This window comes from Haloferax sp. Atlit-48N (assembly GCF_003383015.2).
GTDB lineage: Archaea > Halobacteriota > Halobacteria > Halobacteriales > Haloferacaceae > Haloferax > Haloferax volcanii.
In genome coordinates this window covers 57,672-112,554 of record NZ_CP137691.1, presented here as the reverse complement: position 1 = coordinate 112,554, position 54,883 = coordinate 57,672, and the positions used below count along the sequence as shown (strand labels likewise).

The following is a 54,883-nucleotide window of genomic DNA, read 5'->3' as shown; positions in this document are numbered from 1 at the left end:
GGAGCTCGTGTCTCTTCTGACGGAAGTTGACAACTTGGACGCTACACGGACTCCCGCTCCTGATGGCCGCGGGCGCGACTGAGCGCCTTCGTCGGTCTATTGCCGAGTCGTACTCTTCGGCCTACCGCGTTGGTCCCGACGAACTCGACTGTTTGTCGCGCCGTCGGAACTGCTACGGCACTGAATATATTATTATATTGGATTACTTTACTAGCAATTCATATGTCTGAATAGCAGATTAATATTTGATGCGCACGAGCTTCAACGTCTCCGACGACCTCCTTTCCAACTTTGACGTGACGTGGCAAGCAGAGGGATTGGATTCGCGTTCGCGCGGCGTCCGCGAAGCGATGCAGGAGTACATTGAGCGACACACCAGGTTGGAAGACGTCGAAGGCGAGGTGGTCGTTATCATCGCCTTCGACTACGAACACGAAGCGGTTATCGAGGACATCCACAATGTACAACACCAATATCAGGATGTCATTACGGCCACGAACCATATTCACGAAGGAGAGTGGTGTCTTGAGACACTTTTCTGTCGAGGGATTGCAGGACGTGTCCGCGAACTCACGTATCGATTGCGCGATTTCGACGCGGTGAATCGGGTCAAACTGCTGCATCTCGCCAAACGCTGAGCGTCGCTCACGATCGGGGCGGGTGGTTGTGGTGTTCTTCGCCGAGCGACGTGAGCGAGTAATCCACGGCCCGCACATCCGATACCACTCGAACGGAGTTCACGAACTCAGCGAGGGCCTCCGGACTCCCTTCCAAGACGAACAGTTCCATACAGTATCGGTTCCCGAGGTGTGCGTGGGTGGTCGCGGTGACGGCGGAGCCGTTGTCGTGTCGTATCTCTGCGAGGTGCTGTTGAACCGTGGAGTGACGACATTCGAAGGCGACGATCACCGTTCCTACGTACGGCCCCCCGTCGCGCGCTCCTCCGTCAAATTCTTCGAGTAACATCCGCGCTCCTTCGCGCACGACCTCGCTCCGACCGCTGTACTCGTGTTCGTCGGCGAACTCGCTGATGCGGTCGAGCAACGCCTCCGGCATAGAGATACTAACGACGCTCATATACTAAAAAAGTCTCACTTATTATTAATTTCTGTTATGAGTTCGAAGTCAGAGAGTAATAATTAGTATTTTAGTATAGCATCTTCATAATCCACGCATGTCGGTCAACAACGACCCGATTCCGGTGACGATTCTGAGCGGCAGTCTCGGCGCTGGAAAGACGACGACGTTGAACCATCTCCTCGGTAGCGAACGGGACCTGAACGCCGCAGTTCTCGTCAACGACATGGGAGAGGTGAACATAGACGCCGAGTTCGTCGAACGTGAGTCGGCACTCACCCAGAACGACGAAGAGATCATCGAGCTGTCGAACGGCTGTATCTGCTGTCGGCTCCGCGGAGACATGCTCGATGAGGTGGGACGCTTAGCCGCAGAGCGAGACTTCGACTACCTCCTCGTCGAGTCGTCCGGAATCAGCGAGCCGATTCCGGTCGCCCAGACGTTCGCTCGCGGCTTCGAAGACGCGGAGTTCGACCCCACGGGAGTCTACGAACTCGATACGATGGTGAGCGTCGTCGATGCACACAGCTTCTGGCAGGGCTTCGATTCGGGGCAGGCGCTCACGGACGACACGGTCGACCCGGAGGACAACCGCGTTCCCGAAGAAGCGCTCATGGACCAAATCGAGTTCTGTGACGTGCTTCTCCTGAACAAGTGCGACCTTGTTCCCGAAGACGAACTGGAGAAGATAGAGGCTGTTCTGAAAACCCTCCAGCCGTGGGCGAAGCTCATCCGAACGGAACACGGCGCCGTCGCCCCCGAGGAAATCTTGAACACGGGGCGGTTCGACTTCAACCGCGCCAGCCAGTCCGCCGGGTGGAAGCGCGAACTACAGGAGGGCCACCATCACGATGCCGCCGCCGAGGAACACGGCGTCACCTCGTTCGTCTTCGACGCGGACCGACCGTTCCACCCCGACCGAGTCGCCGAACTCTTCGCCGACCTCCCCGACGGTGTCGTCCGCGCGAAGGGCTTTTTCTGGTCGGCGGGTCGCGAAGACATCGCTATGGGCCTCGACAAGGCGGGCCAGTCTGTCCGTGCCGGCCCGAAAGGAACGTGGATCGCCACGCTCCCGAAGGCCCAACAGCAGCGGTATTTCGCCGCCCGGCCGGGTATCAAGGCGGACTGGGACGACAAATGGGGTGACCGCGGGGTCCAACTCGTGTTCATCGGTCGGGAGTTCGATCAGGAACCACTGGTCGAACGGCTGAACGACTGTCTCCTCACGGACGCCGAAATGGACGAGGATTGGGGCACGTACCCGGACCCGTTCGGGTCTGACGAGCAGCGTGAACTGGCGTTGGCCGACGACTGATGAGCCTCGACGACCAACCCCCAGTCACGATTCTGAGCGGCGGGCTCGGTGCCGGTAAGACGACCCTGCTCAACCACCTCCTCACCGTCGGTGGAGAGCAGTACGATATTGCTGTCCTCGTCAACGACGTCGGCGAGGTGAACGTCGACGCCGACCTCATCGAGAACGGTTCCGACCTCTCGATGGACGACGGCGGCGTCACGGAGCTCTCGAACGGGTGCATCTGCTGTGGGCTCCAAGACGAACTGGATCAAGAGCTCCGGCGGCTCGCTTTCGACGAGGAGTTCGATTACCTCGTCATCGAAGCCTCGGGAATCAGCGACCCGGTCCCAATTGCGCGGCGATTCGTCTCTCCCGCGCGGGCTTCTGCGCTGTACGACCTCGACACGGCCGTTACCGTGGTTGACGCCCACCAGTTCCACCGGGCGTTCGTCCTCGGGGAGCCGCTCACGTCGAGCGATGACGATACCCGACCGCTTTCGGAGCTGCTCGCCGAGCAGGTCGAGTTCTGCGACGTGCTCGTCCTCAACAAGTGTGATCTCGTGTCCGACGAGGAACGTGCGGAGGTCGAACGCGTCATCCGAACACTCCACCCTGATGTAGACATCGTCCGGGCGACCGAAAGCGCTGTGGACCCGGACCGAATCCTCGGAACGGAACAGTTCGACAAGGATGAGGCGAGTAACTCTGCCCGGTGGAAACAGGTTATCTCAACCGACCACGAGGACGATGCAGACGCTGAGCCGCACGAGCACGACGATAACGGGACGGACACAGACCATGGGCACGGCGAGGACCACGACCATGAGCACGGCGAGGACCACGACCATGAGCACGGCGAGGACCACGACCATGGTGACGACCACGACCACGACCACCTCCACCCACCAGAGGAGTTCGGCGTCGAGTCGTTCGTCTACGAGCGACATCGACCGTTCCATCCCGAGCGGTTCCACGAATGGCTCCGCTCGTTCCCCGATTCCGTCGTCCGGGCGAAAGGCCACATGTGGGTTGCCGGACGCGACCGCTACGCCCTCAACCTGAGCCAAGCGGGCGCACAGATCCACGTCGAGGTCAACGGACGATGGGCGGCTACGCTCTCCGAATCTCGGCAGGAGTCGTACCGCGAGTCGCATCCGGGGCTCCAGTGGGACGACCAGTGGGGTGACCGCGAAGTGAAGCTCGTCTTCATCGGTGCCGGAATGGACTCGATCGGTATCGCCGACGAACTCGACGACTGTCTCCTCACCGACGAGGAGATGGACGCCGACTGGAGCGCCTTCGAGAACCGCTTCCCGGGCCAGCGGTCGTATTCGAAGCCTCCGACCGAACAGCGGCTCGTCCTTGGTGGGGAGCAATGAACGGTGCCAGTCGTGAACTCCCACCGATAGAGTCGCGACGGACGACCGACGCCGACGGCCACGACTGTATCGACCCGCTCGGCGTCGCCATCGTGACGGTGTCGTCGTCTCGGGGGACTGACGTGGAAAAGGACCTCTCAGACCCTAGTGGCGACGCCATCGCCAGTATCCTTGCCGAAGCGGGTCACGTCATCACGGCGCGTCGGACGGTCCCGGACGACTACGTCCGAATCAAGACGACCGTGAGCGAGTTTCTGGAGCGACCCGACGTCGATATCCTCATTACCACGGGCGGAACGGGGGTCACCGTCGACGACGTCACACCGGACGCAGTCGGCGACCTCTTCGACCGCGAACTGCCGGGATTCGGCGAGGCGTTCCGGTGGCTCTCGTGGGGGGAGGTTCGAACGCGCATCGTCTCAACCCGTGCGACCGCGGGTATCGCCCGCGACGTGCCCGTGTTCGTACTGCCCGGAAGTGAAAACGCCGTTCGGCTCGCAACCACCGAAATAATCTCCACGGAAGCGCCGCACCTCGCCGGACTCGCGACCCGACACACAACCGATGAGAGCTGAGTGACGTAGCGCTCCCATCCGTCACCCACTGAGAAGGGATGTCAGATGACCCTCTACGGTATCGGGCTCGGACCGAGGCGGGGCCGACCTACTCGCGGTTCGAGGGGAGTGGCCGCTCGAATCGGTTGACGTCGTCTACTCTCCCGGTCGGCTCTCGTGTCGCAGCTCAATACCTCCCAAGGCCAAAGCTGAGCGCCCTCGAACTCCAGAGGACGACCGACCTTGACGAGTTTCACGTAGAGCGGGGAGACCAGTACACGCTGGCGACGCGGAACGCTGCGTGGGGGAAGGCACCGGAGTCGGGCGTTCCTCTCCTGTGACTCTTGGCGCCACTCTTGTCTCTCGATAACCCTCTCTCGTTGACACGCCTAGAAAACAACTAAAGTTTAGAAAGAACTATTTGACTTGTATAGCGTTCGTAACACGTGCCCGAGAGACGCTCGAAACAGCAGTCGGTCGTGGCTTCACAGCGGGTGTTCTGGGACGCTTCCTCCGTGACCAATTATGAAAAATCTATACTAGTTTGGCAAGAGTTATTATATCTACACAATAGGTTGTTATTCATGCTCGGTCGACGTTCGAGACGAAAGTCGCATACTGACCTCGCAGTCGGGGCTACAGGAGTCGTTACAGGATGTCGTAGTGGAGAAGGGACACCGCTCACGGTTGCGTCTCCCGACATCCTCACAGGGTTGGAACTGCACAACGGCGTTATCCCCTGCCCCACGGCAGCCGACTGGATGACGCGGGGTGGTCGCTCGTGAACCTCACGGAACAGACGTGGGCCGACGTGGAGGGGTCCAACGCTGACGTCTGCCTCCTCCCCGTCGGGAGCATCGAACAGCACGGCCCGCACGCCCCGCTCGGAACCGACGTGCTTGTCGCAGATGCAATCGCTGACGTCGCTGCCGACCGCGCCGAAGCGTGGAAACTCCCCCCAGTACACATCGGTGTCGCGCCGTATCACCGCCGTTTCCCGGGGACGCTTCACGTCCCTCCGGACGTGCTTCGGGAGTACGTGTTCCATCTGTTGGAATGTGTGGACGCGTGGGGCGTCGAAACTGTCCTGATAGTCAACGGACACGGTGGGAACAGAGAGCTGCTCAAGCACGTTTGCCGACGCCTCTCGGACGAGACCACGCTCGATGCACAGTACTGGGAGTGGATGATGGCTGTCGACGTGGACGTACAGCACGCGGGAGAGATCGAGACGAGTGTGCTGCAACACTTGGTTCCCGAACACGTCGGCGCGCCACAGCCGGGCGACGCCGATAGCTGGGGTGAGTGGGTCCACGGCGCGCAAGTCGCAACGTACACCGACGAGTTCAGCGAGAACGGCGTCGTCGGAGACCCGACGGCCGCGACCGCCGAAACCGGCCGGGACGTGTTCGAGACGGCCGTCGGTGAGCTACTGGAACTCATCGCATGGCTCGGAGAGCGAAACGCGGCTTCGACCGGCCGGCAGAGAGGCGAGGACCACGAAGAATGCTAACGCTACGAAACCGCAGACTCAGTCGACGAGACGCATTGAAGGGAGCGACGGCGGGCCTCATCGGACTCGCGGGTTGCAGCGGCACCTCACAGGACGGTGAGCGGACCTCCTCCTCGGAGCAGACGGAACAGGAGACGACGTTCCGCGTCGGGACGCCGTGGAATCCAGATTCCCTCGACCCGCTCGTCAAGGGGTGGATGTTCCGAAAGCTGAACGTCATCGAACCGCTCGTCATCGCGGACTACAACGCGTCGGTCAAACCGGGATTAGCCTCTGGGTGGACCACGAGCGACGACAATCTGACGTGGAAGTTCACCCTCAGGGAGGGCGTTTCGTTCCACGACGGAACGCCGCTGACCGTCGATGCGGTCGTCGCCTCCCTCCGGCGGAGCTTCAACTCGGATTCGTTGGCGAGCCTCCCGGTTGAGTCCGTCTCCGGTAGCGGCGAGCGCGTCGTCGAAATCGAAACGAGCACCCCGTTCGCGCCGCTTCCAGCACATCTCACCCGCGGCCCGACCAGCATCATCGCGGAGAGTTCGTACGACGACGACGGCAACGTCACCGCGCCGGTCGGAACGGGACCGTTCCAGTTCGACTCGTGGAAGCCGGGCGAGCGAATCACCACCGTGTCGAACCCATCGTACCGCGGTCAGACGCCGGCCATCGACACGCTCGTCTACGAGAGCGTGCCGGACGACCAGACGCGACTCCTGAAGCTCGAAAACGCCGAACTCGACATGGCGCGAGCCCTCTCCGGGTCGGCTATTTCGACCCTGAACGACCGACCTAACGTGGAGCCGGTCACCTACGCGGTTCCTCGGTCTCGCTACCTCGTGTACGACACGACGTCGCCGCCGTTCGACGACCGAAACGTCCGCCGAGCGGTCATGCACGCGGTCGACCGGGAGAAAATCGTCGACAGCGTGCTGAACGGCCTCGGTCCGGCTGCTACCGGTCCCTTCCCGTCGGGGGTCACGAACTGGGCCAACGCCGACCTCGAACCGTATCCGTACGACCCACAGACTGCGAGGCAGTTACTCACCGACGCGGGATGGGAACCGAGCGAGGACACGCGAGAGCGGGATGGTGCGCCGTTGGAAATTGACCTCTGGACGTACGACGCGCGGGCGCTGCCCATCGTCTCCGAGGCCGTCCAAGCCCAGTTGTCGCAAGTTGGCTTCGACGTCAGCCTCCAAGTGATGGACTACGGAACCATCGAGGAGCGCGCCAACAGCGAGGCGTTCGACCTCGTCATGTGGTCGAACTCGCTTCTGTGGTATCCAGACCCGGACCGGCTCACGGACTTCGTTCACTCCGAAAACGCGACGATGTTCAGCGGCTACGCGAACGACCGCGTCGACGAACTGCTCACGGAAGCGAGGCAGGTCACCGATGCCGAGGAACGAAAGCGCCGCTACGACGAAGTGCAATCGATCATCCAGCGCGACGTTCCCATCGGCTGGTTGACCTACGTCACGAACGTGGTCGGGGTTGACGCTGACGTTACGGGATACGAGCCGCTGCCGACAGAGACGTGCTATCACTTAGAAAACCTCGATTTCGACGGAGGTGAAAACGCCAGTCAGACTGAGACGGCGAACGCACAGCACCGCTCGCCCGACGCTCTGTTTCGGAACCGTCACCGCTCGAAAAAATGAGATACCTGCTGAAGCGACTCGTGACGACGGTTCTGGTTCTCGGCGGCGTGTCCATCCTCACGTTTAGCATGACCGCCCTCACGCCGGGAGACCCAGCCGTGGCCGCGCTTGTCGAGCAGACGGGACACCAACCATCCGAGGAGACAGTGGTCGCGTTCCGAGAACAACACGGCCTGAACGAGCCGTTCCCAGTCAGGTACGCTGACTGGGCGATCGACACACTGGGCGGCGACCTCGGGCAGTCGTACAGCTCCGAGCAAACCGTGGCGTCGATGATCGGACAGCGCCTCCCCAACACGATAGAACTCGCCGCCGCGTCGATGGTCATCGCGATCGCGATCGCAGTACCCGCCGGCGTGGCGAGCGCGGTTAATTCGGGTGGCCGAGTCGACTACGCGGCCCAGTTCGGCGCACTCGTCGGCGTCTCCATGCCGAACTTCTGGCTCGGCTATCTGCTCATCATCGTCGCGGCCCTCTGGCTTGACCTGTTCCCGGTCGCGGGCTCCGGCGGTCTCGACCACCTCGTCCTTCCGGCGGTAACGCTCGGGTCGGGTATGTCCGCGGTCATCGCACGGTTGGTCCGAACGACGATGCTGGACGTTCTCGACGCACCCTACATCCGGACCGCCCGCTCGAAGGGACTGCGCGAGCGGATCGTCGTCTACAAACACGCCTTGCGGAACGCGCTCGTCCCCGTCGTGACGATAGCCGGGCTACAACTCAGCTACGTCCTGAACGGGGCGGTCGTCGTCGAAGCCGTGTTCCAGCGACCGGGGCTGGGAACGCTGCTCGTCGACGCGATTTTCGCACGCGATTACCCGGTGATTCAGGGAGTGACCCTTCTCGTGGGCGTCATCTTCGTTCTGACCAACTTAGCGGTCGACCTGACCTACCGGTATCTCGACCCGCGAATCGACCGCAGGGGTGAGCCGGCGTGAGCGAGGACGCCGCGAACAGCGCGCCCCACCGACCGGTCGGCGCTCGCTGGCGACGGTGGTACGAGGCCCTGACGACGACACGGCTCACGAAGCTCGGTGCCGGTCTCGTGTGTGCTCTGTTCGTGCTCGCGGTGTTCGGCCCGGCCGTCTCGCCGTACGACCCGGCCGCACAGGCGCTCGCACACAGGCTGGAAGCCCCGTCGCTCGCGCACCCGCTCGGAACCGACCAACTCGGACGCGACGTGCTCACCCGGCTGCTCCACGGGGCCCGTCTCTCGCTGGGTATCGCCATCGCCGTGACGGCCGTGCGGCTCTCTCTCGGTACCGCGGTCGGACTCGTCGCCGGATACGTCGGTGGCTGGGTCGACGAGGCGTTGATGCGACTCGTCGACACGCTGTTGGCGTTCCCGGGTATCGTCCTCGCGCTCGTGATCGCCGGTATTCTCGGACCGAGCCTCACGAACGTGATGGTCGCACTCGCGGTCGTCGGCTGGGCTTCCTACGCCCGACTGGTCAGGAGCAGCGTCCTGTCGGTTCGAGACCGAGAGTTCGTGACCGCGTCGCGGCTTCTCGGCCGCTCGCGCGCTCACGTGCTCGGCCGACACCTGATTCCGAACGTCGTCGCACCGGTGGTCGTGCTGGCGACGCTCGATGTCGGCGGCGTCATCTTGGGAACGGCGGGTCTCTCCTTTCTCGGGCTGGGCGCGCAGCCGCCGACGCCCGAGTGGGGGACGATGCTCGCGTCGGGCCGGAACTATCTGCGGACCGCGTGGTGGCTGGTAAACGCCCCCGGCGTCCTGATCATGCTCACCGTCTTCGGGTTCAACCTCCTCGGTGACGGACTCAGAGACGCGCTCTCGCCGACGCAGTCGGCTCAAATCGAGCAATTATGATGAACGAACTCCTCCGCGTCGAGGACCTGCACACGCACTTCGACTCAGACCAGGGTACAGTCCACGCCGTCGACGGGGCCTCCTTCGGCGTGGACCGCGGCGAAATCGTCGGCCTCGTCGGCGAGAGCGGGTGCGGCAAATCGGTCACCGCCCGGTCGATCATCCGGTTGGAAGACCCGGGGCGAATCGTCTCGGGGCGGATCAGCTTCGACGGGCGGGACCTGACCCACGCCGATGAGGCGACGCTTCGTCGCGTTCGCGGTGAAGACATCTCCATCGTGTTCCAGGACCCCCACGAGACGCTGAACCCGGTGTTCCCCGTCAGCGAACAGATTGCCGAGTCGGTCCGAATCCACGACGGCGGTTCGTCACAGGGGCTCCTCGACTTTCTGGGTGTCCCGCCGTTCCGAAACCGCACCGCGTGGAACCGGGCCGAGGACCGCGCCGTCGAGTTGATGGAACAGGTCGCGATTCCGGACCCGAACGGGAGCGCAGCCGAGTATCCCCACGAGTTCTCCGGGGGGATGCGCCAGCGTGCGATGCTTGCCGTGGCATTGGCCAGCGACCCAGACCTGCTCATCGCCGATGAGCCGACGACGGCGCTGGACACGACGACGCAGGCGGGGATACTGCGACAGATACGGACACTCCGTGACCAGCGAGACATGGGCGTCCTCCTGATCTCCCATGACATCGGCGTCGTCGCCCAGACCTGCGACAGGGTTGTGGTCATGTACGGCGGGCAGGTGATGGAATCCGGGCCGGTCGACGAGGTGTTGACCGCGCCGAAACATCCCTACACCCGCGCACTCCTCGAGTGCTCACCGCGGAACCTCGGCCGCGACGAGCGAGTCAGCACGCTCGAAGGAAGCCCGCCCGACGCCGTCGGCGGTCACGACGGGTGTCCGTTCGCGGATCGCTGTCGCCTCGCAACCTCCGATTGTCGCAGCGGAGACATCCCGGTCGTCGAAAGCGACCCTGGCCACCGCGTGGCCTGCATCGAGACGCCCACGGACTCTCGCGGGACGCCGACCGTTGCTGCCAGCGGACAGCCTCGGAACGTAGTCGCTCCCGACGGTGGTGACGAGAAGTGAGAGCGTCTCCTGCGAACGACGGCGGAAACGACGAGACGCGCCACGCGCCAGTCGCGGAGCTACGAAACGTCGAAAAGGAGTTCGAAACGAGTCGCTCGGTCCTCGACCGGCTGTTGGGCGATGCGAGGTCCGCGAAAGCCGTCTGTGGCGCCTCCCTCTCCATCAACCGCGGAGAAACCGTCGGGGTCGTCGGCGAAAGCGGGTGCGGGAAGTCGACGCTCGCGAAGCTCGTCACCGGGGAGCTGACGCCCGACGGAGGATCCGTGCTGCTCGATGGGGACACCGTTGGTGGCTACCCCACCCGAACCGGCGGGCAGCTTCGACGCATCGGCGTGGTGTTTCAGAACGTCCGCGAGAGCTTCGACTCCCGGTGGTCGGTCGGGCGGTCTATCGCCGAGTCGTTCGGGCACGAACAGCAACCCGACGAGCGGGTCGACCGCATCGACGACCTGCTGGAGCAAGTGAACCTCGACCCGCAGGTCGGGTCGCGGTATCCGAGCGAGCTCTCGGGTGGCCAGCTTCAGCGCGTCGGTATTGCTCGCGCGCTCGCCCACGACCCTGAACTCGTGGTACTCGACGAGCCAGTTTCGGGACTCGACGTAGCCACGCAGGCGACCATTCTCGACCTGCTCGCGGAGCTCCAGCGCCGGCACGAGATCGGCTATCTGTTTATCTCTCACGACCTCGGCGTCGTCCGCTATCTCGCTGATCGGCTGGCGGTTATGTACGCCGGAGAAATCGTCGAACGCGGACCGGCACGGGATGTCTTCGAGCGGCCCAGCCACCCCTATACGGAGGCGCTACTGCGTGCAGTCCCGAGCGACGACCCGACTGACCCGCCGCCGGAGCCATTACCCGGGTCTCCACCGGACCCGTCGAACCGACCGACTGGCTGCCCGTTTCACCCTCGGTGTCCACACGCGGATGGACAGTGCGAGCGCCAGCATCCGGAGTTCAAGCGGGTCCGAACTACCCAATCGCGCTGCCACTACGCCGACGAATTAGCCGACGGTACCCGGACGAACAACCACGGAACGGATGGGGAACGGCGACCGCACCGATCCGACTCGTGACTTCCCGCCCGTAATTTGAGAGCGAACGCACCATCTGTTGGTCGATTGGGTCCGGGACCACGGCCTATTATTAAAAATGCAAATTTAAATAACAAGAATTATCATATAATGTTCTAAAATTAGTAAATATGCCTCAGTACACACGACGCGGGTTTCTCGAAGCGGGTCTCGGCACCGCCGCGATTGGTTCTATCGCCGGTTGTTCTTCTAATGCTGATCAGACGACGATTGTGATCGGTGGGTCGTATATCCCGGAATCGATCGACCCCGTCACTCACAGTGGTGGACCGCTAGGCCGGATCGGCGTCTACGAATCGCTGTTTCGCGTCACGCGGGACGTGGGGATTGAACCCCAGCTAGCTGACGAGTGGCACGTCTCGCCGGACGGGACAACTTGGACCATCGGCATCAGGGACGGCGTGCAGTTTCACGACGGAACGAGCCTGATGAGCGAGGCCGTCGCGTTCTCGCTCTCTAGAGCGTTCGACGAGGCGAGTCTCCTGTCTCCGCTCCCGGTCGAATCGATTAGCGCGACCGACACGCACGAGGTCGTGATAACCACCGGCGAGCGATTTGCACCGCTACCGTCCTACCTGGCGCATCGGTACGCGACCGTCATTAGTCAGAGTTCGATTTCCGATTCGGACGGCTTCGTGGAACCGGTCGGTACCGGCCCGTACATGTTCGACTCGTGGGAATCGGGCAAATCCATCACCGCTACGAAAAACTCGGACTACTACGGTTCGTCGCCGCAGGTCGACCGAGTGGTGTACGAGGGAATCCGAGACAACCAAACGAAGGTTTCCAGCCTCGATGCAGGTGAGTCGGACATCGTGGTCAATCTTCCCGTTTCCGCGATGGAACGGATATCGCGCGCCGAAGATACGAGAACTCAGACGACTCGCACGCCTCAAAGTCGATTCTTAGCATACAACGTCCGCGAACCGCCCTTTGACGACCTTCGAGTCCGACAGGCGGTTAATCACGCAATCGATACCCAAACGATAGCGAGGACGATTTTGGAGGGTATCGGTGACCCCGCGATTGGCCCGTTTTCTCCCGAATTGACCGGGTGGGCCAACGACGAGCTTGAACCGTACGAATACAGTCCCGATAGAGCCAGATCTCTACTCGCGGAGGCCGGTTGGACCTTGGAAGCCGACGGGGACGAACTCCGCCATCGCGATGGAACGCCGTTCGACGTCGTCCTGCGAACCTACACGCGGCGTCCCGAGCTTCGCATCATTGCGACGGCGATTCAGAACCAACTCAGAGCGGTCGGCATCAACGTCGAAATCAACATAACCGAGTGGAGCGCGCTGAGTGAGGATATGCAGGCCGGAGAAACCGATTTCAGTTTGCTATCGTTCAATTTCTTCTGGGTTCCGGACCCAGACCGGGCGATGTCGTTTTACCACTCCGAGGACACACAAATCTACACCGGGTACGAGGATTCAGAAGTAGACGACCTGATCGAACGGGGGCGGCGGACAACGGATGACGACGAACGGAAACGGATCTACGATAGGGTACAGGAAATCGTTCACGACGATACTCCGCTCGGGATGTTAACTTACAGCGAGACCGTCACGGGGATTCGGAACCGCATCGAGGACTTCACGCTTCATCCCACGATGTACTCTCACGGGGTACAGAACATACGACTTCACTGATAGCCGCACGGCTGCCGTCAGCTCCTCCCGTACCTGGTTCGGTGGGTGTTCGAAACGGCCGGCGAAATCGCCACGCTGGTCCGGTAAGGTCGGACAGACGCTTAGAACCGTGCGGCACTCACGGAACGTCACCGGCGATGATGTACTGCTCGTACTCCGGTACTTCCCCCCAGAGCGTCCGCTCCATCAGCGGTTCGTGGGTGACGTTTTCGAGTCCCCCTTGTCTCAGTATCTCCGATAGCTCCTCGGGGGGACGGCCGTCGTACAGCGGCAGGTCCTCGTGAATTCGCTCGTAGCCGTCGAACGGCTCGGAGAAATCCCAGTGTCCTTCGATGAGAACGATGCGACCGCCGGGCTCGACGACTCGACGCCACTCCCGCACCGCCCGCGAGGGGTTCGGAAGCGTCCAGATGAGATGCCGCGCCGTCACCAAGTCGTACCCGTCGTCGGGTTCGTCTAGTGATTCGGCGTCTCCGACGCGAAACTCGACAGCGTGGTCTGTCTGTTGACGCTTCTCGCGGGCTTGTTCGAGCATCTCGGTCGAGTAGTCGACTCCGGTGACGTCGTGACCGAGGTCGGCCAACAGCAGCGAGATGACGCCGGTACCGCAGCCGACGTCGAGTATCCGCTCCGACGAGTTGCCCGTCCACGCGCGCAGTACCGACAGCCACGCGTCGCGTTGCTCCTCGCTTTGGAGAGCGTGGTGACTGTCGTTGTCGTACGTATCAGCCCGCTCGTTCCAGTAGGCTTGAACCGCCTGCTTGACATCTTCTGCGGACCGGCCGGACTCTGTCACAACTGGTCACCTCCACGGTCACTCCCGTGACCATGCGGCGCTCGGGCACGGCACGTACGGGCGTCGATAGTCGAATACGTTGCCGTCGAGTTCCGTTCTTTCTCTGCCATTGTTATTAAATCTGGATGGTATATTACTTATAATTTCTCACTCCCCGGGATTCGGTTATCAAAATAATCGTCTCGTTCGCCTGAATCCATCCTTGTTTACCGCGACTAGATTATTAACTCCGTAGTGTTAAATCGCAGTACTTATTATACTAATCTTCAATTTTAACAACACATGTCTCAGTACGCGCGACGACGATTCGACGCCGTTGAACCCGTTGCCGCCTCGTTCGGCTCTCTCGCAGGGTGTCCGTCGGATGACGCCGGCCACGGTACTGGGAGCGTAGACGGGCCGGGGGCGCAGGTGTCGTCCTCTGTGTTCGCGGTCGCCGCGAGCGAGGGTGCAGGCGAGACCGCAACCGCGGAGTCGCTACGGAAGCCCCTCGAAGCATGACTGACCGAAGCTCTAGCGACACCGAACCAACGTGGAGCGGCGATGCCGACCCCGGGCCATCCCCGCGACCTCGCAGAGAACTGATGTCACTCGTCGTCGGCTCACCCGAGCGACCGGCTTGTACGCTTTATCCGTCGGATGTGGCGGTTCCGTACCGAACGACGACGTGGATAACGGCGTACGGCGATTCGTTCGTCAACCTCGGTGACTGGCGATGACGCCGCTAACGACGCGCAAGCCGTCTCCTTCCACGCACGTCGGTGGAGACGGAGGTGAAAGATGACCCACGGTGAGTCGACTGGCGACCACAACTCACTCGACCGCCAGCCGTACGAATATGTAATCATCGGCGGTGGTGTTCACGGGACGTGCGTGGCGAACTACCTCCTCGACGAAGGTGGCTACGACCACGGGGAACTCTGTCTGGTCGACCCTCACGAACGGTTACTGGCGTCGTTCGCGACGAAAGCACGACAGTGCGGAATGCAAACCCTCCGTTCGACGTTCGTCCACCACATCGACACCGAGCCGTTCTCGCTCGATTCATTTGCGGAGGGCGCACACCGGGAACACGAACTCGTTCCGACCGAGGACTATTCGAACCGACCGACACTCGACCTGTTTCTCGACCACGCCCGGTACGTCATCGACCGACGCGATATCGACGCTTGCCACCGTCAGTCGACGGTAACGGGTGTCACGAGGTCCCGGACGCGTGGGTTGCTCCGCGTGGATACGTCTCGTGGGTCGCTCGACGCTCGTCGCGTTGTTCTGGCCGTCGGCCTCGGGGGTCAGCCGACAGTCCCTTCGTGGGCGGCGTCGCTCTCCGACGACGCGCGGCTCGCGCACGTTTGGGACGACGACTTCGACCCGGCGGCGGCGGCGACCTTTGACGGCCGGACGTTCGTCGTCGGCGGCGGTATCACGGCGGCGCAGCTCGCCTGTCACCTGTCGAAACGCACGGATGTGACGCTCCTCTCGCGGCGCGGCTTGGAGGTCGAACTGACAGAGGCGGACCCACAGTGGATCAACTGGCGACACATCGAACAGGAGATTCACTCGCTCCCTCCGGGCTCGGCAGCCCGCTACGACCGGATTCGTGCCGCGCGCCACGATGCGACAATCCCACCGTACGTCGCGCACCGACTGGCGGACGCCCGCGACTGCGGCGACCTCGACGTTCGGTGCGGCGAGATCGACCACGCGCACGCGGCGGACGGCAGACTGCAGCTCCGATTCGACGACGGCACGACCGCCACGGACGTACAGGTCGTGCTCGCAACCGGGCATGACCCCGCCCCGGAGCACCCGCTCGTGGGAACGCTCGCCGAATCGCTGTCGCTCGAACGCGGGGCGAACGGCTTTCCCGTCCTCAACGACCGGACGCTCGCGTGGCGACGGACTGATGGCGCCGATTCGGCGCTGTACGTCTCGGGCGCGCTCGCGGAGATGAGCGTCGGCCCGTTCGCCCGAAACGTCGTCGGTGGTCGCCGCGCCGCGGAACGCCTTCTCGAACCGCACGACCAAGTGAACTCGGAGGCTACCGCCTCGCTGTCGAAAGGGCAGTCCTGACATGCCGTCGAACGACCTCACGCTCGCATTCTCGCTGCGGGCGCTCGACGAACTCGCGCGACCGAGCCACGCGCTCGAAGACGCCGCGCGGTGGACGACCCACCTCGGAATCGTCTCCTCGAAGCCGTCGTTTATCGAACGGCGGCGCGTCCGCGAGGTGGGGTATGAACAGGAGTTCCTGTCGGGGCCGCGCTCGATTCCGGAGGCACTGGCGAGCGTGCGGGACCACTTCGAGACGACGCGGTACGTGTTCGTCGGCACGGAAGAGACCAGCGAGGTCGTCACCCGAGTCTTCGACTGGACATACCAGTCGGTCTCGGACGCCGCAGCAGCCGCGGGTTGGCAGCTCGCGACGACCATCGCTGCCGACGAGGAGTGGCCCTACCAGGAATAAACGCGCTTCGAGGGGCCTGCGGTCGACTCGCTAAGTCAGTGACTCTCGTGGATGTGGCTGCGGAGCGAATCGGTACTGTCGAACTGCTCGTCGCACTCGGCGCACGTGTTGTGGTGGAGGGCGACGTGCTGGGTCACACCGGCGGCGCTCTGGAACTGTGCATCGCAACTGGAGCAGGTGTACGCCATTCCGTTAATAACTCAACTGGAAGGGAGCTAAAATAGTTATTAAAAATAGGCGGGTACTGCTTGCCTTAGCCTAATAACATCGCGTTCGGACTAACTAACGACGACAGATTCGGATGGGGGAGGCGGTCCCCGATTCGTTCCTAGAGCGCTTCTTGTGCCCGTTCTCGAAGCGGGGGTGCGAGGCTCGTGTCGTTCGCGAGTTTGTCGAGCGCGTCTGTCGCTCGACACCGACTAAGCGCGTTCAGGGCTTGGCGACGGTACCGCCCGTCGAGGCCGCTCGTGACCACGACGAGTCGAAGCTGCGTAGTCGCCCGTTCCTCGGCGAGTTCGTCGATGGCGTCTTCCCGCGTTCCGCGCGGGACGTTCTTGTCGACGACCGTTTGAAACAGCGAGCGTGGCGAAGACATAGTCAATCGGCGAGGCCGACCTCCTCGGCGCTCTCGGCGGACTGTGCGTCCCCGTCCGCAGCCTCTTCGGCGTCTTCGAGACGTTCGAACGTCGGGAAGCGGTCTTCGAAGGCGCTCCAGTCGGCGTCCATCTCTTCGTCGGTCAACGTGGCCGCCTCGAGGTCCGCACGGAGGTCGTCGTGGTCCATGTCGGTGCCGATGAGGACAAGTTGCGAGCCCCGGTCGCCGTACTCGGGATGCCAGCTTTCCTCCAGTTCGGGGTACGCCTCGAAGTACTGCGCCTGTTCGTCCGCCGGGAGTGTCGCGAGCCACTGCCCTGCAGGCGTGAGTCGAATCGACTGGCCCGCGACGTCGATACCCAGCGCGATGTCCTCGCGACCCGCCAGCCAGAAGTGTCCCTTCGAGCGGACGACGTTCGTCGGCAGTTCGTTCAGCAGGTCGGCGAACCGCTCCGGGTGGAACGGCCGACGGGACTCGAAGACGAACGAGGTGACTCCGTGTTCTTCCTCCGCGGAGGCGTGGGGTTCTTCGAGCTCTTGCATCCACCCGGCGGACTGGCTCGCCGCCTCGAAGTCGAATCGACCCGTGTCGAGGATTGCGTCCGGGTCGACCGCACCGTGTTCGGTTCGGAGGATTTCGGCGCGCGGCTGTAGCACCTCGACGACTGCCTCGATCTCGTCGAGCGCCGCTTCGTCGACGAGGTCGCATTTGTTCAACAGCAGGACGTCGCAGAATTCGATCTGCTCGACGAGGAGGCTCCCGAGGTCCTTCTCGGTGTCGCCGTCCATGAGCGACTCCGCCGAGCCGAACGTGGTCCAAAACTGGTGGGCGTCGACGACGGTGACCGTCGTGTCGAGTTCGTAGTAGTCCATCGGCTCGATGCCGGTCTCCTCGTAGAACTCCGTGGGGTCGAGGTCCGACTGGTCGAATCCCATCGTGAGCGTCTGTGCGACGGGGAGCGGTTCGGCGACACCGGTCGATTCGATGACGAGGTAATCGAACTCGCGAGCCTGCGCGAGCTTCGCGAGCGCGTCGAGCAGGTCGCCCCGAAGCTCACAACAGATACAGCCGTTCGACAACTCGATTAACTCCTCGTCGTCCTCCGAGATGTCGGAGTGTTCGGCGACGCGCTCGGCGTCGACGTTCACCTCGCCCATGTCGTTGACGAGGACCGCGATATCGAGGTCCGTTTGCGTGTTTAGGAGGTTGTTCAACACGGTCGTTTTCCCCGCGCCGAGGTTGCCGCTCAGCACGGTGACGGGAATCGTCTCTCGACTCATCTGTTATTAACTCTAGACCATGTCTTATTTATAATTGGCTATCTAGACTATTTTGTTGTTAATGGAGCCCCCAACGACCCCCCAAACGGACGAGTCGCTCGACGCCGTTATCGTCGGCGCAGGTGCCGCTGGCGTCGGTATTGGCGTCGTTCTCGAAGCCCTCGCCCTCGACTCCTACGCGATTCTGGAGCGAGACGACGTCGGCGCGTCGTTTCGACAGTGGCCCGAGGAGATGCAGTTCATCACCCCCTCGTTTCCCAGCAACAGCTTCGGCTGTCGAGACCTGAACGCCGTCACGACGGACACGTCGCCCGCGTTCGCGCTCGACCGCGAACACCCGACCGGCGAGGAGTACGCGCAGTACCTCCGCGGAGTCGTCGAGTTTCATGACCTTCCCGTCCGGACCGGCGTAGCTGTCGAATCCCTCCAACGCCACGACGATGGGTTCGTTCTGGACACGTCCGCTGGCACCGTCCGGAGTCGCTTCGTCATCTGGGCGGCCGGACAGTTCGGCCGCCCGAACGACGAGCCGTTCCCCGGTGCGGGTCACTGCGTCCACAACTCCCAGGTCGACTCGTGGCACGCGTTCGCCGACGAGTGCGTAGACGACCCAGTCGCGGTCGTTGGCGGGTACGAAAGCGGAATCGACGCGGCGCTCACGCTCGCCGAACTGGGCCACGAGGTACTCGTCCTCGACGAGGAGGGTCCGTGGCAGTATCGCAGCCCAGACCCGAGCGAAGTCCTATCCCCGTACACCAGCCAACGCCTCCACGAGGCGCTCGAACGGGACCGACCGATCACTCTCAACGACGGCATCCGCGTCGAACGCGTCGACAGAGACGACGGCTCGTTCGAGGTCGTCTCTACGAGCGGTGAAACGTTCACAACGCGGAACCGACCCGTGCTCGCGACGGGGTTCCAGTCCGGTCTCGGCCCGGCGGACGACTATTTCGAGTTCGAGAACGGCCACCCGAGACTGACCGAGCGAGACGAGTCGACGGCGACGCCGGGACTGTTCCTCGTCGGCCCCCACGTTGCACACAACGGACAACAGTTCTGCTTCATCTACAAGTTCCGACAGCGGTTCGCGGTCGTCGCCGACGAAGTCGCTGCAAGACTCGGTATCGACCGCGCTCCCCTCGACGAGTACCGTGAGAAGAACATGTTCCTCGAGGACGCGTCCTGCTGCGAACCAGACATGTGCGACTGCTAACCGTGACACGACACTCATCACAGCCCGACAGCCGAAGCGAGCGCTCGAACGACGCGCGAGACGACGACCGACACGTGTGTCGGATGACCGGCCGCGAACAGGGCCTCGTCAGTAAGTACGACATCTGGCTCTGTCGGCAGTCGTTCCGTGAACTCGCGCCGAAGATTGGGTTCAAAAAGTATGACTGACACACGCCCTCGGTCGAACAGTCACTCCGCGACGGGGCGCGACGAGACGGGAGACGACCGGCGAGAGACCGTCGTCGTCGGCAAAGAGAGCGTCGGCAAGTCGGAGCTCGTTGCCGGCCTCACCGGAACGACGCCGACGACCGGTAACTTCCGCGGAACGACCGTCAACGTCGAGCGATACGAGTCGGACGAGTTCGTCTTCGTCGACACGCCCGGAATTTTGCTCGGGACTGACACCGAGACCACCCGAACAGCGATCAGCGCCGTCGAAGACACCGAGACGGTGCTCCTCGTCGTTCGCGCAACGAACATCGACGACGACCTCGAGGACCTGCTGCCACTGGTGCAGGGAACAGTCGGCGCGATTGCCGTGACGTTCTGGGACAAAGTCGAGAACCAGACCGAAGCCCACGACGAACTGGACGCGCTCGCCGACGACCTCGGGGTGCCACTCGCTCCAGTGGACGCGCGAAACGTTTCTCGCGTCGCGACCGACGGCGGCGGGGCGGCGGTCGACGGACGCGAGCGGACGGAACTCGTCAGCGCGCTCCGCGATGCCGACGAGTTCCCGGGGCGGGTCACCCGGCAAACTGGAATTCATCTCGACCCACCGGAGACGATCATTGAGCATCCACTTCTCGGCCCGTTCGTCAGTATTGCCTTGCTTCTGTTGCCCGCCGCGGCTGCAGTCCACTTCGCGAACGCTGCTGCTGCCGAACTCTCCCCCCAAGTGAGTACACTGTTGGAGCCCGCGGTTCGGTGGACGAACGAGCTCCCGGGACCGCTGTCGGCAGTTCTGGGCGGCGACTACGGCGTGCTCTCGATGGGGCCATTCCTATTCGTCTGGGCCGGTCCGACGATCCTCATCTTCGCGGCGTTCATGGCCGTCTACAAGCAGAGCGGACTCGTCACGCGGATTACTGCGTCGCTCCATCCGCATCTTCGGCGCGTGGGCCTCACCGGTCGGGACCTCGTTCGCGTGGTCATGGGATTCGGCTGTAACGTCCCGGCGGTCACCAGCACACGTGGGTGTTCGGACTGTACACGCCGGACGGCCGTGTCGACGATTGGGTTCGGATCCGCCTGCTCGTATCAGTTTCCGGCGACGCTCGCCGTGTTCGCGGCGGTCAAGATGCCATGGCTCGTCGTTCCGTACCTCGGGATTCTCACGATCACGACACTGGTCTATGCGCGCCTGATCGCACCCGAGCGTGCGCGAACGGCATCGCTGTCTACTGAGAACCGTGCGTTCCTCCAGTGGCCGACCTGGCAGTCAGTGTGGCGCGAGACCAGAACCGTGATTCGGAGTTTCTTCGTGAAGGCCCTCCCCGTCTTCGCCGGAATCGTCCTCGTTGCATCGGTTCTCGACTATTTCGGCGTGCTGGACGTGGCGGGTAAGGCTCTCTCGCCGGTGATGGGACTGTTCAACCTCCCCGGTGAGACGGCGCTCGTCGTCGTGATGGGATCGATCCGCAAGGATGGTCTACTCTTATTACAATCAGACGGGCTCAGTGCAACGTTGTCCGCGATGACTCCCGTGCAGGTACTGACCGCCGTCTACCTAGCGGGGGTGTTGCTTCCCTGCCTCGTGACGGCGATCACGGTCGCGAAGGAACTTTCCCCGAGATACGCCGGTCGAATGATGCTCCGACAGGCGGCAGCTGCCGTCAGCTTCTCGCTACTCATCGGATGGGGCGGTGCAATCCTCTTCTAGCCGATGACGGGCGAAACCATGACGCTCGCGTTTGAGCTTGCTGCACTCCGGCAGACCCGTGAGCCACAGGCGGTCGTCGTCGATGCGCGACGATGGGCGCAGAACGTCGGTCTCATATCGACGGATTTCGGAGCCGCTCACGCCTTCAGCGCCAAGTACCTCGTCCGTCGAGATTTTCAGGTGATGCCAACTGCATCGGACCTTCGGCACCTCGGTAGCCAATACGATACGGAAAGACACGTCCTGATAGGGACTACTTCCAATCGGCCGGAGTATCTCCCTCCTCAGCACTGGGAGTATCTCAGTCTCGCAGATGCTGCTACTGCTGCTGGCTGGTCTCTCGAGAACCCGGAGACTACACTACGAGAGCAATGGACTGCGCGGTTGTACCGTGTCCTCAGGAGACGAGAATGAAAATTGGTATTCTCCAGCGACAATACAATTCAGTATGAACGACGAGCCAGTAGATATCGAACTCGACTTTGGAGATGACGGACTGGTTCCAGCGGTTGCGCAAGACGCACATACTGACGAGGTTCTGATGCTCGCGTACGCTTCACCGGAAGCGGTGGCAGCAACGCAGGAGACGGGACTCGCCCACTACTACTCTCGGAGTCGAGATGAGCTTTGGAAGAAGGGTGGGACAAGCGGACACATCCAACAAGTTCAGGAAATTCGGGTCGATTGTGACAGAGATGCGCTTCTCTATCGCGTTGAGCAAGAGGGCGGGGCCTGTCATACGGGATACCGTTCGTGTTTTTCCCGAACGATCGATGACGAAACAGTTGGAGAGAAAGTCTACGATCCAGATGAGGTCTACGGGTAGGTCAATTCGGTAGCGTGGCTGGCTATTGAGACAGGGGGAGATAGCTCCACGGCCCCTGTCGTGGGAGGCACTCCTATCCCCTGTATGGCCAATATGGCCGAACGTCTCCACGAGAAGAAGCTGATCCGAAAGGACCTGTACAACTTCGCCCGGATCGTGATGTGGCTGCCCCAGTACCAGGACAGCGACCCCGAGACGATTGTCACAGACCTCAAAGACGTCTTCTCGAGGTGGCCTTGGTACGACGAGCAGGAGACCGAGCACCAGGTCCGCTACGAGTTCTCGAACACAATCGACGGCGACACGCCGTTACCGATGAACTGCAATAATGACGATTTACAACGCTACTGCATCGACCAAGACCAGTGTCCCTACTCGATCTGGGGCAGTCTCCCATTCCCAGATGAGATGTACGAGCAAGTGGACGAGCAGTCCGCCGGTCCCGCTGAGCAACTCTAAATCATAGTCACCCCTCAGATTGTCGAGAATTGTTTTGCAGACCAAAGACATCCCCTTCTGAATCCCCGTCGAGCAATTTTCAGCGTCTAACACGGCCAGACTCGGGAGAATCGGGGGTGATCCACAATTCGAAGTGGCGAGACGGCCAGCCTTGAGGGGCTCAGAATAGGTGAAGCAGTGACCCCAAAGAAGTCAGATATCGCCGATATCACCTTTGTTACCCCGCAGTCGAGCAATTTTTGAAACCACAGCATTATCCTGGAACTCGTCGAGGTACTTTCTACGCATTCAAATCTGCCCGACGGGGTTCTTATTCGATTTGAGGGCGTCGTAGTGTCTCGCATATCGCGGTTTTCGTCCAAAGAAAGAGGCGATATGCAATGTGCGAAGGCCGCCGGCTCTCTCAGGCCGAGAGGCCATCACCGGGGTAGCGGAACTACAGAAGTATCAGAATTAGCGCATAGGTTGACGGGTGCGTTTCGGTGGTGTTTGTTGCCCCCACGAGGGTGTGGCGGGGCGCATCACATGCCCCCGGTAGACGATGGCTTCAGAACGACACAGCGAAACACGTTCAGTGCATCAGGTAGGAACCATCCCCGACGGTGAGGCTCCGTGGACGGATCTGGAGGTGACGGTCCCGACCGAACGGGATCACGCGTCAGTCGTCGCCCTCGTGGAGTGTGCCCTCGTCGAGCTCACGCACGAGGCCGTGGGCGCCGTCTTCGTCTCCCGGCAGGTCGGACGGTCGACACGGACGCAGTACGTCGCCGGCGACGACGTCGGCGAGCAGTTCCAGAAGCGGCACTTCGACGATCGGCTGGGCTGGCACGAGACCACCATCCCTCGAGGAACCGTTCGCGACGAGTTCATCACCCAGTTCACGCGATCGCCCTCGACGTCGGCGGAGCGATCAGGTGAAGGAGCAACCAGCGAGTCAGACACCTTCGTCGTGAAGCCAGTTCAAGATCTCCGAACGCCGTAGGGGCCAGACTTAACCAACACCTCTTGCTCTTTTCGAGCTACAATGCAACTATCCCTCTGGATGTGCCGACGCTCAATTAGTACAGTTCTTGTCGAACGCCTCGAGAGTGCATTACGTGAGGAAAGACCAGATTCTGTTGGTTAAGATAGTCGTATCACTCCGGAACTGAGGATACTTCATTGCTCAAAAACCAGCCGCTAATTTGAGATACTGATGCTTCTTGTTCTGAAGTTCAATCGTCGGCAGTATACGCACCACTTCGGTGCTCGATTCGATGGACCTCGAGGATTGACTCGTCGTAGTCCAAGACACAAGCCAGACGATACTGTCCGATACGGAGTTTCGAGAATGGCCCACCAGTTAACGGCTCAACAAAGTCGTCAGGATCTCGCCACTCTGAGTCGACAATCTCGTCGAGCTTTGAGACGATCCGGTCTTGAACGTGCGTATCGAGCCCTTTGAATTGGTTCGCAGCGCGTGGTGAGAACTTCCACGTCCAGTCTTCCTCACTCCTTCCACGTCCAGTCTTCCTCACTCACTATCCGTGTCTCGATCCATCATTTCGAGGACTTCGTCTCGCGAGACTAAATCTGATTCACCGGACCGGAGGTCGTGTTCGCTCGCTGCGATTTGCTTCCATCCTTCTCGCGAAAATTCGGGATGTTTGATGGCGTCACGAGCAGCGTAGCGAAGGAATTCGCTCCGTGAGTTGAACCCCTGTTCTTCCCACGTTGCGTCGATGTCTTCGAGGAAGGCTTTGCTTAGCCGGAGGTTTATTTGCACCATCTCTGGGCCGTTATTGCTGGACCCTGTATCAGCATCGGGCATATGCGTGTGCTATGCTTCCGTATAGACATAAGCCTTCTCCGAAGAACTACCTGATTGCCTTGATCGAATTCTCGGTGTCGTCGAAAGATTGGTCTGTACGTATCCACATCATGATAGCGTAATTGTCTAACCATGGACACGGATCTCAACCAACAGGTAAAAGAAATCGCCGAAGCGCGGGGCTTCACCGGGTCGGAGATCCTCGAACAAGCGTTGGAACGCGGTGTCGAAGATCTCTGGGTTGACCTCGTTCTCTCGAGATACATCGACGACAAAATCGACCGCGAGACCGCAATCAACCTTGTCGGTCGAGACCGCGTCAAGCGAGCAGAGCAAGAGGTACAGGCTATCGAAGACGACGTTCGGTGGGGACTGAATGCGTGATCCTCGCGGTTGCTGATGCGGGCCCTATTGTAATCACAGAGACCGCCACATGAAAAGACCGTGTTCTTACTACTGTCCTCTCGGGCACGCTTGTCCGCCAGTTCCTTGAACTGGTCATCTCGAAGGACCGTTCCAGCTCTGTACTCGATGCTATCCTAGTGGAGCGGTGACGTACTAAACGTAAGACTTCGATGCGCACCGTTGGAAGAAAAGAATACGAGATCGGTACGTAACCTAGAGGTCCGAGTGAGACTCACATCGTACACACGAAAACGGCTAAGTGCGTTGGCTCACAATGTACACATCATGAGCACCGAAAAGAAGCGCGTCCAGTTTCGGGCCCCCAATCGGCTCATCGACCGGGCGGATGCACTCGCTGCAGTCCTCGGGGAAGACCGAACAGATGTCCTCGTGACCGCGCTTCGGGAGTACCTCCAAGACGCCGCTCACGACGACACGCTCGTCCAAGAGATTGCCGACGCCTATTACGACAACGAGATCACTTTCCAGCAACTCAAAGCGCTCGTCGGCGCCGAGGAGGCGGCCAACCTCCGCGTATTGAAACAACAGTTAGACGAGGACTTCATCGACGAGGTTGCCGACGTATAGATGGCGCAGCTTATCGCAGACGCCTCCGCCCTCGTCAGTCTCGGGATCGTTACTGGCGACGAGCCCGATCCACTCGTACTTTGTCTCTCGCAGTACGAGGTCGTCGTCCCAACGGCGGTCATCGATGAACTCCGTGAGATTGCCTCCTACGATGACGTCCACGGGCACGCTGCGTCCGCCGTCCTCGACCAAACGGATTCATTCACAACACAGTCGGTTGAGCTTGATGCGGAGTTTCCGCTCGATGACGGTGAGAACGCGGCGGTCACCCTCGCAAACGAACTCGATGCTGCGCTCTTCCTCTGTGACGAGTTCAACCAACTTGGTTTGATTCACGCCTCACTCGCTGATACCCGACTCGTCACGACGCCGACACTGCTCTCGGTTCTCGTTCGAACTGAACACCTCTCAGCTGCCGAGGCACGGTTGCTCCTCAATAAAATCAGCGACGCCCGTAGCTGGGGGGCGAACAGTTACGTGCAGCGAGCTCGCTCGTTGCTCGAGGATAACTAGTGACAACACCCTCATACTACTGTCACACATGCGTCTTGCTGGGACAGATATTCGAACAGTTCTTTTGAACCAGGTGTAGACACAATGTGCCGAATCCCTCGATGGGGAGAGCTGTACTGACTGCTGTCTTCACCTTCTCTGTCTCTCAGGCACTATTAACAGTCGTTGCGGGGTTCAATAGAGCCAGCGCAGCGACTTCACGGGTCGCTTAGAGAGCAGTTGAACTGTCGGTCAGAATTCGGCGACGCTAATCCACGCCTCGTCGGCACAGCGCGGACAGGTATCTCCCTCACGTTCCACTCGGCATGCTTGATGACACCAGCTGTGGCAGTGTTCACATTTCGCCATCTCGTCGTCCCGCTGCAAGGCTTCGCCGCAGATGTAACAGCAAACCGACCATACGCTAGTCGACGACCGAGAAAACTCTTCAGTGGCCGTAGAAAAAGAATTGAAGGGGTATTAGCGGTCGTGAATACAGCGTGCAAGTTGGCCAAGAGAAGACGCTTTGGGATTCACAACAGGCATACTGACGAGAGTTTGTCGACTACGGCTCGGATGACGTCCCGACCGCGTCAGCGATCGCTTGGAGGTCGGCCTTCCGAAACGTGGAGTCGTCCGCCGTCTCCAGCGACTCAGCGATACCGACCTGTGCCCGGATGAGTCGGCGCATCCGCGTTGTCGACGGCTGTCCTGTCTCGTCGACATCGATCTCGAGTGTCGCACAGATCGCCTGTAGCTCCTCTTTCGTAAATGAAGCCTCGAACTCCCGTTCGAAGCGACCTGTCGCCACTCGAATCGAGTTCCGAACCTCGTGGACAGTCGGACTCATTACTCTCTGGTCTCCCCTCTGCCCCCTCAAAGTTCCTACTCGGTAGTACTGAGACCCTCACCGCATCACCTCGTACTCTTCAGCGAGATCCAGATGAGCCTGACCATCCCCGTGTGATGGCTGTAGACTCGTCGTCGACTCGGTCGCGACATTCATTCGCTTCTGCGTCGAACTCGGCCACCTGGAAGGCCCACTACAGCTGTGCGCCCGCTGTAATCCCGGCGGCCCCGCAACGTACTGGACACGCGATCTCGAGGAGCATCTCGTCGCGACGCCGGCAGAGTGACCCAACACCCTTTACTGATTCGCTGTAAACTGTAATCAAGAACGAATCGTGTCACGCACCTCAAACCGCGCCGACGGCGACATCGTCCAGGAATTCCTCTCGGTCGCGGACTTGCTGGAGGGGCCACAGTTAGCTCAGCTGTATGCGTATCTCGCCCAGGAGGGGGAGGCGACCGTCCAGGACGTGATAGAGGACCTCGACCTCGCCCAGGGAACGGCCTATAGCTACGTGAACCGGCTCGTCGACACCGGCGTCGTCGAAGTTACACAGGACGAGCAGCCCCGACAGTACGCCGCCCGCGCAATCGACCTGACTGTAACGACGGCCGCGGGCGACCGCGAGTACACGATCACGCCGGCGCTCATCGACGCCGTCGGCCGCCGCGAGACGAACGCTGACATCGACACCTACATCGACCGCCAGGGTGTCGCCGGCCTTGCGACGGCACTCACCTACGCGGTTGCTCGGGAGCGCGGCGAGGTGACCCACCGCCTGATGGCCGAGGATCTCGAAATCTCGCCGTTGGCTGCGGAGATGATTCTGCAGGCGCTCCGGCCCGTCGTCCACGAACACTACGAGATCAGTAAGGACGTACGTCATGATACCGAACAAGGAGTCAACGTATGAGCATCGAAACGGACGTGCCGGCACAAATGACGCAGTCCTTAGTTTATCGGCGTTCCATGGAGGGAACTGATGGAACTCAGTGACGGCACACTCACGGTTTCACGGGAGCTTTCAGCGCTCGACAGAGATGTACTCGAGTTTACGCAGATTCTCGACGCCTGTGATGTTACCTACGTCATCGTTAGTGGGTACGTCGCGATCCTTACTGGGCGCTCCCGATCGACAGAGGACATCGACATCATTCTGGAGTCGCTGTCTGAAACGGAGACTGAGCAGTTAGTTACGGAACTCAAAAATCAGGGGTATTGGGGGATGGCGATGCCGCTTGATGAGATGTATTCGATGCTAAGCGAGGGGAGCCGCATCCGGATTGCCGAAGAAGGGGAGATGTACCCGAACTTCGAGACGTGGTTTGTTTCAAACGACGTTGAGCGTGAGGCTCTCTCGAACCCCCTTACGGTGGCATTCGATGAGGGGCAGATCGAGATCAGCCCGCTTGAGCTCCAAATCGCGTACAAACTCCGGCTTGCACAAGCTGCAGACAGCCTCAGCGGGAAGGACTTCGAGGATGCACTCCACCTGTACTTGACCTTCGAGGAACGATTTAACACGGAGCAGCTCGAAACGTACGTCAACAAGCTTGGAGTGGAGGACTACTATGCTGAACTCAAACGAGTTTGAAGCCGATCAACGCCGGAATACCGAGCAACGGCGTGCGATGATCAAACAGTGGGCCGAGTATGTTCGGACGCACGACGATAGTGAGTGGTCACGCCAACAGAATCGGCTCATCGACTCGCAGCTCCAGTCGGCAAACGACATGGCCGCTGCTGGCGATACGGATCCAGTTCGGTTCGCAGCCGCTCGCGATCGACTGCGCGACCGATGAACGGCGGAGACCCGCTTCCGAAGGCGATCGCAACGACGTACTATACTGCCAACCTCACCCATGACCAGCTTACAGACTTCGTTGGTGCTATGTCCACCACGCGGCTCCGTCTTCTCAAAGCGGACCTCGAAGACGAACCGCTCGATCTCGCTACCCCTGACGACGTCGACATCTACGAGGGGGACGTGACGACAGTCGAAACCGGGGCCGGCGACAATTGCTGAGCGGCCGACGATTGCGAACGGTCGTCGCTGACACGAGCGCCTTCGCCAGCCTCGCCGTGCCCCGTGCAGATGCGGCGGTCGGTCCGATATTCTGGACCCCCTCCAGTATCTGCTCACCTCGTGTGACGTGTTTGTGCCGCCAGAAGTGATCGCAGAGCTCCGCGACATCACGCAGTACCAAGGCATCCACGCTGCGGCTGCGAACAACGTCCTCGTCGCTCGCACGCACTACACGGTCGAGGATCCGTACGAACGCGACGATACGCCGGACGCCCGGCCAACGTTCGGCCTCGACGACGGTGAAACCGACGGCATCGTTCTCGCGAACGCGCTTGACGTCGACGGGTTTCTCACTGACGAGTTCGGTGGGACGAATTTTGCGCTCATTCATGCAGTGCTGCAGGGCCCGCGGATCGTCCCGACGCCGCGGCTCATCGTGGATTACGCTCGGAACAGGCATCTGAGCCACGAGGTGGCGCGAATGGTGATCACGACGATCAGCCCACATCGGAGCTGGGAGAACAGTCCGTACGTCACGCAATTGCTCCAGCGCCTCGACGAATAGCGATCCAGTGGGCTATTCACACACCCCCCGCGTGAAGCCCGTTCATCAGTTCTGATCTCCGAAAGTTAACCAACACAAAACCGTCGTCTTCCGAAGAGTTGGTTAAAAACGGATCACCGAGTAGTTTGTCCACGCCTGAGAGGCGGAGGCGCGTAGATTCGCGCCGACGTGATTCCCATCCCCGACGAACGGGTCCTCATCCACGAGCCAAGCGACGGGGCATCCGACTCGATTCTCCAACTCGTGGTCTTCCATCGAGGCTGGACCGCCGCTCGCGACACCGACGAGGGAGGAGCGTGATGCAACATACACTTGCTGGCTGTGCCTTCTGTGACGCTCCGCCGTGTCACCGAATACGTCGTTTCCTGACCACGGGGGAAACACCCTAACCTACAAACGGCCATCGGGAGAATAGACATGTTGACGTGGTAGCATGTCACTTACACACACGGTATCGATCGAACCAGTTGAATCAGGGCGGACTGTGGACTCACTGGCTGCCTATCTCGCAGACGAGACGGCGCTCTCGGAATCTGAGGCGACGGACAAGGCCGAAAACGGAGGGACCGTGGCACGGAACTCCACAGCGCGAGAAGCAGCCGACCTAAAACGCACCATCGAAGTAGAGTTCGGGGTAGAGTGTAGCGTGACGTGGGTTGGCACGGATGGTACAGAGAAATCGGTCGTACAGTTCAACCGTGTCAAGGGTGCGATCACCGGAGGCGCGCCGCCCGCGGACGCAACGGTCGCGGTAGCGAACGGTGACGGACCCCCACTCGTGGCGGGCGACGTATTCCGTGATGAGACCTACGATCTGGTGTATCCTGAGATAGACACAGAGTCGTTCGAACTTGTGGTCCGGTTGCGCAATTCGAACGGGGAGAAAATCACCGAATCGCTGTCGGTGACACATCCCGACCGGGTGGAGATCGTCGACATCGAAATCACGTTCGGCGACGCACAGCAGATAACAGAGGGGGAAGACCTGCTCGATTTCATGGTCATCAAGCCACGGGAGGCAGCCGCAGCGGAAGCGACCGAGACGCTGTCTACAGCTGGAACCGTCGCCCAGCCGCTGATGGCGAGATTGGAGGAAGCAAAGTCCGAGGGAGACCGCGAGGCCATGACCGACGCGGCCGCTGAGTTCCGGGCCTCGGAGCAGTACGTCGAGGACCCGTCAGAACTCTCGGTGCCGCTGTCGGACTTCAAGCGTGCGGCAGAGAGGGCCAATTCCCTCTCGGATCTTCAAAATGCTATCGAGGAAATGTTCGGGTCGCCGGCAACGAGCGTCACCGACACCGCGTCGTTCGCCGATGCCCGCGAGCGGGTGGCAAGCAGTCTGACAGCCGCCTCGTTGGACAGCGAGCCACAGCAGGAGACCGTTGGGCGACTCGAAGACGCGATGCGACTGTTTTCGCTCGTCGAGCGTGCGGCTGCCGAGGACGAACAGCTAGACCGGATGGGTGCAGTCGGGCGTGCGCTCGACCGCCCAATTACACTCTCGGATTCGTTGTTCCCGCTCCCGCAGAACCGAATCCAAGCACAGGCCGACCCGGCAACAGAAAACGGCACACAGACCGAGCAACTTGCTGAGACGCTCACGACGGTCAAGAGGGCCCGGAATGAACTGGTTTCGACTGCGTTTGGACCCGGGGCCGCGGCGGGAGCAGATGTCTCGGCGATTTCGTTCTCACAAAATGTCGCCGTCGACACCACCGAGGGGCCCTCAAGCGAGGCTGGCGGCGAGCAACGGTTCCAGGCGACACAGTCACAATCCGACGACTGGGACGGAGAGCGTGAAGCGACCCCAGATGACCGCGATGAGGGAACGGATACAACCGATGTGAAGCGTGACGAGGAGCGCGACGATCACGACATCGGCGACCATCTTGCGGAGGCGGTCGAAGACGCGACCGAGATACTGGACGATGCGGACGAACACGAGGAGGGTGACGAGGAAGACGCGTTGGACGACGATTTCGATGACGAAACAGACGACGAAGACGATGACGATGGAGTGGTAGGGGATGGCGGGAGCGCGACGATGCAACCGCTTCGCCTCGGTAATCTCTTGGGAGAGTCGACGATGGAAACACTCGGCTCGGTCGGACTGGACGATCCGAATCTCTCGCCCGATGACGCGCTCTCGGTACTGGAGACCAAAACGCGGGAGGTCGGGGCGGACATGCAGTACGAACTACTCGACGGGGTGACCACGAGCGCCCCCCACTCACCAATGTCGCTTCTGGGTGAGTCGGTTGGAATCATGGAGGAAGCCAGCGATGGGGTGTTCGAGTGGATCGGACCGGAGGCGTTCTATCCCGTCGAGCCACATGTGAATCCGCTCGGTATCGCGGAACTGCAGACGATGCGAAAAACGCTGGACCGGTACGAGATGGGCGAAATCGCCCACATCGAGAACGTCCTCGAAGGGGAACTACGCGACCGGAAGCATCGAACGCTGGAACGCACCGAAGAGTACGTCGGCAAAGAGACCGAGCGCGTCAAAGAGAAGAAAAAGTCGCTCCAGTCCACGAGCGCTTCGAGATGGAAAACGAGACGAGCCAGACCGTCGAGCAAGAGCGGGAAATCGATACGGGCATCCAGATTTCTGCCTCTTACGGCCCGACGGTCGAAATGAAAGCCCACGCCAACTACGACCAACGGACGGCCAAAACCGAGACGCGCCGCTCCAGCCAGACATTCGCCCGTGAAGTGACAAAGAAAACCGTCGACAGGATCAAAAAACGCGTCAAGCGCAAGGAGTGGGAGAAAACCATCGAGGAGACTGAGGAGAAAAATCGCCACAAGATCGACAACACCGGCGAAAACGACACCGACCATATTATCGGCATCTATCGGTGGCTGGACAAGTTCTACGACGTCCAGGTGTTCAACCACGGCAAGCGGATGCTCCTCGAGTTCGTCGTCCCCGAACCCGGGGCGTTCTATCGGTACTCACAGGCGACCGATGCCGCCGAAGAAGTGGACATGGAGAAACCGACGCCGCCAAAAATTAACAAGCGTCTTCTGGAGCTGATGGACAGCAGTTCGCCGGACCTGGCCGAAGACCAGGTCGAGCGCCTGACCAAGGGGGCGAATCTCCGTTCGCTCCGTCCAGGTGACCTGCGGGCCTGGAATTACAAGTACTATCTCCAGAAGTACGGCGCGAAAGGCTCACCGCCCGATCGGCAACTCGTCACCAAGAACAAGACGAAGACGGCGACTGCGAAGAAACGGTCGGTCATTCAGCAGCAGGCGACGATCTCTGTTCCGGAGGGCTACGTCGCCACGCGCGTCGGCGTCGAGGATCCGATCTACTCGCGACCGGACCCCGGTGAGGAACCGGACGGAAGCAACATTCACGGGCTCTCAGTAAATATCGTCGGTCACAACTGGAAAGAAGGCTATCTGCACGGCACCGATCACGGCGATCTCGGGACAAAAAGCGAGGGGAGGAAGCTGGTCCGGGTCGATGGCCAGTCCCCATGGTCGAAGAACGTCCCTGTCTCTATCTATGCCGAGGACAGCAAAGGCTTCTCGTTGCAGTTCCACGTTCTCTGTGAGCGCACGCCGGAGAACTTCGAGCAGTGGAAGATCGACACCTACCGCTCGATCATGGAGGCCTACCGAAACGAGCGCGCGGAGTACGAGGAACGAGTCGCGGCCCAAGAGATCCAGGGCGGGCCGGATATCACCGGCCAGAATCCGGGACGCAACCGCGAGATCGAACAGACCGAACTGAAGCGACTGGTGATGGCGATGCTGAAGGGCGATGCCCTCCATCCCAGCGACATCGAAGCGGAGACCGGGCCGAGTACGTCACCGACGGACGTGACCGAAACCGGGATCGAGAACCGTGCGAACACAATCAGGTTTCTCGAACAGGCCTTCGAGTGGACGAACATGACCTACAAGTTCTATCCGTACTACTGGGCCGACGAGGCCAAGTGGGCGTCACTCTCGCGGCTGGAATCGTCCGACCCGACGTTTGCATCCTTCCTGCGGGCCGGTGCCGCCCGCGTCGTCGTCCCGGTGCGACCCGGGTACGAGTACCAGGTCCCCTACTTTATGCAGTACGAAGAGCCCTATTTCGGCGATGGGCCGCCGAGTATCGGCGACCCCGGGTACGTCTCGATTATCGACGCGATCAAAGACCAACAGAACAAACTGCCCGAGGAAGCCAAGACCGTCGGCGACCCGTGGAAGGTGAAGGTACCGACCTCGCTCATCAAACTCCAGCAGGGAGGGTCGCTGTCGGGCGATGGGCCGGACAACGGCGGGGGAAACAACCCGTGACTGCTGTGAGCGTGCCAGAGCGACACCGCTGGCGAGCAGAGGTGGCCTGATGCGCCAGTACGTCTTCGTGACTGGCATCGATTACGTGCACATCGACAGCGGCCCGACGGACTTCCGGGCGTATGCCGACCGGCGGATGCGCTGGCTGGCAAAGCAACACCCACGGAAGAAACTCAAATTCCATATCTTCGACTTCTGGCGAGGTGTGATCGCTACCCGCCAAACCGGTAAGGGAACCACTGTCAAGAACAAAGACCCCGACGACACGAGCCACAAGAAAATCGCCAAAGGCGATTACAAGGTCCCGGACGACGGGCCGCCGTACTTCGACGCCAGGGACAAGAACACGCTCTCAATCGTTGACGTGTACGACAAAATCGAAGCGATCGGCAAGAACGATGCCGGATCCCTCGCCGAGGTGAGTTTCTTCTCCCATGGCTACTGGGAGGGACCGATCCTCGTCAACAGCTACAAAGACACCGTCTTCCAGAGCGGGCGGCCAGAGGGTGACACCTATGAACTCCCGGAGACGTTCCGGGATCCCGACGACAAAGACCCACGACCGGCGGCCGACTTCTCGACGCTGACCACGAACAAGAAACAGATGCAGGCGGCCTTTGCCTCCGACGGCTACATCTGGATCTGGGGCTGTTCGTTCCCCAAGCAACTGCACAAGTTGCTCCACGACCTCGAATCGGACGGGGACTTCTCCGTCCGGGACACCGACGCCGACGCAAAGATCGAACTCCGGCCGAGTCAGTATAAAGAACTGTTCGACAACCTCAAGGGATTTTTTTCTGTCAGTGGCTCCGTTAGCGGTCGAGTCGAGGTCCGCTTCGACAGGCTCAAATTTGCGCTCTGTCGCTTGAACAAGAGCACCTACGCTGCACAGTTCGCACAAGCCGCTGACACGACAGTCTACGCGGCCGCTGTCGGCACCTACGCGGTCTACGACGATGAGAGCGAGAACCCACAACTGCTGCACGTCGAGCGGTCGTTCGGTGAGCGGGTCCGGTTTTACAGAAACCACCTCCCGCTGACCGACGGTCCCGAAGACCGGGGCTATGTCGGGTATCCCCCGGATCTCGCCTGCTCGCGGCCCGCCTCAATGTCCGGCAGTAGATCGGGTAGCTCTGGGTCGGGGTCGAGTTCGTCCGGTTCAGGGTCGGGATCTGGATCTGGGTCGTCAAGCCCTTAATCCAGATTCGGAGATCCCAACCGCCGACCCGAAAGCGAAGAACTGCCGTCACGAACTGGTGGCAACTGTCTCGAGACGTGAAAACTACTCGATTAGATTACGCGACCACGGACAACCCCTCCAACAGTTCCTGCCGTCAGTGTGTCTAGCGCACTCTGGCCACAACGACGCAAGAACTGTTGGCGGGGTTTGTGTGCGTGCCGGCGTTGTGTATACAACACGCGCCATCTGGCAGCTCTCCAGTTCCGAGTGACTCTGTGCGAAAGGGGGACATGGTCAGACAGCGTATCTTTACGGTTGATGGAAATGGACACAGTCACTCCAACAGACGGCACACCGATTGCGTACGAACGCACGGGGAACGGCTCACCGCTCGTACTGGTCCACGGCCCGACTGCCGACCACACGCGGTGGGAACCTGTTCTCCGCTCTCTCGAAGAACGCTGCACCGTCTACGCAATGGACCGACGTGGACGGGGGGAGAGCGGCGACGCGACCGAGTACGACCTGAATCAGGAGTTTGATGACGCTGCCGCAGTCGTCGATTCGATCGATGAGCCTGCGTTCCTGCTCAGTCACTCCTAGGGCGCTCTCTGTTCACTAGAGGTCGCGCTCCGATTCCCGAAAACTGCGTTCTGGTTCACGAGCCGAGTGGTACAGCCTTCGACTCGACGACGCAGTTGGCCGTCTTCCACCGTGGCTGGACGACTGGCCTCGGTGCTGACGTGGAGGACGAGTGAGACAGCAGACGCTCACGGGGTGTACCTTTTGTGACACCCCGCCCGAGACCGAGACTAGCGAGGCCCACACCTGAAGACAGGACGAACGGGTCACTCATTCGGTCTGCGTCGACTGCGCAGTCCAGTCGGCGGCGAACCCAGACGGGCGTGCTCACCAGAACTGTGACGGTTGTTGGCTCATCATCGATCCACGCCCTTGGAGTGGTGTTCGACGAGGCCGTTCTGCAGTAGTCGTTATCGAGCTGTCAACTGATGCTGGTTACTCTTGGGTTGACCCTCCAAGTGATATCCAACTGCGATCGGATTGGATCTAGCGTCTGCACACGTTTAATCCAGCGGCCGGTAATGATGCAGATCGTCTGTTGCACCCGGATGGCTCGGCAGGTCGATCTGGGCGACGTGTTCGTAACGAGCGGTAAGGACGTCGAAAAATCGCATATCTGCGAACGCCTTGTATCCCTCTCCGGGTCGCTCGCCGATGTAGACGACGTCACCGTCGTGGAGGAGGAGTGCCTCGTAGGCCATCGGCCCGACTGGTGGCCAACAAAGAACGAGTGTCTCCGTCTCGCTGTACTCCAACAAGACATCTTGGTCGCCAGACTCGACTGGGAACCACGGATCGAGGATTGGATCGATGTCGTAGGCAGTGATGTCGGCACCGCAGTTATCGAGTTCGGACGCCCAGTAGCCCTTCCATGCCCCAAGTTCAATGAGTGGGCCCTGCTCGCGCAGATACTCCAGTGCCTCGCGTGTTGGAATCGCAAACGCGTACTTCGCGATCAGCCGCTGTTGGACGTCGGTCTCCCATTGCGCTGAGATGGGCATGCCGATGTCACACTCGCGTTTGCGACATCTGAGCCTCGTGAGTGCTTCTTGGATTGCCGCGATGTACTCGATGGTGTCGTCCTCGTTACAGACGGTTTCGACGAAGTCTGCCCACGAGACAGAGATCGACGCTGGTTTCTGGTCGCGATAGCGGTCGCTAATCTCTTCAGGGTCGCCACCCCGCCTGCGAATCTCATCACGTGGATACTCGGTCATCACTCGGGAGGTGCTGCCAGATCGTGGCGGAATCGGCGTCGTTGCGCATGGCGTTCGTCTGTATTCTTCGGAGTTCGGCAACACAGCGCTTGACGATGACAAGGTCGTTTGCGTCGAAGAAGTCGTCTGGAACGATGGGGTGGTCGTAGTGTGGAATTTTTGGATAGACCTGCATCGTGGATTTGGTGTGAGTCGATTCGAGTGGTTGACTGGGTCTGAGGTAGCGTCGGGTATGGGGCAAGCGTGGGCGACATGTCTGCATACCGACTGGGTGACTGCGACACCGACGTTGTTTGTGTCCCTCTTGGAGGGAACCGATGGATACCGCTCCAGCAGCGGCGATGTGGATTAGTCGTCGGGGTGGTCGATACCGTTCTTGAGGTCATCGAGGTCTCGCTCGAGACGCTCGATGTGTGTTTCGAGTTCGTTCACGCTCATGAGCGCGAGTCGGAGGAACTCGTCATCGCGCTCCGGCATGAGCGGGAGCTGGCTTGCGGCCGCGACTGGATCATCGGCCTCGTCGGCGCGCTTGCGGACGAGTTCATCGCGTGCGGCACGCAGTTCGCGTCGGAGGAGTTCAGCATCGTCCATGGTGAGTGTACGTACCCGGGATGCAGCCCGCTACGAGCCCACGAGGGGCGAGGTCGTGCGGACCGCGTCACCGAATACGTGGTTTCCTGACCAACAAGTACGAATACATGCTCGTTCAGTACAGTAGGATCGAATAAGTGCTTTCTGTCGACCGGGATTGGACATGCCGTGGGCCCACCCACACGGTTTAGGCGCCTGCCAATCGAGTTTGACGTATGGAATGTCCGGACTGTGGTGAGCCGTACGTCTCTCGAGAGGTCGGCCCCGGGCGGCCGCCATCGACGCCCCTTGCCAACGCAATTCTCGATACCGAACAGGGCGAGGAAGTTGTTCTCCACCGGCAGTGTTGGACGTGTGGGTGGAGCGAGGACCGCCACATCGAGGTGGCTGCAATCGAGACGGAACACGGCGACCCAGAAATCGTCGACCGTCAGCAACGGCTAAGCGAACTCGTGGGGGTGCTTGAGGGAACTGAGGATACTGAGACACTCGAATCGGTCCTCCAGTACGTCCGTCAGCAACAGTCTGAGGGCGATTCGGTACCACCGTCACTAGAGGAGGACCCGTGACGGCGACTGACGCGCCCGATCCAGTCAACGAGGCGACAGGAGACTCAGCCCACCCACCATTCAAGGACGTTTGAATTCATCATACACCCGTTCAACACGTTGAACATCGTCTGTATCAGGGGTAGCGGATTCACCCCACGCTAACGCCAGGGAATTCTCCTCGAAGTTCCGTCAGACAGCTCTCACTTGGTAGCGTTTTTCGCCCCCAGCAGGGGTGAGGGAGACTACAAAATGTCCAGACGCAACACCGACAACTCCTGTCCAACCACCGGAGTGACTGAGGCTTTATATGACACAGGCACGTGGGTCATGATAATGAGAACCGTTGAGTCAGCAGACATCGACGATTCCCTTCCGCTCGAGACACTTCGAGCGATTCTACAGGAGCATTCGGTGCAGTGTGCACTCCTCTTCGGTTCCCACGCCACGGAAACGACACATCCAACGAGTGATATCGATATCGCAGTGGAACTTGAGACGGTCGACCGTAAGGACCCCGCGTACAACGACGCGTTTTTCGGCCTCAGTGCGGATCTGAGCGACGCACTCGGAACGGACGACGTAGACCTCGTCGACATCCACACACTCTCACCACGCGTTGCTACGTCAGTCTTCGAAGAGGGAGTTCTGCTTGTCGGCGATGTGGCCCATGCCGAGGACCTCCAGCGGCGAGTGGCTGACACATCACCGACCGACAAATCTCCACGTGAGCGCTTCGACAGTGCACTCGCAAAGATTGATGACCATCTCGGTGGTTCTGCCGTCACAGCAACCGATGGGCATGACGATGAGCGATGACTGACGACGTGTTCCCAGCAGACCGCCTCAATCGTATTCTCGTTGCTGTTGAGACAATTGAGGAGAGTCTTGGGACACTCGCTCGCAAGCAACAGCTCACTCGAGAGGAGTACAAACACGACCCGGATACGCAAGATATCGTCGAACGTCGGTTCGTGAAAATGACAGAAGCAGCGATCGATATTGGTGAAGAACTCGTCAAACACGAGCGTGGACAGCCACCACGAAGCAATCCCGAATCGATGCGAGCCCTCGGAGAAAGCGGTATCCTCTCACCAGCAACTGCTGGCCAGATGGCGCAGGGGGCCCGCTTTCGGAACGTCCTTGCGCATACGTACGGACGAATTATCGACCACGACGTGGTCTACAACGCATTGCAAGACCTCGAACGGTACCGAACGTTCGTCGTCGAGATACGCGAATACCTCGATTCGATCGGTGCGCTCGACGTCGACGAGCAGACGTAGTTTATGGAGTCGTCAGCCCAGTTTGAGGGGAGACCAACCTGATTTCGGGACCTAATGAGTCTTTCAGATACAGAATGGTGTCCAGTACTGATTCCTCGGCGACGGTCGATGAAGAAGTTCGCCAATTATACGAGCGGTATCAGGCGGCCGACAGCGACGCCGAACGTCATGTGATCGCCCTTGAGATGGGGATACTTGATGGACGCCGCCACGCAGAGATCTACGCCGCACTTGAAGACGAGTGAGCCAACAGAATTCTTCGTACTCCCGTCGGTATCGACGGCTGTTTTGAGTCCGTGAAACGCCATCGACCCACCACTAATCAAGAAGACGGTGAGTGGATTGTTCAACTGCTGGCCAATACGCTCGAGTTCTGAGCGAATGTATACGCTATCGAATCGCGCTCTTATAGCGTTACCCCGTACCCCTCAGCCAATTCCTGGACGTCCTCCCACTCAGGAAGTCGGGCCGGCCGCTGGTGTCGAGATACGTCCAGAGTTCGTCGACGACCGGCTGGGCTGGCATGAGATCACCGTCTCTCGACGAACCGTTCGCGATGAACTCCTCACCTAGCTCACGCGGTCGCCCTCGACATCGGCGGAGCGACCGGGTGGTAAAATAGCCAGCGAGCTAGACACGTTCGCGGTGAAACCAGTTCGAGATCTCCGAACGCCGTAGGGGATCGACTTAACCAACATTTCTGGCCGTTACCGGCATAGTGTTGGTTAACACTGGGGCTGGGTCCATTCTCTCGCACCCACCACCGACCTACTCCCCGAGTGAGTGTACCTTGGCGGCCGGGCGATCCGAGGAGGTTCCGAATCTTAACGCTATGAGTTGTTTATCGGCGCCAGGAGGCGTGCAGCGCGCGACAGCGTGCGGCGTGACTCACCATGCTTGGTCCCGGTCCGCACGACGACACGAGTGCCGACCACGCATAGTTCGAGAAAGCACTGCTCGCCCAGGACCGCGACGCCGCCCGGGTTGACACGGCGGACATCGACGACACGACGGCCCAGAGCCTGGTCAGCGACCTCGTCGACGCGGACGTCGTCACTCCGGTTCCCGAAGACCAAGTTCTGGTTCACGAGCCGAGCGGCACCACGTTCGACTCGACGACGCAGCTGGCCGTCTTCCATCGTGGCTGGACGACCGGCCGCGACGCCGACGCGGAGGGCGAGTGATGCAGCAGACCCTCGTCGGCTGTGCGTTTTGCGACGCGCCGCCCGGTACCGAGACTGGCGATGCCCACACTTGGGGACAGGACGAGCGGGTCACTCACCCGATCTGTGTCGACTGCGCGATTCAGACGGAGCCGGATCCCGACGAGCGCGATCACGTCGCCTGTGACGGCTGTGGGCTGGTCGTCGACACGCTCGCAGCACTGACCCGGTTCCGGGTCGAACTGGGGCATCTGGAAGGCCCGTTGCAGCTGTGCGCCCGCTGTAGTCCAGGTGGTCTCGCGACGTACTGGACGCGCGATCTCGAGGAGCATCTCGTCGCGACGCCGGCAGAGTGACCCAAACACTCTTTACTGATTCGCTGTAAACTGTAATCAAGAACGACCCGTGTCACGCACCTCAAACCGCGCCGACGGCGACATCGTCCAAGACTTCCTCTCGGTCGCGGACCTCCTCGAGGAGCCACAGCTAGCTCAGCTGTACGCGTATCTCGCCCGGGAGGGGGAGGCGACCGTTCAGGACGTGATGGACGACCTCGAACTCGCCCAGGGGACGGCCTACAGCTACGTCAACCGGCTCGTTGACGCCGGCGTCGTCGACATCACCGACGACGAGCAGCCCCGGCGATACGCGGCCCGGGAGATCGACCTGACCGTGACGACGGCCGCCGGCGACCGCGAGTACACCATCACGCCGGCGCTGATCGACGCCGTCGGCCGCCGCGAGACGGACGCCGACATCGACACTTACATCGACCGCCACGGCGTCGCCGGCCTCGCGACCGCGCTCACCTACGCGGTCGCCCGTGAACGCGGCGAGGTGACCCACCGGCTGATGGCCGAGGACCTCGACATCTCCCCGCTGGCTGCGGAGATGATTCTGCAGGCGCTCCGGCCCGTCGTCCACGAACACTACGACATCGAGGAGTCAGGGACGGGCCTCGACGAGTTGGACATCGACGGCGACGACACTAGCGACGCGTGAGCCGGCTCCACATCGCTGACACCGGCCTGTTCGTCGCGATGGGGCAGCCCTCGAACAGTCGGTACCAGGCTGTTCGCCGATTCGCTCGCCGGAACGACGTCACCTTCATCCTGCCCGAACGGGTGTACGAGGAGCTGACCGTCGACGATCCGGATGTCGAAAACCCGCCCGTCGACACCGCAATCGACGAGGGCTGGGCGACGGTTGCGACGCCACTGGAGTTCTCCGAGCCGATCGTCTCGCGGGTGATGGACGGCGTCCAGCGGTACATCGCGAACGCCGATGACCGACCCGCCGACGAGGTCGAACGTGCGGACGCTGCCCTCGCCGCCCTCGCTGCCCAGCATCTCAACGCGGGGACGACAACCGAGGTCTACATCTACACGACCGATATCGCGGCCGGCGAGGGGGCCGAAACCGTCCTCGCGAGCGAGGGCTACGGGGACTCGGTGACGTTCGTGAACGGGTTCCGGTTCATCGAGGACCTGGTCGCCGGTAACAGCTGACTGATTGCTAGTCTGATTCGGGTGGAGAGGACCATCGAAAGCCCTCGGCCGCTCGACGTCCCGCGACCGCCGCTGCGCGCCTCGGGGCTGCGGTGCTTGCGGGGTCGGGGGACGGCCGAGGCGGCCTCGCCCTTTCTGAGTCCACCAGGACGGTGAATGACTCACCGAGCGATGTGGCCGGCTGGACAGGTGTGTACGTATCGGCCCGCCCCGCTCGCCGCTGCCGCCCTCCGCGTCGCTCGCGACCAACCATTCCGGGCGTGCGGGCGCTCTCCGCACCGCCCGCGCCCGTTCCGGGCTAAAGTGCATGTGCCCTCGGCGCCAGCGGGTAAGCGCGAGGGGTTGCGCGGCGTGGCTGCTCAGCCCCGACTGGGGGAGATGTGTGCAGAGCGTGAGAGAATCTCCCAGTTCCGGAAGATATTCCTGCGAGCGTGCTGCATACACAGCGCGAGTCGGTCAGCGCCATCGGCACCGTTCGCTCGGCACAGGTATGGAGATTCCAGCAACAGGTGGGCGAACGCAGTGCATATTTATTCCACGCGGATAATCATACGCTTGATGCCCTCCATCATCGGCCAAACGCTGTTTAGCGAGCCCTCTGGTCGTCCCCTTGGACTGGTGTTCCTCTGTGGTGCACTCCTGCTGGCCGGGCAGCAGGGGTACTACGTTATTGTGGAAGGAGCAACACCGTTCTACTCTACACTGTTTATGAGCGTCGGGATGGCCCTTTCCGGTATTGCCGAGTCTCTGCCGAAATCCCGCCGACGGGAAGCTGGTGTCCTGAGACTCACGGCGATTACCGTACTGATGAGTCTCCTCGTGATTCTCTTCTTGACACCCGACCTCATCACTGCGTGATAGACGGAAGGTCTTCGAGCCCACCGACGTTCTGAGAGCGCTGTTCTCACAGGTACCCTGCTGCATACACCCTCTGAGTCGGTCACGGGGTTTCTGACGGGAGTTGTAGAAGTTCCGAGATAGTTCGCTCCACCGTCCGGCTGCCCTTCCCGCTGCGGGTGTGTCAACTGTTCTACGACAGCCAGTTTCTGACTGTGTAGTTCGGTGGTGTTTTTGAGCGCCTGCGAAGGGTGCAGGCGCACTCGGTCGTGCCTGCACAGCACAGGTGATTCGAGATGTGCTACCATCGCCAGCGACAGGTGAACCGTCCGATGGAGGCGCGATGACTGATGCCAGTTGAACTCAATGAGATCGAAGAGGCCGAAGTCGAACTGGAACAGTGGTTGGTCGACCAGGCCGAGAACGGTGTTCCGGAAGTCGTCCTCATCGGGCTTCTTCGGGACTACGCGGACGACATCGAACAGCTCGGCTACGTGCCGCGGACGTGGGGCGAGGCCGAGCGATGAGACGGACCAACACCTTCGAGGTGGTCCCCCGGTCGGAACGAGACGAGACAGTCCTCCACCGGCTCCTCGATGCGTCAGCGAGCCTCTGGAACGAACTGACGTATGCCCGCCGGCAACAGTTCTTCGCCGGCGAGAGCGTCTGGGGCTGTGATGGCTACTACGACGAGTACGTCGACGTGTTGGGGTCGGCGACGACCCAACAGGTCACCCGCGTCAACGACGCCGCTTGGCGGTCGTTCTTCGAGATGGTCGATGAGGCCGACCAGGAGGTCAGTCCGCCCGGCTACTGGGGCAACCAAGCCGACGGGCGCGACCTGCGGACCTACATCCGCAACGATGCCTACACGGTCAGCTGGGGCGAGCGCTCCCGGCTCGAAGTGCCCATCGGCAGCCAGCTCAAAGCCGAGTACGGCTTCGGTCAGTTCGAACGGCTCCGGGTTGCCGTCCGCGGTGAACCACACTGGCAGGGCGATCAGGGCCGCCTCCACCTCACCTACGACGACGTCGACGAGACGTATCGCACCCACCAGCCAGTAACGGTCGCCGAGAGCGAGCAGGCGACGCCGACGGGGACGGACGTCGCCGCGCTCGATATCGGCGCGAACGTCCTCGTGGCGTGTACGACGACTACCGGCGACCAGTACTGGTACAGCGGCCAAGAGCCGTTTCGGCAGTTCCGTGAGACGACCCAGCGCATCGCCGACGCCAAAGCGAAGCTGCCGGATGGACAGCAGACCAGCAATCGAATCCAGCGGCTCTATCGGAAGCGATCTCGCCGGCGCGACCACGCCGTGAACGCGCTCCTTCGTGATCTCGTTGAGCGACTCCACGACAACGGCGTCGAAACCATCTATCACGGCGACCTCACCGGCGTCCTTGGCGAATACTGGTCGGTCGAGGCGAACCTCAAAGCGCGTACCTTCTGGGCGCACCGGCAGTGTCTCGACCAGCTCGCAAACGTCTGCGAGGAGTACGGCATCGAGGTGGCCTCACTCTCTGAGGCGTGGACCTCCCAGACGTGTCCGGAGTGCGGAGAGCAAGAGCGGACGCGCCGGCATCGCGAGACGCTGACCTGTCCGTGCGGTTTCGAGGGGCACGCCGACCTCGTCGCGTCGCGGACGCTGCTCGAACAGGCGACGAACACTGCGGTCAGGCCGACGGCACGGCCCGTGCGGTTCCAGTGGGACGACCACCAGTGGTACCCCGTCGACGGGGCCACGGTGGAGCCCAACGAATAGCGCACAGACCCGCAAGGTGTCGCCGTGGTGTCGCCGTGACATCAGCGATCGGACGCTCCGTGTCCGCGGAGTGGATGTCGATCCGCTGGTCGCTCGCTTTTCGAACAGATACGCGGTTCCCCGGCGATTATGGGGTATAGACGGGTTCTTGCCAGCCACGCGTGTACTCTACTCGCGGCACCCGATTGCGTAGATCCGCCCATCGTCAACCCCAACGTAGCACATTCGACTCGTGTTTGCGATTACTCTCATCGAATCGGTTGCGATCCTCCGCCCTCTTCTCCACGGACGGAAAGCATCAGCCCAACCAGCCCAGGTCCGAACACGACAACGAGTGTTTCTAAGAAGAATGCACCCAACAACAGGAGACTGATTCCACAGAACCCTACCAGACAGATCGTTGGCCCGCCAATATCGAAGAGCGTCCCCTGAGCGAATCCGCCGGGCGCAATGAAGATGCCAAAGGTGATGAGCATCGCAATCGGCCAGCCAGCGACCGTGTATTGGAGTGCGGCTTCCGGCTCGACCTGTCGCCAGTGATGGATGACCTTTTGCCCGACCACCAGCGGAAGCGCCGTCAAGATCAGGAGCGTGCCGACGCCCGTGCCCACGAGCGTTGCCGGAATCTCCCACAGTTCCGTGTCCAATCCGCCCTCAGCGATTGCCCAAACGACAATGACGCCGACGAGGTAGAGTAGACTAGCCTCAAGAAGCGCCAGTCGGAGCGCCCTCCTGGTCGACTGCGTTCCCGTTCGGGAGGCCAGAATCGTTGTAACGGCCACTGGAATCGAGATCCCAATGGTGATGACGAACGCGAGAACGGGGAGTAACCCTGTCGGGAGTGTCATTCACCGCGTCACCCCTGGCGAGACAGTCATACTCGTTCATTGCCTGGGGCGAGGCTTAACGCCCCGCTTGGTTCAAAATTGATTTTGACGGATACGGCGAGTCCCCCTATTGATGCCACCGCCACCAGATGACGGTCAGGCCGAGGATGAACAGTCCACCGAGAAGGAACTCGAAGCCGGGGACTGCAAGCAGTGACCGAATGATTGAGTCACTACCGCCGCCAGCTCCGAGACCAAATCCTCGGTAGATATAGAGCAGGACCGATCCAAGGAGGAGCAGGACAGACGCGCCGACGAGTCGCTTGAGCAAATCAAGAAAGCCCGTCTTGCGCGTTTCAGTGCCGACGAATACGACGACCGGATCGTCGGCTGGCGCATACACGTTCATCTCTTTCCCTTTCTCGGAGTACCGCGTGTCAGCTACCTGCACGATGCCAGCGTCTTCGAGATTGTCGAGGTGGTAGGAAACGTTCTGCACCGACATATCGAGTCGCTCCGCCAGTGCAGACGGTGGCGCAGGCTCGTCGTAAATCGCGGTCAACACGAGCCGTGCAGTGTCCGAAGCGAGTGCGTCGAAGACATCTGCCGTCCCTTCTTCATCAACGCCGAGAACCTGAATTTCCCCCTCCTGTTTCGCAGACACATCGTCGGTGGAGGGCAGTAAGGACATACTGTTTGGTCTTACTGGAACCGACATAAGTTTCGGGTAGCCGCAGAGAAGCCCGAAGTTCCCGCCAAACGTCCTCTGGACGGACAAACAGCTTTTAGCGACAGGTGCGGTCACCTCGAAAGCCCCCTGGGCGCTCGACGGCCGCGACTCGCTGCGCGCCTCGTACCTGCGGTGCTTGCGTCGTCGGGGAACGTCGAGCGCCCGGCCCCTTTCAGTCCCGCCCGGAGCTGGTGTTGGGCACGCGCACCTCATCGGCTGGTTGGTGTGGTACGATACGGCACGCACCGCTCGCCGCGTTCCGCCCTCCGCGTCGCTCGCGACCGACCATTCCGGGCGTGCGGGCGCTCTCTGCACCGCCCGCGCCCGTTCCGGGCTAAAGTGCATGTGCCCTCGGCGCCAGCGCTTCACCCGTTCGGGTCCTGCGGACTTCGGCGAAGCCGACCGCGACGGACGTGGTTGCGTCGCGGCGAACGGGGAATGCGCTGGCCGCTCGCTCCGGGCGGGTCGGCGCGCGGTGCTGGTTGGGGCCACCTCATACAGGCGCGCTCTCGCTCGCGCCCGGTAGGGCGCTCGCGAAGGCGCGAGCGAGAGCGCGCAGATGGTTCTGTCGGTCGGTGTCGTCGGAAAACCGCGATGTAGCAGCATCGCGGTGTCGGCGCGTGAGCGCCTTCAGTGGTACCTTGGTGTGATACCAATGTCTAGTAACAACGCTAGCGGAAAGGTCGTTACGGTGGATGAACAGGCATTCGAAAAAGCGGACGAGCAGGCTGTCGATGAAGACGGTTTCCCGGTCGTCGATGAGACGCCGGAGTTCGAGGCAGCGGTCGAGCAGGAGACGCAGGCGAAGGTGGATGCGAACCACCCGGACGGGATCGCGGACACGAGCAACGAGCGGATTCACGGGGTCACCCTCGAACAGGAAGAGCGCATTCGGGCGCGGGAAGCCGAACTGGAGCGCATCAGTGCCCAGGCCGAGCTCGGAACGCAGGAGGGTCGCGAGCAGCGCACGCGAGAGGTCGTCAGCGAGCAGTGTGGTCGTGACGAGCCGGCGCCGGCGGAGCGCACGGATCCCCGAGAGATGCTGACGCAAGACGAACTCGCGGAGGTCAACGAGCAGGCGATGCGGATCAGCGACGAAGTGCAGGGCGGCTGGTCGAGAGCGGTCGTCGCGAAGCAGCTGGCCGAGAAGGTGCAGCGCGGGCGGGACGTCACGAAGGCGGTGCTGGAGACCCTCGAAGAACTGAAGGCGGCGCCGGGGGCGATCGTGCCCATCGCGGACGTGCCGGACGTTCCGGTCGGTGAGGTGACGGTTGAAGGAACTGTGCAGACCCTCTGGGAGCCGAGCAGTAGCGCGATTCAGCAAGTCGGGCTGATAGCAGATGACAGCGGGAAAATCAAGTTCACCTGCTGGAAGAAGAGCAACCAAACAGTCGTGCAGGAAGGCGAAACGGTCCGGTTCCGGGCGGCAGCCAAAAACTGGTACGAGGGCCGATGCTCAATCGCGCTGACCGGGTGGTCGGATATCCACTTCCCGGAACGCGGCCGTTGGTGGGAAGAATAGCGAGCGAAGCGGTCTCTTTCTTTTTGAGTGCCAGACCAGACCCAAGCCCCACCGCCCCACCCTCCGCTCCGTGCTCGCTTCGCTGCGCGCGCAGCCACAACCTCGACACTCGGTCTGAAATTTATCCCTGAAACCGGGGGAAAGGGTGCGCGACCGGGCGTGTTTGTCCGACCCCACGAGGGGTGCGGGCGTGCCTAACGCTCGGAGCTACGCATGAAAGTCGAAGGAGACTACACGTGCGACATCTGTGGGGAATCGTTTGACAGAAACGTCGACATTGCGAGTCATATGCGCGCTCATCAGATGTCAATATCCGCTGAGACGATCATCGACGAACTACAACGATTAGCTGAGGAAATGGGCCGGCCACCAAAGGAATCCGAGCTTGCAGACGAAGCCGAATTCACGGAAGGTGCTGTTAGTTCAACCTTTGGGAGCTGGAGTGAGGGATTAGAAGCAGCTGGACTCGAACCCAGAACAAACGGGTATACCGACACGGAGGTCCTCGAGGAACTACAACGAGTCGCAGCTCAAATTGGCCACTCTCCCTCACGCAACGAGTGGCAGGAACACGGGGAAATCTCCGCGAAAACCGTCCGGGCTCATTTTGGATCGTGGAATGAAGGTCTCAGGGCAGCCAGCCTGGAGACGACTCCCCAACAGACTGCGACAGAGGAGGACGTCCTCGAAGCGATTCAGAACCTCGCCACAAAGCTTGGCCGTCCGCCCACGGCCCAAGAAATGGAGCAACGGGGGGAATGGTCAGTGAAAGTCGCGCAGCGGCGTTTTGGCACCTGGAACACTGCATTACGGGAGGCAGGATTCGAGCCACTCTCGAAAAAAGATGTTCCAGAAGACGAGCTAGTAGCGGAACTTGCGCGGCTTCGCAATGAATTGGGCCACGTTCCCTCGTCCACGGAGATGCATGAACACGGTCAGTTCACGCTCTATCTCTACGTTGATCGGTATGGATCATGGAAGCAGGCCGTAGAGGCAGCCGGAATGGAATATCGCGGCTATCCGAGTGGCCAAGACCACCATCTCTGGAAGGGCGGCTACGGAGACATTTCGTACGGACCGAACTGGTACCGACAGCGCAAGCGTGCGCTGGAACGGGACGACTTCGAGTGTCAGATGCCCAGCTGTCCGATTGATCGCGAGACCCACCGGAAACGCTGGGACCGTGACCTGAACGTCCACCACATTACGCCGCTCGGCGCATTCATCGATGCCGATGGAGTACTGGATTACGAACGGTCGAACCGGCTTGAGAACCTGATTACGCTCTGTCAACGCCACCATACGATGTGGGAGGAGTTCGCTCCGCTCCAGCCCGATCTCCGCTAACCACGTCCGGTTATGTTTCTCGCCCCCCAGCGGTGGGTGGCGGGGACACCCACTTCTGGTCCCACAATGACTGACGATACGGCCCTCACAGATCGTGGACGGCTTCACATTCACCTCCGCGAAGCGCGACGCATGACCGACTCACGAATCACAGTTACAAGCCGTTTCGGTCGGCAGCGCTTCTCAACGTGGTGGTACGTCGAACAGGACGTAACCGAAAACTCGTGAAGTACATGCGCGGAGACAAGCCCGGGGGGTCAAACAGCTAAAACCTGAGAAGCAATTGACGCGTATCTCCATACATACTACGAAGACATTGAGGACCTGTACCTAGAGAATATCTATAAACTCGGGATCTGATCCTGGTACTGCGCTCATCGTATTACCGTTATTCCACTGCCGCTAGTTCCGAATGAGTACTTGACCTCCACTACTACAACCAGCTCTGGGTCACCGTCCTCAGAAAATGCATTAGGGTGTCGATCCTGCCATTCGGTGCCCAATATGACTTCGATGGAGAGTGGCCCTTCCCCCGTGCGGTCATAGACTGTTTTTGCGGTTTCATCGATTACCACTGCTTTAGCGTCATCTAGCCCGGTTGTGATGACGGGAACACCGGCCAAATATCCAGCAGTAGCGACATCTGAGAGTTCTCCTTCTGCCTCCTCAGAACGATAGGAAAAGTCCTCAGAGTCGAATATATTTCGACGCTCATCGCCGATATCCACAATGAAACACATCACATCAGATGTGCCCACCTGGTCAACTAGAAATTCGGCAATACCAGTTCGCTCTGGAAGAGAAAGTTCCGTAGAGTCAAAGGCGTCAATCCAACATTGTGTCGCGTTTGAAGCAATCTGCGACGAAATTCGAGAGGTATTGAGGTTCTGGGCCACGTATGGATCATCAACAAAGACACGCTTTGGATAGGAGGGGCGACCCAACACATACGATTCAATTTCCACTTCAGCTGGAGCCTCGTCTACTGTTCCAATCCACCCAACAGAGTCGAATATTTTGCGCAGCTTGAAATTTGACAATATCTCCGTACTTAGATTCTCACGAAGCCTGGTTTCCCGAGGTTCAGGGATCTCTGCATCCCGAATAGTCTCCTTCCAACTTTCCTCAGCTTCTTCCTCCCGTCGTTCGTGTGCTTCGTGGAGATGTCCAATAGCTGCCTCAATCTCATTGTCGTCATATGGAGGGGACAAGAGGTCACGAAACGTCCCCTCCTCTCGGAGGTTATCGATTCTTTCTAATACATTCGAGGTCCTCACTCTCAGGATATCTTTCTCTGGGATTGGATTGTCCTCTAAAAGATCGGACTCAATATCGCCAGTCTCCACCAAGACTCGAACCATTTGGAGCAAATAGAAGTCAAGTAGCCAACCCCAGGTAGCCGACCCTGATGAAACGACTCTCCCCGGTGAGTCGTCCATCCGTCGACGAAGATCCCACATCTCCCAATAGCCTTCATTCTCCGTTAGTCGGAGGAATTGCTGGGCGACATTCGATGAATCAGAATAGTTGTTATATACGATGTTTTCAGCAAATTCCTCATAGCGTTCATCCTCAACGATTCCCTCCAGATGTAGGTGAGTTATCCAAGCAGAACCAACAAATTGGAGAGTTTCGATCGCTTGCTTAAATCGACGTACAAGTCTGTGCTTCCTCGCAGCAAGAGCCATGTTATCCCGCAATTCATCCAAATCGGACGATTCCGTAGATTCAGTCTGTGAGATCTCCGACCGGATTTGCATACGGTAATCAATTATATCAGTTTCAAACTGTGCTGGTCTTAGCAATAAGCCGGAAAGTAGATCGAGAATAGTTTCGCTAGCTTGGACAATACCACTTTTTGGGGTTTCACGGACGATTCGCCTTGTTTGCGAGAACAACTCGTCGAATTGGAACTCGCTATCTCGGAGCTCGGTGAGGGTGCTCGCTTCATGGACGCCACCAATAGTGGATTGGAATATTGAACGAAGATTTGACTCGCCTTTCTCTATGATAGCTTCATTAACATCCTCGGATTCACACTGGTGAAGATATTGGTCAATAGCAACTGAGAGTAGATCACTAAATACGCTTCCGTGATTTGTGTTCCATCCGGTGAAGACCCCACGCCAGGTGTACCGATGAATCAGAACGACACACTCCGGATTAGGTGAAGTGGTGCTGGAATCGTAGACAGTTCTGTAGAAGTTCGTGAATTCTCCTACCAAAGAGGGTTCGCGCGGAGGTTCAGATATATTCTCAGGTGAAGATCGCTCGCTATAGTGGTCCAAGAGAGATTCAACGTGTTCTAGTTGCTCCTCGAGGTCCGTTGCAGACCCTCGATTGGCGGCCGATCTGGCTTTACCTAAATAGTATTCTACGGCACTTTGGAAATCAGACATCATTCCACCTGGTTGACTGGCTAGTTACAATTGCCTCCTCGAGCAAGTAGGTGAACAATGCCTCCTCTGCCCAATCAAGGTCTTTACTCACGGTGAGTAGTGACCGCTGTCCGATCGTATCTCCAAGTCTCGGTGCTTGACGTATTTCGGTATCCAATGCTTTTGCGAGATGGAATACCTGCTGAAGTCGCCATAGGTTCAGGTCGGATATCTCGCCATCCATATTCACCTGATCACCCTGGATTCTGGTACCGGATAGTCTTGGAGAATACTGAGACTCAGGGTACCCTGGAATATACTCTTGGAGAATTTCCATTTCGACTTCTCGAGGTGTATTAGACTCCATTAGCACATCAATCCCTGATTTCCCACGTCTTTCAACGGCATCTCCGATCCCTTCGTCTAACATCAAGGATGAAATACGACCATATAGGAAGAGGACCAGAAGGAGAGTTAAGAAAAACAAAAGGGGGACGGCTGTACGAAGAGTGCCGAATAATACCGCATTTGATTGTGGGACTGTGGCACCATCTTGAGGAAGAAGAACTGAAGATACGGCCATCACTCCATTAGCGAGTACAGAGAACGAAATGATCTGAATGCCCCGGGTATCAGTAACTACTACTCGAGCACCGAAGCGGCTCGTATCCTCATCAGAAATGAATTCATAGAGGAAGACGATCGCAATGAACGTGATACTGATTATTGCTGCATGTGCTTGCCAAATCGCTCTGTAGTCTCCGTTAGAAATGTACTGAACCGGAACGCTATCGAAGTTAAGGAGCTGTATATTGTTCGCCAAGAGAAGAGAGTTTATGAGGCACAAGAAGACGATTATCCCCACTTGGATGGACGCTTTGATTGCAGGGACTCTCCAAGACCGAATGCCAGTAATATGGGGATCAAGCCGATTCTTGCCGTGATTTTTCCACAGCGAACGGTACAATTCACCAGTGGTAGCTCGTCTTTTGAAAACTAGAAGACGAAGAGAATTCTCGTTCGCAAATCCGAACTTGCGAGAAATGAGAGAGAACATAGTGGCAGTCGCAGACATTACCGAATAAAATTAACTCTTCCCAAGAGTCCCGGCGGTTGTAAGAGCCATTTTGTCTTGGGCAGAGCATTCTGACGAGAGTGTAGAAGAACGAAACACCAGATGGCCCGAATATGATCAGATGACGAGCGGCTAAGCGTAGATATAATTCTCACTCGGGGTTTGAGGGCTTACTCTGAATGGGTTGGACGTACATCAGCATCTTATTCTCGGTTCGTTAGTTGCTGTGGGTTTACCAGTTCGTTCAGGATTTCGAAACCCGGCGTGTAGAGTCAGGAGTCTGTTGGCCCCTCAATGGGTGAGGGGCTCGCCGTACTGGCGAGTTCCCGAAACACGGTGAGAACGATGGCAACTAGAAACATCTACGAGAGCGGATTCGACGAAGACGTCCGAACGGAATCGAGTGCGAACCAGTGTCCCGAGTGCGACGGACGGGTCACCACGAACGCGGTCGAAACGGTCTGCGAGGACTGTGGCCTGGTCATCGACGAACAGCGCATCGATCACGGGCCGGAGTGGCGGGCGTACGACGACGAGGAGCGCGAGCGAACGGGTGCTCCACTCACTGCGGCCCGCCACGATCGCGGCCTGTCGACGGAGATCGGTCGCGGCACCGACGCAAAGGGGAACGAGATCTCCGGGCAGAAGCGACGGCGGCTCGCGCGGATGCGTCGAGAGCAGACACGTGGTCGCTGGCGGTCGAAAGCGGAACGGAATCTCGCACACGGGCTGGGCGAGGTGCGTCGGTTGGCGAGTGCCCTCGAACTCTCCGATTCGGTCCGCGACCAGGCGTGTCAGCTCTTCCGGAGCGCCCAGAACGAGGATCTGCTTCGTGGCAGATCCATCGAGGCCATCGCCGCGGCCAGCATCTACGGGGCCTGCCGGTGTAACGGCCGCTCGCGGTTAGTGGATGAGGTCAGCGAGCTGGCCCGCGTCGCGGAGTCACGGGTCACGAACGGGTACAAGACGCTGAACGAAGAGCTGGGCCTCCCCGCTGAGCCCGTCTCCCCCAGCATGTTCGTGCCGCGGCTCGCCTCGGACCTCGAGTGTCCGGACGAGATCCGACAGCGGGCCCGAACCCTGGCGGAGCAGGCCGAGGAGCGCGGCGTCACGACGGGCGTCCATCCGGCTGGGTTCGCCGCGGCCTGCCTCTACAAGGCCGGTCGCGAAGAGGGCCGATGGTTGATACAATCCGAGGCCGCGGACGTGGCGAACGTTACTACAACGACGATTCGGAATCACCACGACGTACTACAGCAGTTCGACTTCGTACAGCGAGCGGACCGTGCCACTGTAGCGGTCCAAGAGAGGTTCATAAAGCAGTAGGTACATAGGCGTTGTATCAGAGGATATCGACAATGGGCGAGGAATCGGAGTCGGTCAGCTACCTGTCAGCCGACGATATCTGTGACATCCACGAGCTGATCGTGGAGTCAAATGCGGAGACAACCGCTGGTGTCGCCTCACCAGGCGATATTGAATACACCGTTGAACATATTCAGGAAGGTCATTTCGGCCAGTTTCCCAAGTCGCTCCACGAGAAGGCATTCCAGCTGTTGCGGCTCATTGCAGCGAATCATCCATTCGTCGATGGCAACAAGCGAACGGCGCTCATGTCGACCCGAATTTTCTACGCGTTGAATGGCTGCCGTTTTGACTACGATCGGGAGATCAAAGAGATCCTGAAGGCGCTCGCGACAGATGAGAGCAGTGTCGAAGCGGACGACGTGATCACGTATCTACGAGCACACACAGAGCCGCTTGCTCCGGAGTACGAGGCGACCATCAACCTGTGGCTGGCACGGATTGAGGGAACGGACCAACTACCCACGGAACACGACACGGTCGAGCAAGACACGTATGAACCGAACGATTATGACGACGACGCCCATAGTGGGGAGTAAGAATGGCCGCTGAAAGTGAACAACCCGAGATCCCCGATGAGCTGTCCCCCGAGGAGGCACGGCAGTATCTCATCCGGTTCCTCGGCCGACAGGACCTCGACGAGCACGAGGAAATCTACGACGAACTCGCGACCGAATAGACGGCGGCCGGCAGTCACTCAGTCTTCGCAACGGCCTGTTTAGTTTCTCCTAACACCGAAGTCAACAAGGACAGCGAAGAGTACAGTGGGTACAGTACCCGTTAGGGCAGGTACAGGTCCGCGAGATGCAGCAGGTCGTGGCCCGAAGGTCGGTTACAAAGTCAGTCACGACTCGAGCCGATGGGTGATTCCATCTGAGGCGGAGACGCGGCGAACTCGCCGGCGCCGACTGTCTGGGCGTATCGGGATATTATGAAAATATATTTTTCTCAGGAAGCTATTTGTTTCTCGACCGCGTAGCATCCAGTATGACCGAAACGTGGGATGACATCAACGAGCAGGTCAAAGCCGACTGGAAAGCCGACACCACGCCGTTCGAGCGGGTGTACGAAATCGTCGAACAAACCCACGATGGGCAATCGGCAGCCGAGATCGCCGAGCGGGCCCTCGTGAGCGAGCCGACGGCGCGTCGCCACTGCAAGTCGCTCGTGAACACTGGGTTCGCGGAGACGGAACAGGACGGCCAAACAACGCTGTACAAGCGCAACAGCGACCGGGTGT

General features: G+C 60.2%; 65 protein-coding genes and 4 pseudogenes (2 of these 69 only partly in view). 55 read left to right on the top strand and 14 right to left on the bottom strand.

Annotated elements, in window-relative coordinates; translation table 11 throughout:
• Nucleotides 1–82: the final stretch of an energy-coupling factor ABC transporter ATP-binding protein gene (locus DEQ67_RS15995; protein ID WP_199180626.1), read on the top strand. It extends 719 nt beyond the left edge of the window; 82 of the gene's 801 nt are visible here — the last part of the coding sequence; its start codon lies beyond the left edge, outside the window; its stop codon occupies nucleotides 80–82.
• A gap of 166 nt (nucleotides 83–248) precedes the next feature.
• On the top strand, nucleotides 249–638 hold the full coding sequence (locus DEQ67_RS15990; RefSeq protein WP_058567858.1) for a CopG family ribbon-helix-helix protein: 390 nt from the start codon (nucleotides 249–251) through the stop codon (nucleotides 636–638).
• A 7-nt stretch (nucleotides 639–645) separates the two neighbouring features.
• Here DEQ67_RS15990 and DEQ67_RS15985 read toward each other — a convergent pair whose 3' ends face one another.
• Nucleotides 646–1,056, bottom strand: a complete 411-nt coding sequence (locus DEQ67_RS15985; RefSeq protein WP_058567859.1) for a CopG family ribbon-helix-helix protein — start codon at nucleotides 1,054–1,056, stop codon at nucleotides 646–648.
• Nucleotides 1,057–1,174: 118 nt separating this feature from the next.
• On the opposite strand from DEQ67_RS15985, the gene DEQ67_RS15980 reads away from it, so the two are divergent.
• From DEQ67_RS15980 to DEQ67_RS15935, 10 genes are all read left to right on the top strand, one after another.
• Nucleotides 1,175–2,392: a GTP-binding protein gene (locus DEQ67_RS15980; protein WP_058567860.1), complete on the top strand. Its 1,218-nt coding sequence runs from the start codon at nucleotides 1,175–1,177 to the stop codon at nucleotides 2,390–2,392.
• Nucleotides 2,392–3,753 (top strand): CobW family GTP-binding protein, encoded by a 1,362-nt coding sequence (locus tag DEQ67_RS15975; protein ID WP_115891663.1) that lies wholly within the window; start codon nucleotides 2,392–2,394, stop codon nucleotides 3,751–3,753. The genes DEQ67_RS15980 and DEQ67_RS15975 overlap by 1 nt, the downstream gene beginning before the upstream one ends.
• On the top strand, nucleotides 3,750–4,328 hold the full coding sequence (locus DEQ67_RS15970) for a MogA/MoaB family molybdenum cofactor biosynthesis protein (RefSeq protein ID WP_058567862.1): 579 nt from the start codon (nucleotides 3,750–3,752) through the stop codon (nucleotides 4,326–4,328). Before DEQ67_RS15975 ends, DEQ67_RS15970 begins: the two co-directional genes overlap by 4 nt.
• Nucleotides 4,329–5,088: 760 nt before the next feature.
• The gene (locus DEQ67_RS15965; protein WP_115803437.1) at nucleotides 5,089–5,820 is read left to right on the top strand and encodes a creatininase family protein; all 732 of its coding nucleotides are present in this window, start codon (nucleotides 5,089–5,091) and stop codon (nucleotides 5,818–5,820) included.
• Between the two features lie 35 nt (nucleotides 5,821–5,855).
• Entirely contained in the window at nucleotides 5,856–7,478 is a 1,623-nt protein-coding gene (locus DEQ67_RS15960; RefSeq protein ID WP_058567864.1) for an ABC transporter substrate-binding protein, read from the top strand.
• Entirely contained in the window at nucleotides 7,475–8,416 is a 942-nt protein-coding gene (nikB, locus tag DEQ67_RS15955; RefSeq protein WP_115891664.1) for a nickel ABC transporter permease, read from the top strand. Before DEQ67_RS15960 ends, nikB begins: the two co-directional genes overlap by 4 nt.
• On the top strand, nucleotides 8,413–9,309 hold the full coding sequence (nikC, locus tag DEQ67_RS15950; RefSeq protein ID WP_115862177.1) for a nickel transporter permease: 897 nt from the start codon (nucleotides 8,413–8,415) through the stop codon (nucleotides 9,307–9,309). Before nikB ends, nikC begins: the two co-directional genes overlap by 4 nt.
• Complete coding sequence (locus DEQ67_RS15945) at nucleotides 9,306–10,403, top strand: ABC transporter ATP-binding protein (protein WP_115862178.1); 1,098 nt, start codon at nucleotides 9,306–9,308, stop codon at nucleotides 10,401–10,403. The genes nikC and DEQ67_RS15945 overlap by 4 nt, the downstream gene beginning before the upstream one ends.
• Complete coding sequence (locus DEQ67_RS15940) at nucleotides 10,400–11,476, top strand: ABC transporter ATP-binding protein (RefSeq protein WP_115803433.1); 1,077 nt, start codon at nucleotides 10,400–10,402, stop codon at nucleotides 11,474–11,476. Before DEQ67_RS15945 ends, DEQ67_RS15940 begins: the two co-directional genes overlap by 4 nt.
• Before the next feature lie 128 nt (nucleotides 11,477–11,604).
• Complete coding sequence (locus tag DEQ67_RS15935; protein ID WP_233509333.1) at nucleotides 11,605–13,149, top strand: ABC transporter substrate-binding protein; 1,545 nt, start codon at nucleotides 11,605–11,607, stop codon at nucleotides 13,147–13,149.
• Between the two features lie 118 nt (nucleotides 13,150–13,267).
• Here DEQ67_RS15935 and DEQ67_RS15930 read toward each other — a convergent pair whose 3' ends face one another.
• Nucleotides 13,268–13,945: a class I SAM-dependent methyltransferase gene (locus DEQ67_RS15930; RefSeq protein ID WP_058567870.1), complete on the bottom strand. Its 678-nt coding sequence runs from the start codon at nucleotides 13,943–13,945 to the stop codon at nucleotides 13,268–13,270.
• A 282-nt stretch (nucleotides 13,946–14,227) separates the two neighbouring features.
• Here DEQ67_RS15930 and DEQ67_RS15925 point away from each other — a divergent pair, with 282 nt between their 5' ends.
• From DEQ67_RS15925 to DEQ67_RS15910, 4 genes are all read left to right on the top strand, one after another.
• Complete coding sequence (locus DEQ67_RS15925; protein WP_058567871.1) at nucleotides 14,228–14,446, top strand: hypothetical protein; 219 nt, start codon at nucleotides 14,228–14,230, stop codon at nucleotides 14,444–14,446.
• Nucleotides 14,443–14,664, top strand: a complete 222-nt coding sequence (locus DEQ67_RS15920; protein ID WP_115891666.1) for a DUF7511 domain-containing protein — start codon at nucleotides 14,443–14,445, stop codon at nucleotides 14,662–14,664. Before DEQ67_RS15925 ends, DEQ67_RS15920 begins: the two co-directional genes overlap by 4 nt.
• Before the next feature lie 61 nt (nucleotides 14,665–14,725).
• Nucleotides 14,726–16,018, top strand: coding sequence for an FAD/NAD(P)-binding protein (locus DEQ67_RS15915; RefSeq protein ID WP_115891667.1), 1,293 nt, complete (start codon nucleotides 14,726–14,728; stop codon nucleotides 16,016–16,018).
• A gap of 1 nt (nucleotide 16,019) precedes the next feature.
• Nucleotides 16,020–16,412, top strand: a complete 393-nt coding sequence (locus DEQ67_RS15910) for a DUF7124 domain-containing protein (RefSeq protein WP_058567873.1) — start codon at nucleotides 16,020–16,022, stop codon at nucleotides 16,410–16,412.
• A 35-nt stretch (nucleotides 16,413–16,447) separates the two neighbouring features.
• On the opposite strand, the gene DEQ67_RS15905 is transcribed toward DEQ67_RS15910, so the two are convergent.
• From DEQ67_RS15905 to DEQ67_RS15895, 3 genes are all read right to left on the bottom strand, one after another.
• Entirely contained in the window at nucleotides 16,448–16,600 is a 153-nt protein-coding gene (locus DEQ67_RS15905) for a C2H2-type zinc finger protein (protein WP_158250849.1), read from the bottom strand.
• A gap of 140 nt (nucleotides 16,601–16,740) precedes the next feature.
• Complete coding sequence (locus tag DEQ67_RS15900) at nucleotides 16,741–17,007, bottom strand: hypothetical protein (protein ID WP_115891668.1); 267 nt, start codon at nucleotides 17,005–17,007, stop codon at nucleotides 16,741–16,743.
• 2 nt (nucleotides 17,008–17,009) lie between these two features.
• Nucleotides 17,010–18,287: a GTP-binding protein gene (locus DEQ67_RS15895; protein ID WP_058567875.1), complete on the bottom strand. Its 1,278-nt coding sequence runs from the start codon at nucleotides 18,285–18,287 to the stop codon at nucleotides 17,010–17,012.
• A 61-nt stretch (nucleotides 18,288–18,348) separates the two neighbouring features.
• Between DEQ67_RS15895 and DEQ67_RS15890 the strand changes: the two genes are divergently transcribed.
• From DEQ67_RS15890 to DEQ67_RS15860, 7 genes and pseudogenes are all read left to right on the top strand, one after another.
• Nucleotides 18,349–19,500 (top strand): NAD(P)/FAD-dependent oxidoreductase, encoded by a 1,152-nt coding sequence (locus DEQ67_RS15890; RefSeq protein WP_058567876.1) that lies wholly within the window; start codon nucleotides 18,349–18,351, stop codon nucleotides 19,498–19,500.
• 2 nt (nucleotides 19,501–19,502) lie between these two features.
• A complete protein-coding gene (locus tag DEQ67_RS15885) occupies nucleotides 19,503–19,688 on the top strand; it encodes a 30S ribosomal protein S14 (RefSeq protein WP_058567877.1) in 186 nt (61 codons plus the stop codon).
• Entirely contained in the window at nucleotides 19,681–21,402 is a 1,722-nt protein-coding gene (locus tag DEQ67_RS15880) for a nucleoside recognition domain-containing protein (protein WP_115891669.1), read from the top strand. The genes DEQ67_RS15885 and DEQ67_RS15880 overlap by 8 nt, the downstream gene beginning before the upstream one ends.
• Nucleotides 21,403–21,405: 3 nt before the next feature.
• Nucleotides 21,406–21,816 (top strand): DUF7124 domain-containing protein, encoded by a 411-nt coding sequence (locus DEQ67_RS15875; protein WP_084816489.1) that lies wholly within the window; start codon nucleotides 21,406–21,408, stop codon nucleotides 21,814–21,816.
• A gap of 34 nt (nucleotides 21,817–21,850) precedes the next feature.
• Nucleotides 21,851–22,228 carry a phosphoribosyl-AMP cyclohydrolase gene (gene hisI / locus DEQ67_RS15870; protein WP_084816490.1) on the top strand — a complete coding sequence of 126 codons (378 nt, stop codon included), beginning with the start codon at nucleotides 21,851–21,853 and terminating at the stop codon, nucleotides 22,226–22,228.
• Nucleotides 22,229–22,303: 75 nt separating this feature from the next.
• Nucleotides 22,304–22,687: pseudogene (locus tag DEQ67_RS15865) on the top strand (primase-associated protein); the annotation flags it as partial.
• Nucleotides 22,688–23,228: 541 nt separating this feature from the next.
• Nucleotides 23,229–23,669: a hypothetical protein gene (locus DEQ67_RS15860; RefSeq protein WP_115891670.1), complete on the top strand. Its 441-nt coding sequence runs from the start codon at nucleotides 23,229–23,231 to the stop codon at nucleotides 23,667–23,669.
• A 232-nt stretch (nucleotides 23,670–23,901) separates the two neighbouring features.
• On the opposite strand, the gene DEQ67_RS15855 is transcribed toward DEQ67_RS15860, so the two are convergent.
• Complete coding sequence (locus tag DEQ67_RS15855) at nucleotides 23,902–24,204, bottom strand: type II toxin-antitoxin system RelE family toxin (protein ID WP_115891671.1); 303 nt, start codon at nucleotides 24,202–24,204, stop codon at nucleotides 23,902–23,904.
• Nucleotides 24,201–24,497: a ribbon-helix-helix domain-containing protein gene (locus DEQ67_RS15850; RefSeq protein ID WP_115891672.1), complete on the bottom strand. Its 297-nt coding sequence runs from the start codon at nucleotides 24,495–24,497 to the stop codon at nucleotides 24,201–24,203. The genes DEQ67_RS15855 and DEQ67_RS15850 overlap by 4 nt, the downstream gene beginning before the upstream one ends.
• A gap of 132 nt (nucleotides 24,498–24,629) precedes the next feature.
• Here DEQ67_RS15850 and DEQ67_RS15845 point away from each other — a divergent pair, with 132 nt between their 5' ends.
• From DEQ67_RS15845 to DEQ67_RS15835, 3 genes are all read left to right on the top strand, one after another.
• Complete coding sequence (locus DEQ67_RS15845) at nucleotides 24,630–24,881, top strand: hypothetical protein (RefSeq protein WP_115891673.1); 252 nt, start codon at nucleotides 24,630–24,632, stop codon at nucleotides 24,879–24,881.
• A gap of 306 nt (nucleotides 24,882–25,187) precedes the next feature.
• Nucleotides 25,188–25,490: a hypothetical protein gene (locus DEQ67_RS15840; RefSeq protein ID WP_115891674.1), complete on the top strand. Its 303-nt coding sequence runs from the start codon at nucleotides 25,188–25,190 to the stop codon at nucleotides 25,488–25,490.
• On the top strand, nucleotides 25,491–26,003 hold the full coding sequence (locus DEQ67_RS15835; RefSeq protein ID WP_115891675.1) for a hypothetical protein: 513 nt from the start codon (nucleotides 25,491–25,493) through the stop codon (nucleotides 26,001–26,003).
• A 544-nt stretch (nucleotides 26,004–26,547) separates the two neighbouring features.
• Here the strand turns inward: DEQ67_RS15835 and DEQ67_RS15830 are convergent.
• Nucleotides 26,548–26,832, bottom strand: coding sequence for a hypothetical protein (locus DEQ67_RS15830; RefSeq protein ID WP_115891676.1), 285 nt, complete (start codon nucleotides 26,830–26,832; stop codon nucleotides 26,548–26,550).
• Nucleotides 26,833–26,918: 86 nt separating this feature from the next.
• Between DEQ67_RS15830 and DEQ67_RS15825 the strand changes: the two are divergent.
• The 11 genes and pseudogenes from DEQ67_RS15825 to DEQ67_RS15775 all read left to right on the top strand — a co-directional run.
• A pseudogene (locus DEQ67_RS15825) lies at nucleotides 26,919–27,118 on the top strand (DUF7558 family protein); the annotation flags it as partial.
• Nucleotides 27,119–27,166: 48 nt separating this feature from the next.
• Nucleotides 27,167–27,745, top strand: coding sequence for a DUF7437 domain-containing protein (locus DEQ67_RS15820; protein WP_115891677.1), 579 nt, complete (start codon nucleotides 27,167–27,169; stop codon nucleotides 27,743–27,745).
• A gap of 69 nt (nucleotides 27,746–27,814) precedes the next feature.
• Complete coding sequence (locus DEQ67_RS15815; protein WP_115891678.1) at nucleotides 27,815–28,426, top strand: hypothetical protein; 612 nt, start codon at nucleotides 27,815–27,817, stop codon at nucleotides 28,424–28,426.
• Nucleotides 28,427–28,630: 204 nt separating this feature from the next.
• Complete coding sequence (locus tag DEQ67_RS15810; protein ID WP_115891679.1) at nucleotides 28,631–28,858, top strand: hypothetical protein; 228 nt, start codon at nucleotides 28,631–28,633, stop codon at nucleotides 28,856–28,858.
• Nucleotides 28,855–29,423, top strand: a pseudogene (locus DEQ67_RS15805) (hypothetical protein). Before DEQ67_RS15810 ends, DEQ67_RS15805 begins: the two are co-directional and overlap by 4 nt.
• A 168-nt stretch (nucleotides 29,424–29,591) precedes the next feature.
• Nucleotides 29,592–29,723, top strand: a complete 132-nt coding sequence (locus tag DEQ67_RS15800) for a hypothetical protein (RefSeq protein WP_255418829.1) — start codon at nucleotides 29,592–29,594, stop codon at nucleotides 29,721–29,723.
• A gap of 133 nt (nucleotides 29,724–29,856) precedes the next feature.
• Nucleotides 29,857–32,064, top strand: coding sequence for a hypothetical protein (locus tag DEQ67_RS15795; RefSeq protein WP_147301784.1), 2,208 nt, complete (start codon nucleotides 29,857–29,859; stop codon nucleotides 32,062–32,064).
• Nucleotides 31,971–33,722, top strand: a complete 1,752-nt coding sequence (locus tag DEQ67_RS15790) for a hypothetical protein (RefSeq protein ID WP_147301785.1) — start codon at nucleotides 31,971–31,973, stop codon at nucleotides 33,720–33,722. Before DEQ67_RS15795 ends, DEQ67_RS15790 begins: the two co-directional genes overlap by 94 nt.
• Before the next feature lie 49 nt (nucleotides 33,723–33,771).
• Entirely contained in the window at nucleotides 33,772–34,920 is a 1,149-nt protein-coding gene (locus tag DEQ67_RS15785) for a hypothetical protein (RefSeq protein WP_199522555.1), read from the top strand.
• Between the two features lie 300 nt (nucleotides 34,921–35,220).
• Nucleotides 35,221–35,505 (top strand): alpha/beta fold hydrolase, encoded by a 285-nt coding sequence (locus DEQ67_RS15780; RefSeq protein ID WP_199522556.1) that lies wholly within the window; start codon nucleotides 35,221–35,223, stop codon nucleotides 35,503–35,505.
• Nucleotides 35,506–35,656: 151 nt separating this feature from the next.
• A pseudogene (locus DEQ67_RS15775) lies at nucleotides 35,657–35,848 on the top strand (DUF7558 family protein); the annotation flags it as partial.
• Between the two features lie 139 nt (nucleotides 35,849–35,987).
• Here DEQ67_RS15775 and DEQ67_RS15770 read toward each other — a convergent pair.
• Nucleotides 35,988–36,701: a hypothetical protein gene (locus DEQ67_RS15770; protein ID WP_199522557.1), complete on the bottom strand. Its 714-nt coding sequence runs from the start codon at nucleotides 36,699–36,701 to the stop codon at nucleotides 35,988–35,990.
• Nucleotides 36,682–36,876 carry a hypothetical protein gene (locus DEQ67_RS15765; protein ID WP_115891682.1) on the bottom strand — a complete coding sequence of 65 codons (195 nt, stop codon included), beginning with the start codon at nucleotides 36,874–36,876 and terminating at the stop codon, nucleotides 36,682–36,684. The genes DEQ67_RS15770 and DEQ67_RS15765 overlap by 20 nt, the downstream gene beginning before the upstream one ends.
• Before the next feature lie 77 nt (nucleotides 36,877–36,953).
• Here DEQ67_RS15765 and DEQ67_RS15760 point away from each other — a divergent pair, with 77 nt between their 5' ends.
• From DEQ67_RS15760 to DEQ67_RS15705, 12 genes are all read left to right on the top strand, one after another.
• On the top strand, nucleotides 36,954–37,382 hold the full coding sequence (locus DEQ67_RS15760; RefSeq protein ID WP_199522558.1) for a hypothetical protein: 429 nt from the start codon (nucleotides 36,954–36,956) through the stop codon (nucleotides 37,380–37,382).
• Nucleotides 37,383–37,507: 125 nt separating this feature from the next.
• A complete protein-coding gene (locus tag DEQ67_RS15755) occupies nucleotides 37,508–37,861 on the top strand; it encodes a hypothetical protein (RefSeq protein ID WP_115891684.1) in 354 nt (117 codons plus the stop codon).
• Between the two features lie 315 nt (nucleotides 37,862–38,176).
• Entirely contained in the window at nucleotides 38,177–38,659 is a 483-nt protein-coding gene (gene mntA / locus DEQ67_RS15750) for a type VII toxin-antitoxin system MntA family adenylyltransferase antitoxin (RefSeq protein ID WP_199522559.1), read from the top strand.
• Nucleotides 38,656–39,126, top strand: coding sequence for a type VII toxin-antitoxin system HepT family RNase toxin (hepT, locus tag DEQ67_RS15745; protein ID WP_115805987.1), 471 nt, complete (start codon nucleotides 38,656–38,658; stop codon nucleotides 39,124–39,126). The genes mntA and hepT overlap by 4 nt, the downstream gene beginning before the upstream one ends.
• Nucleotides 39,127–39,200: 74 nt before the next feature.
• Nucleotides 39,201–39,371: a hypothetical protein gene (locus tag DEQ67_RS15740; RefSeq protein WP_199522560.1), complete on the top strand. Its 171-nt coding sequence runs from the start codon at nucleotides 39,201–39,203 to the stop codon at nucleotides 39,369–39,371.
• Between the two features lie 708 nt (nucleotides 39,372–40,079).
• A complete protein-coding gene (locus DEQ67_RS15735) occupies nucleotides 40,080–40,310 on the top strand; it encodes a hypothetical protein (protein WP_233509339.1) in 231 nt (76 codons plus the stop codon).
• Nucleotides 40,310–40,645, top strand: coding sequence for a DUF7558 family protein (locus DEQ67_RS15730; protein WP_099254212.1), 336 nt, complete (start codon nucleotides 40,310–40,312; stop codon nucleotides 40,643–40,645). Before DEQ67_RS15735 ends, DEQ67_RS15730 begins: the two co-directional genes overlap by 1 nt.
• Before the next feature lie 49 nt (nucleotides 40,646–40,694).
• Nucleotides 40,695–41,291, top strand: a complete 597-nt coding sequence (locus DEQ67_RS15725) for a DUF7437 domain-containing protein (RefSeq protein WP_115891686.1) — start codon at nucleotides 40,695–40,697, stop codon at nucleotides 41,289–41,291.
• Nucleotides 41,288–41,797, top strand: a complete 510-nt coding sequence (locus DEQ67_RS15720) for a hypothetical protein (protein ID WP_115891687.1) — start codon at nucleotides 41,288–41,290, stop codon at nucleotides 41,795–41,797. The genes DEQ67_RS15725 and DEQ67_RS15720 overlap by 4 nt, the downstream gene beginning before the upstream one ends.
• 558 nt (nucleotides 41,798–42,355) lie before the next feature.
• Entirely contained in the window at nucleotides 42,356–42,655 is a 300-nt protein-coding gene (locus DEQ67_RS15715) for a hypothetical protein (protein WP_115891715.1), read from the top strand.
• A 329-nt stretch (nucleotides 42,656–42,984) separates the two neighbouring features.
• Complete coding sequence (locus tag DEQ67_RS15710) at nucleotides 42,985–43,161, top strand: hypothetical protein (protein ID WP_199522562.1); 177 nt, start codon at nucleotides 42,985–42,987, stop codon at nucleotides 43,159–43,161.
• Nucleotides 43,158–44,399, top strand: coding sequence for an RNA-guided endonuclease InsQ/TnpB family protein (locus tag DEQ67_RS15705; RefSeq protein ID WP_115891688.1), 1,242 nt, complete (start codon nucleotides 43,158–43,160; stop codon nucleotides 44,397–44,399). Before DEQ67_RS15710 ends, DEQ67_RS15705 begins: the two co-directional genes overlap by 4 nt.
• Before the next feature lie 248 nt (nucleotides 44,400–44,647).
• Here DEQ67_RS15705 and DEQ67_RS15700 read toward each other — a convergent pair whose 3' ends face one another.
• Both DEQ67_RS15700 and DEQ67_RS15695 read right to left on the bottom strand, forming a co-directional pair.
• Entirely contained in the window at nucleotides 44,648–45,247 is a 600-nt protein-coding gene (locus tag DEQ67_RS15700; RefSeq protein WP_115891689.1) for a hypothetical protein, read from the bottom strand.
• A 106-nt stretch (nucleotides 45,248–45,353) separates the two neighbouring features.
• A complete protein-coding gene (locus DEQ67_RS15695; protein ID WP_115891690.1) occupies nucleotides 45,354–45,917 on the bottom strand; it encodes an ArsR/SmtB family transcription factor in 564 nt (187 codons plus the stop codon).
• A 694-nt stretch (nucleotides 45,918–46,611) separates the two neighbouring features.
• Here DEQ67_RS15695 and DEQ67_RS15690 point away from each other — a divergent pair.
• Nucleotides 46,612–47,478, top strand: a complete 867-nt coding sequence (locus DEQ67_RS15690; protein WP_115891716.1) for a DNA-binding protein — start codon at nucleotides 46,612–46,614, stop codon at nucleotides 47,476–47,478.
• Nucleotides 47,479–47,691: 213 nt separating this feature from the next.
• Complete coding sequence (locus DEQ67_RS15685; protein WP_115891691.1) at nucleotides 47,692–48,825, top strand: homing endonuclease associated repeat-containing protein; 1,134 nt, start codon at nucleotides 47,692–47,694, stop codon at nucleotides 48,823–48,825.
• Nucleotides 48,826–49,199: 374 nt separating this feature from the next.
• Here the strand turns inward: DEQ67_RS15685 and DEQ67_RS15680 are convergent, their stop codons facing one another.
• A complete protein-coding gene (locus DEQ67_RS15680) occupies nucleotides 49,200–51,224 on the bottom strand; it encodes a hypothetical protein (RefSeq protein ID WP_147301786.1) in 2,025 nt (674 codons plus the stop codon).
• Complete coding sequence (locus tag DEQ67_RS15675; RefSeq protein ID WP_147301787.1) at nucleotides 51,217–52,260, bottom strand: hypothetical protein; 1,044 nt, start codon at nucleotides 52,258–52,260, stop codon at nucleotides 51,217–51,219. Before DEQ67_RS15675 ends, DEQ67_RS15680 begins: the two co-directional genes overlap by 8 nt.
• Before the next feature lie 363 nt (nucleotides 52,261–52,623).
• On the opposite strand from DEQ67_RS15675, the gene DEQ67_RS15670 reads away from it, so the two are divergent.
• The 4 genes from DEQ67_RS15670 to DEQ67_RS15655 all read left to right on the top strand — a co-directional run.
• The gene (locus DEQ67_RS15670; protein ID WP_115891717.1) at nucleotides 52,624–53,604 is read left to right on the top strand and encodes a transcription initiation factor IIB; all 981 of its coding nucleotides are present in this window, start codon (nucleotides 52,624–52,626) and stop codon (nucleotides 53,602–53,604) included.
• A 32-nt stretch (nucleotides 53,605–53,636) separates the two neighbouring features.
• Nucleotides 53,637–54,182, top strand: coding sequence for a type II toxin-antitoxin system death-on-curing family toxin (locus tag DEQ67_RS15665; protein ID WP_004061502.1), 546 nt, complete (start codon nucleotides 53,637–53,639; stop codon nucleotides 54,180–54,182).
• A 2-nt stretch (nucleotides 54,183–54,184) separates the two neighbouring features.
• Nucleotides 54,185–54,322, top strand: a complete 138-nt coding sequence (locus DEQ67_RS15660; RefSeq protein ID WP_004043292.1) for a hypothetical protein — start codon at nucleotides 54,185–54,187, stop codon at nucleotides 54,320–54,322.
• 308 nt (nucleotides 54,323–54,630) lie between these two features.
• A protein-coding gene (locus DEQ67_RS15655; RefSeq protein ID WP_115891692.1) for a winged helix-turn-helix domain-containing protein crosses the window boundary here: on the top strand, nucleotides 54,631–54,883 show its 5' end (the start). 260 nt of this gene lie beyond the right edge of the window; the window shows 253 of its 513 coding nt (coding positions 1–253); it begins with the start codon at nucleotides 54,631–54,633; its stop codon lies beyond the right edge, outside the window.

Coding starts and splice junctions, on each gene's coding strand:
- DEQ67_RS15990 (WP_058567858.1), top strand. CDS start 249: ATGCGCACGAGCTTCAACGTCTCCGACGACCTCCTTTCCAACTTTGAC.
- DEQ67_RS15985 (WP_058567859.1), bottom strand. CDS start 1,056: ATGCCGGAGGCGTTGCTCGACCGCATCAGCGAGTTCGCCGACGAACAC.
- DEQ67_RS15980 (WP_058567860.1), top strand. CDS start 1,175: ATGTCGGTCAACAACGACCCGATTCCGGTGACGATTCTGAGCGGCAGT.
- DEQ67_RS15975 (WP_115891663.1), top strand. CDS start 2,392: ATGAGCCTCGACGACCAACCCCCAGTCACGATTCTGAGCGGCGGGCTC.
- DEQ67_RS15970 (WP_058567862.1), top strand. CDS start 3,750: ATGAACGGTGCCAGTCGTGAACTCCCACCGATAGAGTCGCGACGGACG.
- nikB (WP_115891664.1), top strand. CDS start 7,475: ATGAGATACCTGCTGAAGCGACTCGTGACGACGGTTCTGGTTCTCGGC.
- DEQ67_RS15945 (WP_115862178.1), top strand. CDS start 9,306: ATGATGAACGAACTCCTCCGCGTCGAGGACCTGCACACGCACTTCGAC.
- DEQ67_RS15935 (WP_233509333.1), top strand. CDS start 11,605: ATGCCTCAGTACACACGACGCGGGTTTCTCGAAGCGGGTCTCGGCACC.
- DEQ67_RS15925 (WP_058567871.1), top strand. CDS start 14,228: ATGTCTCAGTACGCGCGACGACGATTCGACGCCGTTGAACCCGTTGCC.
- DEQ67_RS15920 (WP_115891666.1), top strand. CDS start 14,443: ATGACTGACCGAAGCTCTAGCGACACCGAACCAACGTGGAGCGGCGAT.
- DEQ67_RS15915 (WP_115891667.1), top strand. CDS start 14,726: ATGACCCACGGTGAGTCGACTGGCGACCACAACTCACTCGACCGCCAG.
- DEQ67_RS15910 (WP_058567873.1), top strand. CDS start 16,020: ATGCCGTCGAACGACCTCACGCTCGCATTCTCGCTGCGGGCGCTCGAC.
- DEQ67_RS15905 (WP_158250849.1), bottom strand. CDS start 16,600: ATGGCGTACACCTGCTCCAGTTGCGATGCACAGTTCCAGAGCGCCGCC.
- DEQ67_RS15900 (WP_115891668.1), bottom strand. CDS start 17,007: ATGTCTTCGCCACGCTCGCTGTTTCAAACGGTCGTCGACAAGAACGTC.
- DEQ67_RS15895 (WP_058567875.1), bottom strand. CDS start 18,287: ATGAGTCGAGAGACGATTCCCGTCACCGTGCTGAGCGGCAACCTCGGC.
- DEQ67_RS15890 (WP_058567876.1), top strand. CDS start 18,349: ATGGAGCCCCCAACGACCCCCCAAACGGACGAGTCGCTCGACGCCGTT.
- DEQ67_RS15880 (WP_115891669.1), top strand. CDS start 19,681: ATGACTGACACACGCCCTCGGTCGAACAGTCACTCCGCGACGGGGCGC.
- DEQ67_RS15875 (WP_084816489.1), top strand. CDS start 21,406: ATGACGGGCGAAACCATGACGCTCGCGTTTGAGCTTGCTGCACTCCGG.
- hisI (WP_084816490.1), top strand. CDS start 21,851: ATGAACGACGAGCCAGTAGATATCGAACTCGACTTTGGAGATGACGGA.
- DEQ67_RS15860 (WP_115891670.1), top strand. CDS start 23,229: ATGGCTTCAGAACGACACAGCGAAACACGTTCAGTGCATCAGGTAGGA.
- DEQ67_RS15850 (WP_115891672.1), bottom strand. CDS start 24,497: ATGCCCGATGCTGATACAGGGTCCAGCAATAACGGCCCAGAGATGGTG.
- DEQ67_RS15845 (WP_115891673.1), top strand. CDS start 24,630: ATGGACACGGATCTCAACCAACAGGTAAAAGAAATCGCCGAAGCGCGG.
- DEQ67_RS15840 (WP_115891674.1), top strand. CDS start 25,188: ATGAGCACCGAAAAGAAGCGCGTCCAGTTTCGGGCCCCCAATCGGCTC.
- DEQ67_RS15835 (WP_115891675.1), top strand. CDS start 25,491: ATGGCGCAGCTTATCGCAGACGCCTCCGCCCTCGTCAGTCTCGGGATC.
- DEQ67_RS15830 (WP_115891676.1), bottom strand. CDS start 26,832: ATGAGTCCGACTGTCCACGAGGTTCGGAACTCGATTCGAGTGGCGACA.
- DEQ67_RS15815 (WP_115891678.1), top strand. CDS start 27,815: ATGGAACTCAGTGACGGCACACTCACGGTTTCACGGGAGCTTTCAGCG.
- DEQ67_RS15810 (WP_115891679.1), top strand. CDS start 28,631: ATGAACGGCGGAGACCCGCTTCCGAAGGCGATCGCAACGACGTACTAT.
- DEQ67_RS15795 (WP_147301784.1), top strand. CDS start 29,857: ATGTCACTTACACACACGGTATCGATCGAACCAGTTGAATCAGGGCGG.
- DEQ67_RS15790 (WP_147301785.1), top strand. CDS start 31,971: ATGGAAAACGAGACGAGCCAGACCGTCGAGCAAGAGCGGGAAATCGAT.
- DEQ67_RS15785 (WP_199522555.1), top strand. CDS start 33,772: ATGCGCCAGTACGTCTTCGTGACTGGCATCGATTACGTGCACATCGAC.
- DEQ67_RS15780 (WP_199522556.1), top strand. CDS start 35,221: ATGGAAATGGACACAGTCACTCCAACAGACGGCACACCGATTGCGTAC.
- DEQ67_RS15770 (WP_199522557.1), bottom strand. CDS start 36,701: ATGACCGAGTATCCACGTGATGAGATTCGCAGGCGGGGTGGCGACCCT.
- DEQ67_RS15765 (WP_115891682.1), bottom strand. CDS start 36,876: ATGCAGGTCTATCCAAAAATTCCACACTACGACCACCCCATCGTTCCA.
- DEQ67_RS15760 (WP_199522558.1), top strand. CDS start 36,954: ATGTCTGCATACCGACTGGGTGACTGCGACACCGACGTTGTTTGTGTC.
- DEQ67_RS15755 (WP_115891684.1), top strand. CDS start 37,508: ATGGAATGTCCGGACTGTGGTGAGCCGTACGTCTCTCGAGAGGTCGGC.
- mntA (WP_199522559.1), top strand. CDS start 38,177: ATGAGAACCGTTGAGTCAGCAGACATCGACGATTCCCTTCCGCTCGAG.
- hepT (WP_115805987.1), top strand. CDS start 38,656: ATGACTGACGACGTGTTCCCAGCAGACCGCCTCAATCGTATTCTCGTT.
- DEQ67_RS15740 (WP_199522560.1), top strand. CDS start 39,201: ATGGTGTCCAGTACTGATTCCTCGGCGACGGTCGATGAAGAAGTTCGC.
- DEQ67_RS15730 (WP_099254212.1), top strand. CDS start 40,310: ATGCAGCAGACCCTCGTCGGCTGTGCGTTTTGCGACGCGCCGCCCGGT.
- DEQ67_RS15715 (WP_115891715.1), top strand. CDS start 42,356: ATGCCCTCCATCATCGGCCAAACGCTGTTTAGCGAGCCCTCTGGTCGT.
- DEQ67_RS15710 (WP_199522562.1), top strand. CDS start 42,985: ATGCCAGTTGAACTCAATGAGATCGAAGAGGCCGAAGTCGAACTGGAA.
- DEQ67_RS15705 (WP_115891688.1), top strand. CDS start 43,158: ATGAGACGGACCAACACCTTCGAGGTGGTCCCCCGGTCGGAACGAGAC.
- DEQ67_RS15700 (WP_115891689.1), bottom strand. CDS start 45,247: ATGACACTCCCGACAGGGTTACTCCCCGTTCTCGCGTTCGTCATCACC.
- DEQ67_RS15695 (WP_115891690.1), bottom strand. CDS start 45,917: ATGTCCTTACTGCCCTCCACCGACGATGTGTCTGCGAAACAGGAGGGG.
- DEQ67_RS15690 (WP_115891716.1), top strand. CDS start 46,612: ATGTCTAGTAACAACGCTAGCGGAAAGGTCGTTACGGTGGATGAACAG.
- DEQ67_RS15685 (WP_115891691.1), top strand. CDS start 47,692: ATGAAAGTCGAAGGAGACTACACGTGCGACATCTGTGGGGAATCGTTT.
- DEQ67_RS15680 (WP_147301786.1), bottom strand. CDS start 51,224: ATGTCTGATTTCCAAAGTGCCGTAGAATACTATTTAGGTAAAGCCAGA.
- DEQ67_RS15675 (WP_147301787.1), bottom strand. CDS start 52,260: ATGTTCTCTCTCATTTCTCGCAAGTTCGGATTTGCGAACGAGAATTCT.
- DEQ67_RS15670 (WP_115891717.1), top strand. CDS start 52,624: ATGGCAACTAGAAACATCTACGAGAGCGGATTCGACGAAGACGTCCGA.
- DEQ67_RS15665 (WP_004061502.1), top strand. CDS start 53,637: ATGGGCGAGGAATCGGAGTCGGTCAGCTACCTGTCAGCCGACGATATC.
- DEQ67_RS15660 (WP_004043292.1), top strand. CDS start 54,185: ATGGCCGCTGAAAGTGAACAACCCGAGATCCCCGATGAGCTGTCCCCC.